Origin of the sequence: Alistipes sp. AF14-19, assembly GCF_003461645.1 — a bacterium.
GTDB classification, from domain to species: domain Bacteria; phylum Bacteroidota; class Bacteroidia; order Bacteroidales; family Rikenellaceae; genus Alistipes; species Alistipes shahii.
Genome location: NZ_QTXM01000009.1, coordinates 1 through 57,671, shown reverse-complemented (window position 1 = coordinate 57,671; position 57,671 = coordinate 1). Strand labels below are relative to the sequence as shown.

Genomic DNA, 57,671 nt, shown 5'->3' with positions numbered 1-57,671 from the left:
ACGAACTTCGTGTCGCCCGCCTCGCCGGCCAGCCGGAGAGCGTAGCGGACGGCGTTGTACCACAAGGCGTTGACCTCCACCTGATAGCCGTTGCGCGGGGTGACGGAACGGCCGTCGATCACGGAGTTCATCCACGTGAGGGGAACCTCGTCGGACGAGGCCCACACCAGCCCGTTGTCGTTGAGCGCGACACGGCCCGCGACGCCCCGTTTGTACGACTCGAGCACCTGCTTCATGGCCTCGCCGTAGTGTTTCCAGATCTTTTTCGCGCCGATCTGCGCTTCGAGCCGCTGAAGGGTCCAGAAGAACCACAGCGGGGCGTCCGCGGCCGCTGCCGCCGAAGCGTTCCCGGCGAACATGCCGTCCTGCATGCCGCGCACCTGCGTGTCGAGGGCGTCGATGCAGTCCTCCTTGTGGTTCTGCCACAGGGTGATGCCCGGCAGCGAGACGAAGGTCTGGCGGCCCGAAACCCCGTGCCACGGATAGCCCGAGACCACCTCCGTCCGGTTGCCCGGGCGGCGGATCACGAACTGCCGCGCCGAGTGTTCGAGGCAGCTGATGAAGTCGATCTTGTGCGTGCGGCGCGCGATGGAGCCGCCGAAGACCTCCTCGATGGTTTTCGTCGAGCCCATTTCGTCGAGCGACGCCGAGAAGATGATGCTCTCGCCCTTCTTCAGCTCGGTTTCGAAATAGCCCGTGGTCATCAGGTCCTCGTAGCCGTCGTAGCCGCGGGCGATGTCCTGCCGGTATTCGAAATTGTAGTACCAGTCGGGCGCGGGCACGAACTCCGCGCCGGGTTTGCTGGTCTGGAGATACAGCCACGGAAACGAACCGTAGAGGCGGCATTTCACGCCGTTGACGGCCGGATAGGAGTGCCCGTCGGCCTCCATGTTGGCATGCGTCAGCGCATGCTTGTCGCGGAAGGCGAGGAACGGGCGCAGCCGGAGGCGCGTTTCCGAATGGGCGTCGACGAGCGTGTAGCGGATCATCAGTTGCGTGCGCTTGTGAATCCAGAGCATCTCCTTCTTGAGGATCACGCCGCCTACGCGATAGGTGATCGTTGGGGTCGGAGTGTACTCGAAATCGGTGATGTACTTGTGGCCGCGCGGCTCGTAGGTCCCCTGGAAACGGTGCAGCGCCAGGTTGAACGTCTGGTCGTGCTGGATGATCGTTTCGTCGAGCGCCGACAACAGGACGTAGGTCCGGTCGCTGTCGTCGATCGGGGCCACCATCAGGCCGTGGTAACGGCGGGTGTTGCAGCAGACGATGGTCGTGCTCATATAGCCGCCGATACGGTCCGTTGCGAGCATTTCGCGCTGGAGCGAGTACTCCAGATTGCCCAATTCGCTTTTGTCGAAAGTAAGTGCTGACATATCGCTAAAAAATACGGTTCGTCCTTTAAAGATATTGAAATTTTCGAACAGTTACAACTTGTTATTGTTAATTATTCAAATTTAATACCTTCTATTGGCATTAGGCCCACTTCACCAGCGCGAAGTCCATGCGGTGGGGCAGGAGCGGGTTCGAGGGGTAGATGCGCAGCGCCACGTCGAACGTGCCGGCTTCGTCGGGCGTGTAGTCGAGCGAGTAGGTGACCCGGCTTCCGTCGGCCTTCGTGCGTTCCAGCTGGATCGTGCGGGTGACGTTGACGGACTGTCCGCCGACGATCTGCCGCGCGACGACCATCTCCACGCCGATGTCCTCGGGCCGGAGGTTGGCGATGTCGAGCGTCACGGCGAACTGGTACTTCTCGCCGACGCAGACGGCCTCCTTGTCGATCTTCACGCGCTGCACGTCGACGATGCGCACCTGGTCCCATGCGGCGGAGACCTTGCGCTTCCAGGCCGCGATCTCGCGGGCCATGCGGTAGGCCTCGGCGCTCATCTCGCGTTTGCGCGCGGCGAGCTTGTCGTAGAACCGGTTCTCGTAGTCGGTCAGCATGCGGTTGGTCGTGAAGTTCGAGGCGATGTCCGCCACGCACCTCTTCACCGACGAAACCCACTCGTGCGGGATGCCGTCCGTGTCGCGGGCGTAGTATTTCGGGGCGATCTGCTCCTCGATGGTGTTGTAGATCATCTCGGCGTCGAGTTCGTCCTGGTAGTGCTGGTCGGCGAAGGTGCGCTCCATCGGAAGCATCCATCCGGCGCCCTCCTTGTAGCCCTCGACCCACCAGCCGTCGAGCACGGAGAATTGCAGCACGCCGTTCATCACGCACTTCTCGCCCGAGGTGCCCGAGGCTTCGAGCGGCCGCGTGGGCGTGTTCAGCCATACGTCGACACCCTGCACCATGCGGCGGGCGAGTTCCATGTCGTAGTTTTGCAGGAAGAGGATCTTGCCCACGAACTGCGGCATGGCGGCCACCTCGACGATGCGCCGGATCAGGTCCTGTCCCGGCTTGTCGTTGGGGTGCGCCTTGCCCGCGAAGATGAACTGCACGGGACGCTCCTTGTTGTTGACGATCGCCGCCAGACGGTCGAGGTTCGTGAACAGCAGGTAGGCGCGCTTGTAGGTGGCGAAGCGGCGTGCGAAACCGATGGTCAGCACGTCGGGCTTGATGCCCTCGATGACCTGAAGCATCTGGCGCGGCGAGTCGAGGCGCACCTGCCGGGGGTCGCTGTAACGCCGGCGGATATGCTTGATGAGCTTGTTCTTGAGCTTCATGCGCTCCTCCCACAGCTCCGCGTCGGGGATGTCGTGAACCTTCTGCCAGGCCGGGATGTCGTAGACATGGCCTTCGAATCCGTCGCCGAAGTAACGGGCGTAGAGGCGGCGCAGCGACGAGGCGATCCACGTCGGGAAGTGCACGCCGTTGGTGACGTAGCCGATGTGCAGCTCGTTCTTGAAGTAGCCCGGCCACATGTTGCCCAGGATCTCCTTCGAGACCTCGCCGTGGAGCCACGAAACGCCGTTGACCTCCTGCGAGAGGTTGCAGGCCAGCACCGACATCGAGAACTTCTCGTTGGGGTCGTTGGGATTGGTCTTGCCCAGGTTGATATACTGCTCCCAGGTGATGCCCAGCACGTCGGGATAGTGCGACATGTATTGGCGGATCATCGACTCGGGGAATGCGTCGTGGCCTGCGGGCACGGGGGTGTGCGTCGTGAAGAGCGACGACGAGCGCACCACCTCCAGCGCCTCGGAGAACGAGAGCTTGCGGTGGTTCACCAGGTCGCGGATGCGCTCGACGCCGATGAATGCGGCGTGGCCCTCGTTGCAGTGGAACACGTCGTGCTTGATGCCCAGCTGACGCAGCGCGCGGATGCCGCCGATGCCCAGTAGGATCTCCTGCTTGAGACGGTTCTCCCAATCGCCTCCGTAGAGGTAGTGGGTGATCTGGCGGTCCTCTTCGAGGTTGTCCTCGATGTCGGCATCGAGCAGGTAGAGGTCCGTGCGGCCCACCTGGCACTTCCAGACGCGCGCCGAGAGCGTGCGGCCCGGGAAGGCGATGGTGACCGTCACCCAGCCTCCGGCCTCGTCGCGCACGGGCGAGATCGGCAGTTTGTAGAAATTCTGCGCCTCATAGGTGGCCTCCTGCGCACCCTGCGCCGAAAGGCGTTGGGTGAAGTAGCCGTAGCGGTAGAGAAGGCCCACGGCGGCCATCGGAACGTTCTTGTCCGAAGCCTCCTTCAGGTAGTCGCCGGCCAGGATGCCCAGGCCGCCCGAGTAGATCTTCAGCGACGAGTGCAGGCCGTATTCCATCGAGAAGTACGAAACCGTCGTCGCCTTCGGGTCGGGCTTCTCGTTCATGTAGTCGCGGAACTGCGTGTGCACGGCGTCGAGCTGCGCCAGGAAGTTCGTGTCTTTCTCCAGTTCCTTCATCCGCTCGACGCTCATCTTGTCGAGGAAGGCGATCGGGTTGCGGTCCGATTCGGCCCACAGCGCGGGGTCGATGCCTTCGAACAGGTCGCGGGCGCCGGGGTTCCAGCACCACCAGAGGTTGCGCGAAAGCTCTTCGAGGGCGTGCAGCCGCTTGGGCAGCGTCTTGTCGACCATCATGCGGTTCCAGACGGGTTTCTCGACGAAAAGCTGCTGGCGCACGAAGTTGATCTGCTCGGTTTTCGTACCGCCGTCGAGCACGGCGCGGTTGGTGCGGACGATCGAACTCTCGACCGCCTCGGAGTAGGCCTGTTCGTAGGCCGCGAAGAGGTGCTCCCAGAGCGCCGTCAGCGAGATTTCATAGGCCGAGGTGTGCTGTTCGTTGACGTGTTTTTCGTCCAGCAGGCTGAAACGCAGCAGCGTATCGGCGATCTTCGCCTCGACCTCCTTGTCGTTGTAGTCGTCGCGGCGGATGACCTCCACGCCGGCGTGCTCGCGCTGCTTGTCGACCCAGATGCCGAACCCGGCCAGCGTCGTGGTGACCGTCGGGATGGAGAAGGCCACCGACTCCAGCGGGGTGTAGCCCCACGGCTCGTAGTAGGAGGGGAAAACCGTGATGTCCATGCCCACGAGCAGTTCGTAGTAATCCTTGTGGAAGATGCCGTCGGCCTTGTTGAGGTACGTGGGGACGAAGATCACCTTCACCTTCGATCCGGGATCGGTGAGGTTGCTGTTCTTCAGCGCGTTCACGATGGGGTCCCACGTCGCGTTTTCAAGGTAGTGGGTCGAATGTCTGTACTGGCCTGCGTCGATGGGCTTCGACGGGTCGGCCAGATGAGCCTGCAAATCGAGGCGCGGGCCGCGGTTGCCGGCCGGCACGGTGATGTAGGCCAGCACCTCGCGCCGGAGACGGTCCGAGGCGGCGAGCTGCTTGAGCGACTCGATGAAGACGTCGATGCCCTTGTTGCGGAATTCGTAGCGGCCGCTGGTTCCGACGATCAGCGGGTCGCCCGTGAATTTTTCGCCCAGGCAGGCCTCGGCCACCGAGATCATCGCCCGGCGGGCTTCGTCGCGTTTGGCGTAGTACTCCTCGCCGGCCCATACGAAGTCGTTCTCGAAGCCGTTGGGCGTCACGCCGTCCGGTTCGCGCCCCAGCAGGTATTTGCATTCGTTGGCCGTGATGTCGCTCACCGTCAGGAATGCGTCGTGGTAGGCGGCGGCCATCTTCTCGATCGAGTGTTTGGCCGTGACGTTGAACTGGCGCGCCAGCTCGTCGGCGTTGAATTTCGGGAGGTCGTTGTAGAGCGGCAGGCGGTTGCCGGCGATGCAGCGGCCCATGACCGTGGCGTGGGTGGTGAACACCGTGGCGATGTAGGGGGCGTGTTTGCGCAGGTACAGCCCGCCCGCGGCGGTCATCCACTCGTGGAAATGCGCGACAGCCTTCTCGGTCGGCGTGCCGAAGGTCTCGACGTAGGAGGCGATCACGACGCCTGCGGCCCATCCGAACAGCACCGGCTCGATGTAGTCCCACTGGCCCGAGATCGAGTCCACGTGGTACAATTCCCAGAGGCTTTTGAGTATTTCGTCCTTGCGGGGGATCAGCGACGAGAAATCGACCAGCACCACCGTCGGCTCGCCCTTGATTTTCCAGCGGCCGACGCGGACGCGGATGCCTTCGTTGTAGAGGCTCTGGCGCCAGGCCTTCAGCAGATTGGGGTCCTCCTCGAACTCCGGGTTGACGCCCTCGTGCGAGAGGTCGGGACCCAGCAGGACGTAGCGGTCTGCGAATTTGCGGGTGACGGTCTGCGCTTTGGTCGAAATGACGGTGTGGATGCCGCCGACCTTGTTGCATACTTCCCAACTTACTTCGAACAGCAAATCGGGGGAGTGTTTGGCATTGCTCATATACTTATGCTAATTTGTAATTTTCGTGACGAACCGAAGAAGAATTCGGCCGCAAAGGTAACACTTATATTTATATTAAACAATCGGGAGTGGATGTTTATAAAAATATTTAATAATAACTTAACATTTCAGTTTCACTTGGTTGCGGTGTCCGGTTCCGTTTCGAAAAACGTTTCGATCACCGCGTCGGAGACCAGCATCCGAGCCGGCGGGACGGCCATCCGTCCCGCTGCGAGAACGAGCGTGCGGCTCTTCAGCCACGGTTCCGCATCGCGCAGGACCCGTGCCGCGCGCTCCTTGCCGAACAGTCTTTCCGCCTCCCGCAGGTCGATGCCTTCGGCCGTGCGCAGCCGGGTCATCACGTATTCGTTGAAGCGGTCGCGGTCGGTGAGGGTTTCCGCTTCGGCGGGCGCGCCGCCGATGTACTCCGTCACCGAGGCGACGTTCCAATGGCGTTCCCGGCCGTCGAACGAATGGGCTGCGGGACCGATGCCGAGGTACTTCACGCCGTGCCAGTAGGCCGCGTTGTGGCGGGCGCGGAAGCCCGGCAGGGCGAAATTCGAAACCTCGTAGTGCTCGAACCCCGCTCCGGTCAGCGTTTCGTGCACGAGGGCGTATTCCGTTTCGCTGGTGGCTTCGTCCACCGGGGCGAACTGTCCGCGGGCGGCCCGCCGTCCGAAGGCCGTACCGGGTTCGACGGTCAAATGGTATGCCGAAATGTGCTGCACGCCCAGCGCGAGGGCGCTGTCGAGCGAGCGGCGCAGCGTGTCGTTCCCGAAACCCGGGACGCCGAAAATCAGGTCGACGGTGATGTTTTCATAACCTTCGTGCTGTGCGCTCCGCACGGCCTCGACGGCTTGCGCAGCGTTGTGGCGGCGGTTCATCAGCTTGAGACACGCGTCGTCGAACGACTGGATGCCGACCGACAGGCGGTTGACGCCCGCGCGGCGCAGCACGGCGAGGTAGGCGGGGGTGAGGTCGTCGGGATTGGCTTCGAGCGTGGTCTCCTCCGCCGCAGTGCAATCGAACAGCGTCGCGGCATGGTCCAGCAGCCCCGCGACGGCCTCCGGGGCGCACAGCGAGGGGGTGCCGCCGCCGAAGTAGCGGGTGCGCACCGGCTCGCCGCCCAGATATTCCCGCCGGGCGTCCAGTTCGCGGTGCATGGACTCCAGAAGAGGGTCCATGCGGCGCAGGTCGACGCTTTTGTAGAAGTCGCAGTAGGCGCAGACGCGCTTGCAGAAGGGTATGTGGAAATAAAGTCCGGCCATGTTATCCAAAGATACGAAAAAGACGGATGACTGCAAAACGGAATCGCATCCGGTTCGGAAAATTTTTCCGGCTGCGGCTCCGCCTCCGCCCGCGGGAGGCCGGGAAGTCGGGGCGGCGCTTCTTCATTTTCAGCGCGATGCTCCCCGTCTGTCGCCCGGAACGCACGGGGCGGCAGCGGGCAGAGCGTCGGAGTCGTTTCCGGCTGTGTTTTCATGGAGGGCCGGCGGTTGCGGGGCGGCGGGAAACGTGTTCCGGGGGAGGGCTGTTTCCGGGCGGAAAATCCGCGCTCCCCCAAAGGTGATAAAAACCGGCGGAAGAAAACCGGAGCGTCCCGTCCGGCGCGGATAAATTGCGGCAAAATTTTTGCCGGGCGATCCTCGCAAGGGTTTGCGAAGGGCTTTTCGGCGGCGTTGTACGACGCTATCAATGAGGCGTATAGCACTATCGGAAAAAATAATAAATATTTTTTGTAATTTCGGCTGTTATTTTTTTCACAATTATGAAAGTTTTTCTACCTTTGTGCCGTTGAAGTCCGGACCTGCGGACTGAAACGTCAGGTTGAAAAGAGGATTTTAATCAAATAAATTGCAATTATGGACAAAATGGATCTGAAAAAGTACGGGATCACGGGCGTGACCGAGATCGTGTACAATCCCTCCTACGACGAACTGTTCCGTGAGGAGACGAAAAAAGGCCTGCGCGGCTATGAGAAGGGTCAGCTGACCGAGACCGGCGCCGTGAACGTGATGACCGGCGTTTACACCGGCCGTTCGCCCAAGGACAAGTTTTTCGTGATGGACGAGACCACCAAGGACACGATCTGGTGGACTTCCGACGAATATAAGAACGACAACAAGCCGGTTACGAAGAAGGCCTGGAAGGAGCTGAAGAAAATCGCCGTCGAGGAGCTTTCGGGCAAGAAACTCTTCGTTGTGGACACGTTCTGCGGCGCCAACGAGAACTCGCGCCTGAAGATCCGCTTCATCATGGAGGTGGCCTGGCAGGCTCACTTCGTGAAGAACATGTTCATTCGTCCGACGGACGAGGAGCTGGAGAATTACGGCGAGCCCGACTTCGTGGTGCTCAACGCTTCGAAGGCCAAGGTGAAGAACTACAAGGAGCTGGGTCTGAACTCGGAGACGGCCGTTGTCTTCAACCTCACCGAGAAGATGCAGGTGATCATCAACACCTGGTACGGCGGCGAGATGAAGAAGGGCATGTTCTCCTACATGAACTACCTGCTTCCGCTGAAGGGCATGGCTTCGATGCACTGCTCGGCCAACACCAACGAGAAGGGCGAGACCGCTATCTTCTTCGGCCTGTCGGGAACCGGCAAGACCACGCTTTCGACCGACCCGAAGCGTCAGCTCATCGGCGACGACGAGCACGGCTGGGACGACGACGGCGTATTCAACTTCGAGGGCGGCTGCTACGCCAAGGTGATCAACCTCTCGCAGGAGAACGAGCCTGACATCTGGAACGCCATCCGCCGCAACGCGCTGCTGGAGAACGTGACGGTGGACAAGAAGGGCAAGATCGACTACGCCGACAAGTCGGTTACGGAGAACACCCGCGTATCGTACCCGATCTTCCACATCGAGAACATCGTGAAGCCCGTATCGAAGGCTCCGGCCGCCAAGAAGGTCATCTTCCTCTCGGCCGACGCATTCGGCGTGCTGCCCCCGGTTTCGATCCTGACCCCCGAGCAGACGAAGTACTACTTCCTCTCGGGCTTCACCGCCAAGCTCGCAGGCACGGAGCGCGGCATCACCGAGCCTACGCCGACCTTCTCGGCCTGCTTCGGCGCAGCCTTCCTGTCGCTGCACCCCACCAAGTACGGCGAGGAGCTGGTGAAGAAGATGCAGAAGTCGGGCGCCAAGGCCTACCTCGTGAACACGGGCTGGAACGGAACCGGCAAGCGTATCTCGATCAAGGACACGCGCGGCATCATCGACGCGATCCTCGACGGTTCGATCGACAAGGCTCCGACCAAGACCATGCCTATCTTCGATTTCGTGGTTCCGACCGTCCTGCCGGGCGTAGACCCCGCTATCCTCGATCCGCGTGACACCTACAAGAGCGCCAAGGATTGGGAGGTTAAGGCAGAGGATCTGGCCAACCGTTTCGTGAAGAACTTCGTGAAGTTCACGGGCAACGAGGAGGGCAAGAAACTCGTAACCGCAGGCCCGAAGGTAAAGTAATTCTCTGCGGCTTGAGCCGCTGCAAATAGATGAATCCCGGTTTCCGCAGTTGGAGACCGGGATTTTTTATGTTGTGGAACAGGCACGGTCCGGCGGATGGGCGGCGGATGTGTGCGGACGGGTTTGCGATCGGAGGCGATCCGTCTGCGCCGGTCGCTGTCGGTTTTGCCGGGGCGATGCGGGGTTGCCGCGCCCGTGTGTGCGGGGTTTGCCGGACAAACGGATGGAAAAAGCCCGGCAGGAATAAATTTCCAGCCGGGCTTTTCGTCTTGCGGAAGCCGGCAGGTCAGACCGTCATAATCTCCTTCTCCTTCTTCGAAAGCGCTTCGTCCAGCGTCTTGGAGAACTTTTCGAGCAGTTTCTGCGACTGCGTTTCGCCGTCCTTCGATTCGTCCTCGGGCATGCCCTCCTTCTGGGCCTTCTTGAAGGCTTCCACCGCGTCGCGGCGGGCGTTGCGCAGGCTGATGCGGGCGGTCTCCGCTTCGGCGCGCACCTGCTTCACCAGCTCTTTGCGGCGCTCCTCCGTAAGGGGCGGAATCGTCAGGCGGATCTGCTCGCCGTTGTTCGAGGGCGTCAGGCCGATGTTCGAGTCGATGATGGCTTTCTCGATCGGGCGCAGCATGTTCTTGTCCCACGGCTGGATCAGGATGGTCCTGGCGTCGGGTACGGTGACGCTGGCAGCGCCCGAAACGGGAACCTGCGAGCCGAAATAGTCGACCATCACGCCGTTCAGGGCGTTGGGCGACGCCTTGCCGGCGCGAACGTTCAAAAGTTCCTCTTCGAGGTGGTCGATGGCCTTCTGCATGCGGCCCGTAGCTTCGTTGAGAATCGTCTTGGTATCCATAAGTGTTGGGGTTTAATTTCCGAGTGTTTTTTCGATGGTGCGGATCAGCTCCTCGAATTCATGTTCGTCGTAGCCTACCGTGGCCAGCACGACCTTGCCCTTGCGGTCGATCACGAAGTTCCGCGGGATGTAGTTCGAGGCGTAGCGGTCGTAGACGGTGCGTGCGGGGTCGAGTCCCATCGGGAAGGCGTAGCCGGTCTTTTCGCGGAACGCCTCCACGGCCTCGCGTTTCTCGCCTCGCGATACGGGCAGGAAGACGAACTCCTTGCCGGCGAAGCGGTCGATGATGTCCGTCTGCACGCGGGTCAGCTCCTGCCGGCAGGGCGGACACCACGTGGCCCAGAAGTTGAGCAGCACGACTTTGCCCTTCAGGTCGCCGAGCGTCACGGAGCTGCCGTCGACCATCTCGACCGTGAAGTCCGGAGCCGTGTCTCCGGACTTTACGAGCGTTGTCGATTCGGCGTCCGTCTCGGCGCCCTTCTTGGCGTTGCGGTTGCCGCACGAGGGCAGCAGCAGGATGACGGCGATGATCGCGGCGATCAGCGCCAGCATCACCCACAGCGATTTGTTGCTTTTCTTGGTTGCCATAGTCTTACAGTTTTACCAGCGTTCCGATCTTCTCCCCGGCAAGGACTTTGCCGAGGTTGCCCGCGGTGTCCATGTCGAAGACGATGATCCGGAGACCGTTCTCGCGGCAGAGCGTGAAGGCCGTGAGGTCCATGACCTTCAGACGGCGGTCGAGGACCTCCTCGAACGTGATTTCGTCGAATTTCGTCGCTGCGGGGTCCTTCTCCGGGTCGGCCGTGTAGACGCCGTCCACGCGGGTGCCCTTCAGCATCACGTCGGCCTCAATCTCGATGCCGCGCAGCGCCGACGCCGAGTCGGTCGTGAAGTAGGGGTTCGACGTGCCGCCTCCGACGATCACCACGTAGCCCGCTTCGAGGTATTCGATGGCACGGGCTTTGGAGTAGTATTCGCCGATGGGTTCCATGCGGATCGAGGTGAGCACCTTGCATCGGACGCCGTTGTCTTCGAGCGCCGACTGGAGCGCCAGCGAGTTGATGATCGTGGCGAGCATGCCCATCTGGTCGCCCTTCACGCGGTCGAAGCCCTTTTTGGCGCCCGTGAGGCCGCGGAAGATGTTGCCGCCGCCGATGACGATGCCGATCTGGACGCCCGTTGCTGCGGCGGCTTTGATCTGCTCGGCGTAGGATTGCAGCGTCTCGGGGGAAAGCCCGTATTTCTGTCCGCCTTGCAGCGATTCGCCGCTCAATTTCAGGAGTATTCGCTTGTATTTCATCGTGGGTCGCGTTTTATCGTAGTGCGAAGATAGGTATTTTTTCGAAAAAATTCATATATATTCCTTATCTTTGGTGTCGTAACGACACTTTTACCGGTCGGAGCGTTTTGCCGGGCCGCGCGCGATTCGGTTTTGGAGGCGTCCGTTCTTTTTTCTATCTTTGCAATCCTTATGTCGTCGGAAGAATATAAACTGCTCGATACGATTTCCTCACCGCGGGAGTTGAAAAAACTCCCGCCGGAGGAGCTGTCCGCCTACTGCGACGAGCTGAGGCGTTACATCATCGACGAGTGTGCGGTCAATCCGGGCCACCTGGCATCGAGCCTCGGGGCCGTGGAACTGGCTGCGGCCCTGCATTACGTCTTCGACACCCCGGAGGACCGGATCGTCTGGGACGTCGGCCATCAGACCTACGCCCACAAGATCATCACGGGACGCCGCGAGGCGTTTAAAACCAAACGGCAGCTGAACGGCATCAGCGGTTTTCCGCGCATGTCCGAGAGCGAATACGATTCTTTCGGGGGCGGGCACGCTTCGGTGTCGATCTCCGCGGCGTTCGGCATGGCCAAGGCCGCCGAACTGCGGGGCGAGAAGCGGCAGGTCGTGGCCGTGATCGGCGACGGCTCGATGACCGGAGGGCTTGCGTTCGAGGGGCTGAACAACGCCGGGGCCTCGAAGCGCACCAACCTGCTGGTGATTCTCAACGACAACAACATGGCCATCGACCAGGCCACGGGAGCGCTGAAAAACTACCTGCTGAAAATCTCGACTTCGGTGCACTACAACCGTTTCAAACAACGGCTGTGGGGGCTGATGTCGCATACGCCGCGGCTGCTGCGGCTCTGCCAGAAGGCGGGCAACGCCGTGAAGCAGGGGCTGCTGAACAAGAGCAATTTTTTCGAAAGTCTCAATTTCCGTTATTTCGGTCCGGTGGACGGTCACAACCTCAAGGAGTTGGTGCGGACGCTTCGGGCGTTGCGCGACATCGAGGGGCCTAAACTGCTGCACGTGATGACGGTCAAGGGCAAGGGCTACCTGCCGGCCGAGCACGACCAGCCCGCCTGGCACGCCCCGGGGCGTTTCAATCCCGACACGGGCGAGCGGATTTCGGCTCCGGGCGGCGCAGCGCGTTATCAGGACGTGTTCGGCGAAACCCTGCTGGAACTGGCGCGCCGCGACGGGCGCGTCGTGGGCGTCACGCCCGCCATGCCGTCGGGCTGTTCGATGAACATTCTGCTGCGCGAGATGCCCGGCCGCTGTTTCGACGTGGGCATCGCCGAAGGGCATGCCGTGACTTTCTCGGCCGGACTGGCCGCGGCGGGCATGATTCCCTTCTGCAACATTTATTCGAGTTTCATGCAGCGGGCCTACGACAATGTGATCCACGACGTTGCGATTCAGGATCTTCCGGTGGTGATGTGTCTCGACCGGGGCGGCCTGGTGGGCGAGGACGGGGTGACGCACCACGGGGTCTTCGACATGGCCGCTTTCGGCGCCGTGCCGGGACTGACGATCGCCGCGCCGATGAACGAACCCGAACTGCGCAACATGATGTATACGGCCCTCGGATCGGGACATCCCTTTATGATCCGCTATCCGCGGGGGCACGGCGAGGGCTTGCCGTGGCGCGGCGAGAAGTTCGAGACGCTGCCCGTCGGACGTGGCCGCCGCCTGCGCGAGGGCGCAGACGTGGCGCTGTTGACCGTGGGGACCGTCGGCAACGCCGCCGCACGGGCCGCCGGACGCGCTGCCGCGGAAGGCGTGAGCGTCGCGCATTACGACCTGCGGTTCGTGAAACCGCTGGATGAAGCGTTGCTGGACGAAGTGGGGCGTAAGTTCCGCCGTGTGGTCACGGTCGAGGACGGTTCGCTGCGCGGAGGCGTCGGCGAAGCCGTCGCGGCGTTCTTCAACGGCCGCGGCTACGACGTGCGGGTGCAGCGGCTCGGCATCGGCGACGAGTGGGTCGAACACGGCACGCCCGGGCAGTTGTACGCCCTGTGCGGCTACGACGAGGAGGGCATTCTGCGCGCCCTGCTCGATACCCGCGCATAAATTTTCCGCAACGCATTTTTTCGGCACAAATTCTGCGAGATTGCTTCCCAAAACGACCGGGAAGTGAAAATCGCCATTTTATTGCTTGCTGCCGCCCTTTTGATTCCGGGTGCGGTGGCTGTCGCGGCGGCTTCGGACCGCACCGACCGCATGCCTGTCGCCGTGTTCGACCTGCGGCCGGCCGAAGCGCGGGGCTGCCGCACCGGGTAACTGTTGTTCGTGGATCAGGGGCGGGGAACTCCGCCGTCTTCGCCGTAAAGGCATTTGTCAGAGCGTGAACACCCAGTCGTCGCCTTTCGAGAGGGCCGGGTCCAGGCGGAAGCCTTCCCATTCGAACGACCGGAGCGTCGCGGGATCGGCGATGCGGTTTTTCAGGATATGCCGCGTCATCTCTCCGCGGCACATTTTCGTATAGACCACGACGGTTTTCAGCCGGTCGCCCTCGCGGACGCGGAATTCGGGCGTGATGACCCGGGCTTCGCGGCAGACGCGTTTCCAGTCGAACAGCCGCTTCATCTCTCCGCTCGCCAGGTTGACCAGGATGCCGTCGTCGGCGTGAATCCGGCCCAGCAGGTCGTCGGTCAGCCGGCTTTGCCAGTAGGAAAACATCGTTTCGTCGCCGCGGCCGGGCAGTACGGCGTCGCCTTCGAGCCGGTAGGTGCGGATGGCGTCCAGCGGACGGAGCAGTCCGTAGAGGAACGAGGTGATGTTGAGGTGCCGTTGGGCGTATTCGAAATCGGCGTCGGTGAAACTCGCCGGGTCGATGCGTTTGAAGACGATTCCCGTGTAGGCCGTAAGGGCTGGGATCGCCGCGTCGTCGTCGCCGTGGAAGCGGCCGTAGCGCAGGCGGTTTTCGGCGGCGATACGGCGGTTGACGCGCAGGAGCCGGGCCAGTTCGTCGGTCGGGAGCGTCGCCAGCCCGGCGGCCAGTTCGGAGGCCTCGCTGCGGTAGGCGGGCCGGGTCGTGCGGGGCGTCGGGACGGAACTGCGCTCCGTCATCGTCTTGGCGCAGGAGAGGAGCAGCTGCATGGCGTTCGGGCGTTAAGCTACGGAGCAGGGGATGCCGAGCGCTTCGACGCGTGCGGCGATGGCCTGCAACTCCTCTTTGGTGACTTTTTCGAGCGTCGGGCAGGGGGTGTCGCGGTCGAGCGAGTAGACCATCACCTGCTGCGGGCGGATTTCGGCGACGAGCCGGAGCCAGGCCGAGACTTCCTCTTCGGTGGTGTTGTCGACGGGCTGTCCGCCGCACTCCCCGCGCAGGAACATCGTTTGCAGAATCATGCGCCCGTCGAAGCGTTTCATCGCTTCGACGATGCCCCGCACCGTGTAGGACGCGCTTTGCGGGTTGTTCATCCGCCGCACCGTCGCGTCGAACGCCGAATCGAGTTTGAGGATGTTGTTGTCCACGCGCAGCAGGGCGCGGCGGACGCTGTCGCGGTGGATCTGCGTGGCGTTGGAGAGCACCGAGACCTTCGCCGCGGGGCACAGCGCGTCGCGCAGGGCGATCGTGTCGCCGATGACGGCTTCGAAATCGGGGTGCATGGTCGGTTCGCCGTTGCCGGCGAAGGTGATCACGTCGGGCGGCGTGGAGTCGGCCGCCATGCGCCGCAGGGTGGCTTCGAGCTGCGTGCGCACGTCCTCGCGGCTGTTGAAGCGTCGTCCGCCCGGGTGCTCGGCATTCCAGCCGCACTCGCAGTAGATGCAGTCGAACGAGCAGAGTTTCGAGGAGAGCGGGAGCAGGTTGACTCCCAGCGAAAGGCCCAGCCGCCGCGAATGCACCGGGCCGAAGATAATGTCGTGAAATAGCGCTGTCATGGTGCGAAATTAAGAATTAAGAATTAGGAATTCAAAATTAATTCCTAATTTTACCAAAATACCGTTTTATGAAATTCAAATTCGGACTTTTGCCGCGCGTCGTGCTGGCCATTGCGCTGGGCGTCGCCTGCGGATTCTTCCTCCCCGGCTGGGCGACGCGCATCGCGCTGACCTTCAATGCGATTTTCGGGCAGTTTCTGGGATTCGCCATTCCGCTGCTGATTCTCGGGCTGGTGGCTCCGGGCATCGCCGATCTGGGCCGGAACGCCGGGCGTCTGCTGGCCCTGACCGCCGCGCTGGCCTATGCCTTCACGCTCTTTTCGGGGTTCGGGACCTATCTGACGGGGCGGTTTCTCTTTCCGGCGCTGCTCGAAGGCTCCGCCGCCGTATTGCCCGAGGAAGGGGCGGCCCTTGCGCCCTATTTCACGGTCGAAATGCCTCCCGTGATGGGTGTGATGTCGGCGCTGGTCCTCGCCTTCGTGCTGGGGCTGGGCATGGCCTATATCCGTTCGGTGACGCTCAAGGCGGCGATGGACGATTTCAAGCGGATCATCGAGCTGGTGATTCTGCGCGTCATCATTCCGCTGCTGCCCTTCTACATTTTCGGCATCTTTCTGTCGATGACCCAGTCGGGGCAGGTGGCCGGGGTGCTGGACGTCTTCGTGAAACTGATCGCGGTGATCTTCTGCATGACGGTCGTGCTGCTTCTCGTGCAGTTCTCCGTCGCGGGGCTTGCGGCGCGTAAAAATCCGCTGAAGATGCTCCGCACGATGCTCACCGCCTATATGACGGCCCTCGGAACGCAGTCGTCCGCCGCGACGATCCCCGTGACGCTGGCCCAGACCGTGAAGCTCGGCGTGCGGCCCGAACTGGCGTCGTTCGTTGTGCCGCTGTGCGCCACGATCCACCTCTCGGGTTCGATGATGAAGATCACGGCCTGTGCGCTGGCCGTGTCGATGATCGCCGGGCTGGACATTCCGGCGTCGACCTTCGCGGGGTTCATCCTGCTGCTGGCCGTGACGATGGTGGCGGCTCCGGGCGTGCCGGGAGGGGCGATCATGGCGGCGCTGGGACTGTTGGAGTCGATGCTCGGTTTCGACGAGACCCTCGCGGGGCTGATGATCGCCACCTACATCGCCATGGACAGCTTCGGAACGGCGACCAACGTGACGGGCGACGGCGCCGTGGCGGTGATCGTCGATGCGATCGACCGGCGGCGTTGAAAAACTCCGTTCCCGGGCCGCCGTCGGCGGCCCTTTTCCTTATTTAGAACTGAAATAAGTATAAATGCGTATCCTTGTGGAATAAAAAACGGCTACTTTTGAATGCCGATTCCGTTTTATGTATACTTTTGTGCGTCCAAAACGGAAAAAAGAGACATAAACTCATAATTACAAGACAAATATGGTTGATATTTTTGCACGCCTCGAGAAAAATGCGGGCGGACCGATCGGTCAGTACATGTCGTACGCCCACGGTTATTATGCCTTTCCCAAACTCGAAGGCGACATCGGTCCCCACATGGTTTTCCGGGGCAAGAAGATGCTCAACTGGAGCCTGAACAATTACCTCGGACTGGCCAACCACCCCGAGGTGCGCAAGGCCGACGCCGAAGGCGCTGCGCAGTTCGGTATGGCGGCCCCGATGGGCGCCCGCATGATGAGCGGACAGACCGTTTACCACGAGCGTCTGGAGCGTGAGCTGGCCGCGTTTGTCGGCAAGGAGGATGCCTTCCTGCTCAATTTCGGTTACCAGGGCATGATCTCGATCATCGACTGCCTGCTGACCCCCCGCGACGTGGTCGTCTACGATGCCGAGGCGCACGCCTGCATCATCGACGGACTGCGCCTGCACAAGGGCAAACGCTTCGTTTTCGGTCATAACGACATGGAGTCGCTGCGCCTGCAGTTGCAGCATGCCACGGATTTGGCCGAGGAGCAGAACGGCGGCGTGCTGGTGATCACCGAGGGCGTGTTCGGCATGAAGGGCGACCTGGGCAAGCTCGACGAGATCGTGGCGCTGAAGAAGGATTTCCAGTTCCGTCTGCTGGTGGACGACGCCCACGGCTTCGGTACGATGGGCCCGGGCGGTCGCGGCACGGCGGCGCATTTCGGCGTTGTCGACGGCGTGGACGTGCTCTTCAACACCTTCGCCAAGTCGATGGCCGGGATCGGCGCTTTCGTGAGCGGTCCCCGCTGGCTGATCAACCTGCTGCGCTACAACATGCGTTCGCAGCTTTACGCAAAGTCGCTCCCGATGCCGATGGTGATCGGCGCGCTGAAGCGTCTGGAGCTGATCCGCAACCACCCCGAATTCCAGGAGAAACTCTGGGAGAACGTCCGTGCGCTCCAAAGCAGCCTGAAAGAGAACGGGTTCGAGATCGGTGTGACCAACTCGCCGGTGACGCCCGTCTTTCTGAAGGGCGGCATTCCCGAGGCCACGAATCTGGTCGTGGACCTGCGCGAGAACCACGGTATTTTCTGCTCGATGGTGGTTTATCCCGTGATTCCGAAGGGTGAGATCATCCTGCGCATCATCCCGACGGCGGTGCATACGCTGGAGGATGTGAAAGTTACGATTGAGGCTTTCAAGGCCGTTCGCGAGAAACTCGAAACCGGCGTATACGCTTCGATGCCCATTCCGGCACGTGCCGACGAAGGGTTTATGGTCCGCTAAAGGCGGTTTCCGATACGGATGTCCCCGGCTTTGCGGCCGGGGACATTTTGTTTTTGACAAAAGTAGCCGAAAAATTTTGCAGAATAAATTTTTCATTTTATATTTGCAGTCCCGAAACGCAGGAAACGAAGTTTTCCCGGGCGGGGAAGATAGATTTTGCGGAAATAGCTCAGTTGGTAGAGCGCAACCTTGCCAAGGTTGAGGTCGCGGGTCCGAGTCCCGTTTTCCGCTCACGACAAACGAGTGATAATCAATGAATTATCGCTCGTTTTTCTTTTTCTACCGTGTGTTACAGATGTCCGTTGTGTAACACAAAATGCCTTGAAATCGCCGTTTGTGATACAGAGTGTGATACATAAAATCGTGCACTACTGTCCCGTAAAAGCGGGCAAGTCGGTCTTTGAAATAGTTGAAACATAGTCTATTAGAAGTAATTTTTCATGTGCGACGATTTGAATTTGTAATTTTGCAGCCCATAAAGGGACTGCTCTATGAACAAAGACAAATATGTATTCGCTCAATTGGTTGCATTTCTCGACAACAACAAGTTCCGTCACCTGGTTGACAAGTATGATGGGAACAGGTATGTCAAGAACTTCACCTGCTGGAATCAGCTCATGGCACTCATGTTCGGACAACTCTGTAACCGTGAGAGCCTGCGTGATGTTGTCGTTGCATTGGAGACTCACCAATCCAAATGTTATCACCTTGGAATGGGGCGTAATCCAATAGCGAAAACGACATTTGCCACAGCGAATCAGAATCGTGACTACAGGATCTTTGAAGACTTTGCCTTCTTCATGATGGAACAGGCTCGCAAGAAACGAGCAACCGACATCTTCAAGCTGAAGGGGAATGTTTATGCATTTGATTCAACAACGATTCCGCACTGCTTGTCAGTATTCTGGTGGGCAAAGTTCCGCAAGAAGAAAGGAGGCGTTAAGGCGCATGTCCTTTATGATCTGGAGTCCCAAGTTTCTGCTTTCTTCCATATTACGACTGCATCGGTACACGATTCAAAGGCAATGAAGGAGATTTCCTATGAATCAGGTTCTTACTACGTATTTGACCGTGGTTACAATGCATTCAAGGAACTCTACAAGATTTGTCTTAATGAATCATACTTCGTGGTTCGGGCGAAGAAGAACTTACAGTACAAGTGTACGAAATGGAAACGTAGATTGCCTAAGAATGTGCTTTCTGATTCCGTTATTGAACTCACGGATGTGAACACACAGAAGAAGTTTCCTGAGAGGCTGCGACTTGTGAGATTTCACGATGACGAGCAAGACAGAGACTTCGCATTTTTGACGAATGCATTCCATCTTACCGCTCTCGAAATTGCTAATCTCTACAAGAACCGATGGCAGATTGAGTTGTTCTTCAAGTGGCTCAAGCAGCACCTCAAGATTAAGAAATTCTGGGGCACTACAGAGAACGCTGTCAGAATACAAATTTGCTCTGCAATCATAACTTATTGCCTTGTCGCCATCGTCCAACACGACATGCGACTAAAGCGGTCAACTTATGAGGTCCTGCAGATTTTGAGCATCTCACTAACGGATAAGACTCCACTGAGAGATCTCTTCGAAAAGACTAATTTCAACGATGTCAAAGAACTCGATTATCCCCTCTTGGAGGGACTATTTGATTAATATTAACTTCGTCCCAATTTTAACGGGACACTAATGAAAATCGTGTAACACACGAATCGCATTTTGTTGCTTGCGTAATCCGTAAAGATTATGACAATCAACGTCGTATGTCGCAGAGACGCTATCAACAGAAACCGTTTAGCCCCTCTTGCTCTTGTCTTTACCCATGACCGCCGCCGTAAGTTCGTCGGTCTGGGCATTTCGGAAGCTTTGGTGCATTGGGATTTCGACAAGCAACAACCTACCGCCGACTGCCCCGATAGAGCAGAAATACAGTTTCAAATAACCTCCAAGATACGTGAATACGAGAGGAAAATCAAAAAGTTGGAGGTGCTGGAAATTCCCGTTACATTCGATACGCTGTTTGAACAGAACGGCAAACGAATCAACTGCACGGTCGGGGAGTACTTCAAACAGATTATCGAACGCTTGGAAAAAGTCGAAAAGTACAGTTCCGCCAGCAAACATAAGGTAACGTTGGTCCTTGTGTCGCAATTCCGCTCGGTCAATATGCGTTTTGATGAATTGGATTTGACGTATTTAAGGGAGTTTGAAATCTTCTTGAGTCAAAAGGGTAATGTAAACAACAGTTGCAATTATGCAGCATTCCAATACTGCCGGTTGTATCTTATTGAAATTCTACATCAAACCACAACACACTGCAAATGTATACAATTTACTTTATGTTGTATCTTATCGAAATTCTACATCAAACCACAACACCCTTCGAAGGTTTTTGCCCGCTATCAGAGTTGTATCTTATCGAAATTCTACATCAAACCACAACATCTGGACTGACAAGACAGATCAAGAGATGTTGTATCTTATCGAAATTCTACATCAAACCACAACTGCAAATGTATACAATTTACTTTACATTCCGTTGTATCTTATCGAAATTCTACATCAAACCACAACTGGTCCTCGAAGCGCTTTTGCTCCCGCCTTGTTGTATCTTATCGAAATTCTACATCAAACCACAACTGATGATGACCACGCGCGAAGGGTCTATGCGTTGTATCTTATCGAAATTCTACATCAAACCACAACCGCGTAACGATCAACCCGCGTTTACGCAGCGTTGTATCTTATCGAAATTCTACATCAAACCACAACATCGAGAACGGAGAGGATACGCTGACCGCGTTGTATCTTATCGAAATTCTACATCAAACCACAACTCTCGATCCGTTCTTCCCATAAAGCCTCCTGTTGTATCTTATCGAAATTCTACATCAAACCACAACCGGGGATTCTGTCACCGTGCTGATCACGAAGTTGTATCTTATCGAAATTCTACATCAAACCACAACATAGTGCATACGATGGGTAGAAACACGGCGTTGTATCTTATCGAAATTCTACATCAAACCACAACACCTCGCGCTGAACGGTGGTCGCTGGTCCGGTTGTATCTTATCGAAATTCTACATCAAACCACAACACCTACGACATCGACCTAACAACGAAAATGGTTGTATCTTATCGAAATTCTACATCAAACCACAACAACTACTAAGAACAAATTATGAACCAACGGGTTGTATCTTATCGAAATTCTACATCAAACCACAACATTATGAAAACGCGTACAACGATCCTTCGAGTTGTATCTTATCGAAATTCTACATCAAACCACAACAGGCCAACCCGGAACTGGTCGCCGCCTATCGTTGTATCTTATCGAAATTCTACATCAAACCACAACGTAGAAACGCCGGACATGGAAACACCTTCGGTTGTATCTTATCGAAATTCTACATCAAACCACAACGTGTACGGCCGATTCGTATCTCGCTTATTGTTGTATCTTATCGAAATTCTACATCAAACCACAACCGGACGACCGGGAAGAACATCAACGGAGCCGTTGTATCTTATCGAAATTCTACATCAAACCACAACTATCGTGGATTGCTTCCTATTCTGCTATACGTTGTATCTTATCGAAATTCTACATCAAACCACAACGTTGGAGGCCTATTCGGCATGATCGGAGCGGTTGTATCTTATCGAAATTCTACATCAAACCACAACGTTCTCGTAAACGCAGTTTCCCCTGTTTTGGTTGTATCTTATCGAAATTCTACATCAAACCACAACTTGTACGAAATGTTTAGTTTGTAGGTTGTAGTTGTATCTTATCGAAATTCTACATCAAACCACAACGCCGGACGCACGCGTAAAAGCTGTGCCGTTGTTGTATCTTATCGAAATTCTACATCAAACCACAACTACAGATCGCGCTGCCGTTAAGAACGGCCGGTTGTATCTTATCGAAATTCTACATCAAACCACAACAAACGAAGCAGCCACAACATCGGACAATTAGTTGTATCTTATCGAAATTCTACATCAAACCACAACTAAAGTTTTTTTTATATATTTGTGGTGTAAGAATTCTACATCTTATCACAATAAGGCTATATGCCGAAGGTTTTCAACCTATTGTCTCCGCGTACTCCGTGGAGACTTTTTTTATATTTCGTGAATAATTTAAAAACCGTCGGTTGCTATTGCGGAGTGTGCCGGCGCTGTGGCTTTTTGCCTTCGGGAGTTCATGGTGCCGAAAACAGAAGGTCGCATGTCGGACCGTCCGCCACTCGCCGTGCGACGCACCGACATGAAGCATCCCCAATTGCAGCGTTCATCAAGGGCATATCGTTGGAATATGCAGGAATACTTTATATCGAGACTCTGAAACCGGGAAAACACGCGAATGGAAATTCAGCGACGCCTTCTGTTCCCGGGCGCATTCGCGCACGAGGCTCTGCCGCGGGCGGACGATGACGAACCGGATAAAAAGCGCACCCCGAAATCCTTTTCCGGATTTTCGGGGTGCGCTTCATTCGGGCGGGCGGCTGTCCGGCGCGTTATCGGGCGGGATGTTCCGGGCGTTTGCTGAAAATGGCCTTGATCCGGTCCATGTCGAACTTGGCCGAGCGGTCGTAGCAATAGATGCCGTTCTGTTCCTGTTCCACGTCCGTGAGCTGGGTGTAGCAATAGCCCCACACCTGTCCGGAGAGCGAGAGCAGCGCGTCTACCTGGCCTTCGAGCCGCGTGTAGAACTCTTCGAGCGTACGGGGCGCCTGTCCGTAACCCCACGATTCGGTCTGGGAATCCGTGGCCTGCTTCTCCTGGTCCTTCACCCATTTGATGCCGCCGAATTCATCGACCAGGTAGGGGCACGAGCCATCGTACTGCGGCCAGGCGTAGTTTGCGGTCGCCTTCACCTCGTTGAATCCGATGTTGCGCGTCTGGTCGCGGGTCGTCCGCAGGCGGGGATGGAAGAACGTGCCGTCGCTGAAGATTTTCTCTTTCAGTTTGGCCGGGTTCTGCTCGTAATTGTGGACGGCCCAGATGTCGGTCCTGACGACGGCGCCGCCGCTGACGGTGTTGACGGGGCGCGTCGGGTCGAGGCGCCCCGTCAGGTCGTAGACGTCGGAGGCGAAGCGCGGGAACTGCGTGTTGTCGGGCCACCACTCCTCGTTCATCGGCGTCCACGTCAGCAGCGAGGGGTGGTTCCGGTCGCGGACCACGCATTCGGCCCACTCGGAGAGGAAGTTGCGGGCCGTTTCCACGTCGTTGGCATCCATTCCCCAGCTGGGGCTTTCGCCCCAGGTGATGTAGCCGAGTCTGTCGGCCCAGTAATAGTAGCGTTCCTCGAAAACCTTCTGATGCAGGCGTGCGCCGTTGAACCCGGCGGCCAGTCCCAGCTCGATGTCGCGGCGCAGGGCGTCGTCCGACGGGGCGGTCCAGATACCGTCGGGGTAGAAACCCTGGTCGAGCACCAGCCGCTGGTAATAGGGTTCGTTGTTGAGGTAGATTTTGTTGCCTTCGATGTGGACCTTGCGCATCCCGACATAGGATTTCACGGCGTCGAGCACCTGGCCGTCGGGGGCGACCACCTCGTAGGTCAGGTCGTAGAGGAACGGGTCTTCGGGACTCCAGAGCCGGGCCTTTTTGACCGGGATGACGACGACGCTGCTGTTCGACGCCCGGACCTGCCGCGTGCCGACGACCTTGCCGCCGTCCCGAAGGGTCACCCGGAGCGTGTTCGGGCTTTCCCGGAAGAACTGCGGGGCGACGATCAGCTGCTGCTGGTCGATGTCGGTCGTCATTTGGACGCGTGCGAGGGCCTCGGGAGCCACGGCCTCCATCCACACCGTCTGCCAGATGCCTGTCGTGCGGGTGTAGTCGCAACTGTGCGAGGCGTATTGCAGCGACTGTTTGCCGGCAGTCTGTTTGCCGCTGCGCAGGTCGCTCGTGGCGAAGACGACCAGACTGTGGCTGCCGCCCGGCTTCACGAATGCGGTGATGTCGTAGGAGAACGACGTGCTGCCTCCGAAGTGGCGTCCGACGAAGCGGCCGTCGACATACACCTCGGAGGTGTAGTACACGGCTCCGAAGTTGAGCATCACGTTGCGTCCCGACCAGTCTGCCGGAATGTCGATCGTACGCTGGTACCAGATGCGGCCTATGAAGTCCGTGTGGCCGACGCCCGAGAGCTTGCTCTCCGGGGCGAACGGCACGATGATTTTGCCGTCGAATCCCTTCGAGCCGGCGTAGCCGCGTTCCAGGCCGCTTGCGCCGAAATCGAACGTGTAGGTCCATTCGCCGTTCAGGTTGATCCAGTCCGTCCGCTCGAACTGCGGGCGGGGATATTCCGGGCGGGGGATCTGCGAAAACAGACACGCGGCCTGAAGCAGGAAAAAGAGGGTGATTGCGGTTTTCTTCATGGTTGTTTTTGGTTGGTTTGCTTGTTTTCGGGGTGGTTATTCCGGTGCGATGTCGAACCGGCCGGGCGGCTCCGTGCGCTGCGCCCCGGCGAGCGGCGGCAGCATGCCGCAAGGGAGCAGCAGCAGGATGTGCGCATGTTTCATGGCTTCGTCTATGGGTTTGCTGTGCCGAAGTTACGAAACTTTTTCGGAATACGGAGCGGGTCAGAGGTTAATTTTGCAGGGGAACAGGCTGAAGACCCGAAAAAAATAGACTATATTCGTACGATCAAAACTGCCCGACTGATAGGAAAAAGAGACTCTTGCACTGTTGGGGACCCTGCACCTTCGTCGGAGCGCAGGTCCCGTGGCCGACGCTTTTCAACGGCCGGAACCTGAAAGGCTGGAAGACGGTCGGCGGGACGGAATCGTTTTTGTGTTATATTTACGGATAAAACGAATGCGGTTATGGAACGGGAGAACGTCTTTTATATCAAAAACATGGTTTGCAACCGCTGCATTCTGGTCGTCACCCGGCTGCTCGAAAAAGCGGGGTTCACGCCCCTCGATGTCGGACTGGGAACGGTCGTCGTGCAGGAGAAGCCCGGCCGGGAGCAGCGGGAGGCGTTCCGCAAACTGCTCGAAGCCTACGGGTTCGAACTGATCGACGACAGCCGGATGCGCCTCATCGAGCAGATCCGGACGGCCGTGATCGAATTGGTGCATTACAGCGAAGATGCCTCGAAAGTCAACCTGTCGGATTACCTGCGCGAACGCTGCCACCGTGATTACAGTGCGTTGAGCAAGCTCTTTTCGGAGGTCAACGGCATCAGCATCGAGAAATACTTCCTCGCCCAGCGGATCGAGCGGGTCAAGGAACTGCTGGCCTACGGCGACCTGACCGTCAGCGAGATCGCCGACAAACTCCGTTATTCGAGCGTGGCGCACCTCAGCGCCCAGTTCCGCGCCCAGACCGGGATGTCGCCCACTGAATTCCGCCGGCTGAAAGGACGCGGCCTGAAACCGCTGGATGAAGTGTAGGTATAAATCATATCCATAATTCTGTAACACCCGGAGCGTGTCGGGACCTTACCTTTGTTCCCATGGAAAAGAGTAAGATCATCACGAATACGTTCCCGGTCGCAGGCATGAGCTGCGCTTCGTGCGCAGTCCGGGTCGATAAGGCGCTCAACGGCCTGCCGGGCGTCGAGTCTGCGCATGTGAACTACGCTTCCGCTACGGCGCGGGTGGACTACCGTTCGGGGGAGTGCTCTCCCGGGACGCTGAAGCGGGCCGTGCAGGCGGCCGGTTACGACCTGCTGACCGACGCGGAAGGCCCGGCGGAGGACGAGGCGGCGCACGTTCGTGCGGCGCATTACCGGGCGCTCAAACGGCGGACTCTTTGGGCGGCGGGGCTTTGTCTTCCGATTGTGGCCGGAGGCATGCTGTTCATGGACGCTCCGGCCGTGAAATACGCCGTGTGGGCGCTCTCCACCCCGGTCGTTTTCGGACTGGGACGGGAGTTCTTCGTCAACGCCTGGAAACAGCTCCGCCACGGGGCGGCCAACATGGATACGCTGGTTGCCGTCAGTACCGGAATCGCCTATCTGTTCAGCCTTTTCAACCTGTTTTTCCCGGAATTCTGGCTGTCGAGGGGCATCGAGCCGCACGTCTATTTCGAGTCGGCGGCCGTCATCGTCGCCTTCATCCTGCTGGGGCGGCTGCTTGAGGAGCGGGCGAAGCGCGGCACGACGACGGCCATCGCGAAACTGATGGGCCTGCAACCGAAAACCGTCACGGTGATCACCCCTTCGGGCGAACGCTCCGTGCCCGTTGCGGAGCTTCGCGCCGGGGATCTGGTCGCCGTGCATCCCGGCGAACGCATCGCCGTGGACGGCACGGTGGCCGAAGGCGCGTCGTATGTCGACGAGAGCATGCTCAGCGGGGAACCGCTCCCCGTCTGCAAACAGGAGGGTGCGGCGGTGTTCGCCGGAACGATGAATGGCAACGGTGCGTTCCGTTTCCGGGCCGACAGGGTGGGGCAGGACACGGTGCTGGCCCGGATCATCCGCATGGTGCGGGATGCGCAGGGCAGCAAGGCCCCCGTGCAGCGGACCGTCGACCGGATCGCCGGCGTTTTCGTTCCCGCCATCATCGTCCTCGCCGTGCTGACCTTCGCGGCGTGGATGCTTTTCGCTCCGGAGGAGGGCTTCACCCGCGGGCTGCTGGCGCTGGTGACCGTGCTGATCATCGCGTGCCCCTGTGCGCTGGGTCTGGCGACGCCCACGGCCCTCATGGTCGGGATCGGCAAGGGCGCCGGACAGGGCATCCTCGTCAAGGACGCTGCGAGCCTGGAGGTGGCCCGGAAGGTCGACACCGTGGTGCTGGACAAGACCGGAACGCTCACCGAAGGCCGTCCGTCGGTCGTGGACGCTGCGTGGGCCGAAGGGCCGGAGACGGCGCGGCGGATTCTGTTCAGCCTTGAAAAACGCTCGGGGCATCCGCTTTCGCAGGCCGTCGTCGAATCGCTCGGCGGGGAGCGGGACGTTCCCGTGACCGGGTTCGAAAGCATTCCCGGACAGGGTGTCCGGGGCGTCGCGGAGGGGCGGACCTGGTATGCCGGGAACGACGCGCTGCTGTCCCGCCACGGCATCGTGCCCGACGCCCGCCTGCAACGGCTGGCCGAAGGGTGGATGCAGGAGGCGAAGACCGTGGTTTGGTTCGCCGACGAGGAGCGGACGCGCGCCGTGCTCGCCCTTGCCGATGCGCTGAAACCCTCGTCGGCCGGGGCCGTCGCCCGGCTGCACGCGCTGGGAATCACGGTCTGGATGCTGACGGGCGACAACGCCGGTTCGGCGCGCGAAACGGCCCGGAAAGCCGGGATCACCCGTTTCCGGGCGGGCGTCCTGCCGCACGAAAAGGCCGGATTCGTCCGGCAGTTGCAGTCCGAAGGCCGGACGGTGGCCATGGCCGGCGACGGGATCAACGACAGCGCGGCTCTCGCGCAGGCCGATTTGAGCGTCGCCATGGGGCGGGGGAGCGACATTGCGATGGATACCGCGATGGTGACGATCCTCTCGTCGGACCTCCGGAAAATCCCGGAGATGATCCGGCTGTCGCAGCTCACCGTGCGGACGATTCGCCAGAACCTCTTCTGGGCCTTCATTTACAACCTCGTCGCCATTCCCGTAGCGGCCGGGGCGCTCTATCCCCTCTGGGGGTTTCTGCTCGACCCGATGATCGGCGGGGCGGCCATGGCCTTGAGCAGCGTGAGCGTCGTGGCCAACAGCTTGCGGCTGAAACGCCGGCGGATCGGCGATGAGTGTGAACATGACGAACCGGTTGAAACCGAAGAAAAGATGAAAAAGGAATTTATCGTGGACGGCATGACGTGCAATCATTGCCGGATGCATGTGGAACATGCGCTGAACGCCCTCGACGGCGTGAAGGCGGTCGTGACGCTGGACCCTCCGGTGGCCGCCGTGGAGTACTCCGGGCCGGAAGTCGGCCTCGGGGAGTTGCAGAAGGCCGTTACGGAGCGGGCCGGGGAGTATACCCTGCGGGCGCGGTGACGGCGGACGCCCCTGCGCAGGCGGGGCGTTTTTTTCGTGCCGCGCCGCATCTTTCCGGCGAATGTCCGGCGGAAAATGCGTTTTAGCATTAACTTTGCTGTCGGATCGTGTAAAGTATGCTGATGGAGACTCTTTCCCGTTGGATCGGCGGCGTGAACGACGTGCTGTGGACCTATGTGCTGGTCGCGGCGCTCTTGGGGTGTGCCGTGTGGTTCACCCTGCGCACGCGGGGCGTGCAGTTCCGCCTGCTGGGCGAGATGATGCGCGTGCTGGGCGAGTCGGCCGGAAGCGGCCCGAAGGGCGAGCGGCACGTCTCGTCGTTCCAGGCTTTCGCCGTGTCGCTGGCCAGCCGCGTCGGCACGGGGAATCTCGCGGGCGTCGCCACGGCCATCGTCGTCGGGGGACCCGGCGCGGTCTTCTGGATGTGGGTCATCGCCCTTGTGGGCGCCGCGAGCGCTTTCGTCGAGTCGACCCTCGCACAGCTTTACAAACGCCGCGGCAGGGACTCTTTCATCGGCGGTCCGGCCTACTACATGGAACGCGGCCTCGGGCGGAGGTGGATGGGCGTGCTGTTCGCCGTGCTGATCTCCGTGACCTTCGGATTCGCCTTCAACTCGGTGCAGAGCAACACGATCTGCGCCGCGTGGGAGGGAGCTTTCGGCGCCGATCATGTGTGGGTGGGCGTCGTGCTCACGGCGCTGACGCTGCTCATCATCTTCGGAGGCATACGGCGCATTGCGCGTGTCAGCGGCGTGATCGTCCCGATTATGGCGCTGGGGTACATCGTGCTGGCGCTGGGCGTCGTGCTGTTCAACCTCGGGCGGCTGCCCGAAGTGCTGGAACTGATCGTCGCCGACGCTTTCGGCTGGGAGCAGACGCTGGGCGGCGCGGTCGGCGCGGCGTTGATGCAGGGCATCAAGCGGGGACTTTTCAGCAACGAGGCCGGTATGGGTTCGGCCCCGAACGTCGCCGCCACGGCCCACGTTTCGCACCCCGTGAAGCAGGGACTTATCCAGACCCTCGGGGTCTTCACCGATACGCTCGTCATCTGCACCTGCACGGCCTTCATCATCCTGTTCGGGGGCGTTCCCGACGCTTCGCTCAACGGCATTCAGCTGACGCAGGCGGCTCTGGAGAGCGAGATCGGTCCCGCGGGCGGGGTGTTCGTCGCCGTGGCGATCTTCCTGTTCGCCTTTTCGTCGATTATCGGCAATTATTACTACGGCGAAGCCAACATCCGCTTCATCACTCCGCGGCCGTGGGCGCTGACGCTCTACCGGATGCTGGTCGGCGCGATGGTGCTCTTCGGATCCTTGGCGACGCTCGATCTGGCATGGAGCCTGGCCGATGTGACGATGGCGCTGATGACGCTGTGCAATCTGGCGGCGATCGTGCTGCTGGGCCGTCAGGCCTTCCTGCTGCTGGCCGACTACACGGCCCAGAAGCGGCAGGGCATCAAAAATCCGGTCTTCACGAAAGACCGGATTCCCGAATTGAAAGACAAGGCCGAGTGCTGGTAGCGCATTACTCCACCAGCCGGCGCGTCACGCTCCACCGCTGCATCAGCCGCACCACCGCCCAGCTCACGGCGAAGGCCCCGCAGGCGATCAGCGCGATGCGCGCCAGCGCGGGAAGTCCCGGAATCCGCTGCACGAGGTCGTAGCCGGCCTGAACGAAGATGAAGTGGCAGAGGTAGATGCCGAACGTCGCGCCCGCCAGCCGCGAGAGCCATGCGCGGGGCCGTGCGGCGGCCTTCTGCACGAGGATGAAGACCGGGGCGGTCATCATAAAGACGTTGATGCCGGCGAAATACCAGACGATTTCGAGGTAGGCGTAGTTGCCCGGAAAATGTTTCTGCATCACCACGTAACCCAGCCCCGTGGCGAGGTATCCGGCGAGGAAGGTCGGGATGCAGATGCCCAATGTCTTGCGCCAGTTCCATGCGGGCGGGAATTTCACGAGGTAGAAGGCCAGTACGAGGTAACCGGCGAAGCCCGAGACGTAGTGGAACGTGCCGAACTCGTTCCAGTCGCAGACGCCGTAAAGCCCCGTGTTGCCGTAATTGCCCGTGTAGCCGAGCGCCGGGGCCAGCATCTTCACGTAGGGCAGCAGCAGCGTCACGCCCCAGATCGCGAGGACGCTCTGCAACTCGCGCCGCGAGGCCCGTTCGAGCCACGGGCTGATCAGCGGCATGATCAGATAAAGTCCTATCAGCATATAGAGATACCAGAGCGGCGTGGTGTCGTAGCAGAAGTTGAAGACGAAGGTCCACATCTTGTGCAGCGTCGCTTCGCCGGTGAACAGCGCGGGGTCGATCGACGGACTGGAGGTCCCGACGTAGCGCATATACAGGTAGTAGAGCACGGGCAGCGTCAGCGACCAGAAGACCAGCGCCAGGAGGACGCGGCCGATCCGCTTGCGGTAGAAAGCCCCCGTTCCGGTCCGCACGGGCAGCAGCAGCACGCCCGACATCATCACGAACAGCGGCACGCAGGCCCGGACGAAACTGCCTGCCAACGCTCCTTGCAGGAAGGTGGCGCGGTCGCTGTCGAACACGGCGACGAAGGCGTCGCAGCTGTGGGAGAAGACCACCAGAAAGCAGGCGATCACGCGCAGGAGGTCCACCCAGCCGATGCGTTCGCGGGCCGGGACGTTCAGGTCGGGAAGTCGGTTCTTCATTGTCGCAGAAATGGATTTCCGGCGAAGGTACGAAAAAAATCCGGGACCGCCGTGCGTTTTCGCCGCGGCGTCCCGGATTTTTGGTTGTCCGCACTCCCTCCGGCGGACGTCCCCTTCGGGTCAGTTGACCACCACCGTCGGGAAGTATTCGCGCAGCAGGGCCGCGGCGCGGTCGAGCTGTTCGGGGGTGTTCTCCCGCACGTCGCGGAGTTTGTACTCCAGCCCCATCGCCTCGTACTTATGCACTCCGAGGGTGTGGTAGGGGAGCAGTTCGACCCGCTCGACCGACTTGTAGCCGCCGAGGCGTTCGCCCAGCGCACGGATGTCGGCTTCGGCGTCGCTGATGCCCGGAACCAGCACGTAGCGTAGCCAGAAGGGTTTTCCGTGGGCTTCGAGCCAGGCGGCCGTGCGGAGCGTCTGCGCGTTTTCGCGTCCGGTGAGGGCGCGGTGGCGTTCGGAATCGGCCTGCTTCACGTCCAGCAGCACCAGGTCGACCAGCCCCAGCAGCTCCTCGACGGCCGGGTTCCACACCCCGCCGTTCGAGTCGATGCAGACGTGGATGCCGGCCTCCTTCAACGACTTTACGAGCGGAACGAGTTCCGCGGCCTGGAAGGTGGGTTCCCCGCCCGAGAAGGTCACGCCGCCGCGCCGCCCGAAGAAGGGCTTCTGGTCGACGGCCATGCGCAGGATCTCCGCAGGGTCGGTCAATGTGCCCGCTCCGGCCTCGATCGTGTCGGGGTTGGCGCAGTAGAGACAGCGGAAATTGCAGCCTTGGAGGAAAACGACGAGCCGGAGTCCCGGCCCGTCGAATGTTCCCATGGATTCGTAAGAATGTACACGAAGCATGATTGTTCCTTGTTTTTGAATAAGGGGGGTCGGGCGCAAACCGGGTTCCGGTATGCAAATCCTGCGCCCGCCCCTAAAAGCGGCTTTTCAAGCCGTTACATCCTTTCGTGGAAGCTGCGGCTGATGACTTCGAGCTGGTGTTCGCGGCTCAACTTGGTGAAGTTCACGGCGTAGCCCGAGACGCGGATCGTCAGCTGCGGATATTTCTCGGGGTGCTCCATGGCGTCTTCGAGCATCTCGCGGTTCAGTACGTTGACGTTCAGGTGGTGTGCACCCTTGGTGAAATAGCCGTCGAGCATCGTCACGAGGTTCTCGATACGCTCTCCGGCCGTCGGGCCGAGCGATTTGGGCACGATCGAGAAGGTGTTCGAAATACCGTCCTGCGAGTCGCGGTAACGCATCTTGGCCACCGAGGCGAGCGAAGCGATGGCGCCGCTCTTGTCGCGGCCGTGCATCGGGTTGGCTCCCGGAGCGAAGGCCACGCCCTTGAGGCGTCCGTCGGGCGTTGCGCCGGTCTTCTTGCCGTACATCACGTTCGAGGTGATCGTCAGCAGCGACAGCGTCGGTCGGGCGTTCTTGTAGACGGGCAGCTTCTTCAGCTCCTCGCTGAAGTAGTAGACGAGGTCCACGCCCAGATGGTCGACACGGTCGTCGTTGTTGCCGTAGCAGGGAAATTCACCCTCGATGTCGAAGGCTTCGGTGAGACCCTCGGCGTTGCGGCGGGGCGTCACGCGGGCGTATTTGATGGCCGAGAGCGAGTCGAGGGCGATCGAGAGACCGGCCACGCCGTAGGCGAGATTGATGCGGGGATCGGTGTCGACGAATGCCATCTGGGCCTTCTCGTAGTAGTACTTGTCGTGCATGTAGTGGATGATGTTCATGGCCTCGTTGTAGACGCGGGCGATCTCCTTGAGCACCATCTTGTAGTTGCGCATCACCTCCTCGAAGCGCAGCGGACCCTCCGACAGGGCCGGAATGCCCTTGACCATCAGCGTGCCGGTGTTCTCGCAGCGACCTTCGTTAATGGCCAGCAGCAGGGCCTTGGCCAGGTTGGTGCGGGCGCCGAAGAACTGGATCTGGCGGCCGATGTCCTGGAACGAGACGCAGCAGGCGATGCCGTAGTCGTCCGAGTGGCGCACTTCGCGCATCAGGTCGTCGTTCTCGTACTGGATCGAGCTGGTGTCGGCCGAAACCTTGGCGCAGAAGTCCTTGAATCCCTGCGGCAGCTCGGGGCTCCAGAGAATCGTGAGGTTCGGTTCGGGCGAAGGACCGAGGTTGTAGAGCGTTTGCAGGAAGCGGAACGAGGTCTTCGTCACCTTCGTGCGACCGTCGTTGAAGCGTCCGCCGATGGCCTCGGTCACCCACGTCGGGTCGCCGGCGAAGATGTCGTTGTAGGACTGCATGCGCAGGTGGCGCACCATGCGCAGCTTGATGACGAACTGGTCGATCAGCTCCTGGGCGAACGACTCGTCGATCGTCCCGTGCGCGAGGTCGTATTCGATGAAGATGTCGAGGAACGACGATACGTTGCCCAGCGACATGGCGGCTCCGTCCTGCTCCTTGACGGCGGCCAGGTAGGCCATGTAGACCCACTGCACGGCCTCCTGCGCCGAATGCGCCGGGCGGCTGAGGTCCAGTCCGTAGTATTCGCCCATCGTGCGGATGTCCTTCAGGGCCTTGATCTGCTCGGCGACCTCTTCGCGCAGGCGGATGCGGGCGTCGGTCATCGGGCCGGTGAGGTTGCGGAGGTCCTCCTGCTTGGCCTCGATCAGGCGGTCGGTTCCGTAGAGGGCCAGACGGCGGTAGTCGCCGATGATGCGGCCGCGGGCGTAGTTGTCGGGAAGACCCGTCAGGAAGCCCAGCGAGCGGAACGAGCGGATCTCCTCGGTGTAGACGTCGAACACGCCGTCGTTGTGCGTCTTGCGGTAGTGGGTGAAGATGTCCTTCACCTTCTCGTCGACCTCCACGCCGTTCTCCTTGCAGGCGCGCGATACGACGTTGATGCCGCCGAAGGGTTTGATGGCGCGCTTGAGCAGTTCGTCGGTTTGCAGGCCCACGATCAGCTCGTTTTCGCGGTCGATGTAGCCGGCCTTGTGCGAGGTGACGGTCGAAACGGTCTTGTTGTCCAGCGCGCGGACGCCGTTATGCTGACGCTCCTCTTCGAGGGCCTTGAGGCAGAGGTTCCAGATGTGCTTCGTTCGCTCGGTAGGTCCTGCGAGGAACGAGGCGTCGCCCAGGTAGGGGGTGATGTTTGTCTGTACGAAGCTCGTCACGTTGATCTCTTTGCTCCAAAGCCCGTCGATAAAGGTTTTGTTCAGTTCCATAGATGATATTGTTCGTTTTGAGATGATAATTGTCCTATTTCGGTCGGCAAAGATACGTTATTTTTTTCACACCGGCCAAAGAGCGGTTACAATTTTTTATAAAAATTTAAAAAATACCTACGATCAGGTATTGACGGCGCCTTCCGGGACATGCAATAGTTACAGGAAGGCGTTGCGGCGTTTGTGGCCCTGCTTTTGCAGGGGCGGGAGTGTATAAATACGAAAAACGATGAAAAGATTCTGGATTGCCCTGCTGGGTGCGGGGCTTTTTGCGACGGCGGCGTTCGCCGGCGGTGACGAAGTTCCGGTCAGGATGCACGAACTGCCCGATGCGGCGAAGACGTTGGTGAAAAAGTATTTTCACGACATCGAGGTGGTTTCCGCCACGATGGAGAAGGGCGTGGCCCCGAGCTATGAGGTGAGGCTGGCCGACGGTACGAAGATCGACTTCGACACCCGCGGCGAGTGGACCGATGTCGAGCGGCCGGGGGGTGTCGTGCCGGACGGGCTGATTCCGCAGCCGATCCTGAAATTCGTGGCTGCGAACTATCCGGGGCGGCACGTCCGGGGTGTCGAACGCGACGGCCGCAACCATGAGATCACCCTCGACAACGGACTGGAACTGAAATTCAACCGCCGTTTCCGGCTGGTGGAGACCGATCACTGACGGCCGACGATTGGTGCGGCGGATTACGGCCCGGGGGTTTGAGTTGCGCATCCGGCCCCCGGGTCCCGCCGCTTTGTAAGGTGAAAGGTGTAAGATGAAAGGTGAATTTTTCATTTACAACCTTTCACCTTTGGCTTTGATAAAAAGCGTATCTTTGCAGCGTAAATCTCGATAACGATGGAAGAACTCTCGCTTACGACCCCCGCCCTGCTGTTTTCGGCCGTGTCGCTGATTCTGCTGGCCTACACCAACCGGTTTCTGTCCTATGCGCAATTGGTGCGCACGCTCAAGGAGCAGCATTTGCAGCACCCCTCGAAGGTGACGCGCGCGCAGATCGACAACCTCCGCCGGCGGCTCCACCTCACGCGCACGATGCAGTTGCTGGGCGTCACGAGCCTGTTCCTGTGCGTGGTGACGATGTTTCTGATCTACGTGGGGCTGATGCTGCTTTCGGCTTATGTCTTCGGTGCGGCGTTGCTGCTGCTGGTCGGTTCGCTGGGCGTTTCGATCTGGGAGATTCAGATCTCGGTCCGGGCGCTGGAGATTCACCTCAAGGATATGGAGAACCCGCTTGACAAGCGGGATTCGGAATAATTGTCCGGTCGTGTTCAAGCCGCCCTTTTTTAAGGGTGATTTAGCGAAGCGGCATCTTTTGACAAAAACGAAGATGCCGCGACGTCGCGTCACTGCATCTCCCACTAACCTACTTATGTAACCTAAAACCAACTTGTGAATCCGGTTCTCCGGTTTTCACAGTGCAAAGATACGGGTCCGTCGTTTCGCTGAAATGACGGACCCGTTGCATTTTCGTTACACGGCGCTTTTTGAAGCTCTCCTTTTCAAAGGAGGGTTTGGGTGGATTGTCTGCACGATGGCGTATCGGCATTATTTTTTGGCCTCCAGAAAATATTGCTGCGATTTGAGCAGGTTGCGCGACTGGAGCATCATCGTCTTCGTCTCGTTGAGGATCGTGAGGTAGAGCACCCCGGCGCGGGTGCTGCCCGACGGGACGTCGTTGATGCGCCGCAGCTGGCTCTTGATCGCCTCGACGATCGTGTCGAAGAGCTTGTCGCGCATTTCGAGCACCAGATCGAGGTCCGAGAAATCCTTCGTCGCCAGCATGTCGTTGATCTTGTCGAAAATCGCCTCCACCTGGTCGTTCACGCGCATCAGGTCGACGATCTGCTCCTTCGACATGCCCTCGTGGTTGTTGTCGATGTGTTCGAATGCCGGGCGCGTGATGTGGATCAGGGCCTTGGTCACCTCCGAGAGGTAGTCCGTGACCTGCACGTAGAAGTGCCCCGTGTCGATGTCGCACCGTTGCAGGCGGCGCAGCGTCGGCATGACGTTGTATTTGCGGATGCGGGCCTCCTCGAAAAGGCGGTTCGAGTCGCGAACCATCTCCTTGAGCACCTTGCGGTTCTCCTTGAAGACGGCTACCAGCGTGCGGTTGTAGATGCGCGTGACCTCCTGCATCGTCGTGCAGACCTCGCCGATGCAGGCGCACAGCACCTCGTCGGGGGTCTCGGCCGTTTCGAGCGGCAGCAGGGCCTTTTCGGCCTCCTCTTTCAGTCCGGGCGTCTTGAGGTGGCTGCGGACGAGCAGCCAGGCGCAGAGCGCCGTGAGGGCTGCCACGGCGATCCAGCCGCCCCACAGCAGCAGGGCCGTCACGGCCAGCGCGATGAGGAATCCTCCGAGCGCCGTGATGAACCACCCCGAGATGACGGCCATCACGCCCGTGATGCGGTAGACGGCGCTTTCGCGGCCCCACGAGCGGTCGGCGAGCGACGATCCCATGGCCACCATGAAGACCACGTAGGTCGTCGACAGCGGCAGTTTGTAGGAGGTGGCGATGGCGATCAGGATCGACGCGGCGGTGAGGTTGACCACGGCGCGGACCATGTCGTAGGGGGCCGACGAACGCTCCTCGGCAGGGAGCGGCTCGAAACGCCGGTCGATGGCCTTCTGAACCCGCGCCGGAATCAGCCCGGTCCACATCGTGTTCATCACCAGCGTCGCGCGCACCAGACTGCGCGAAATGAGGGTCGAACCGAAGCGTTCGTCGCCCTCGTGCTGCGAGGCGAGCGACAGTTCGGTCTCGGTGACGTGCTGCGACTTTTTCGAGAAGAACAACGTCAGCACCATGATCAGTCCCGAGACGCCCAGCAGCAGGAAGTTGGCCCGGGCGGGAGCTTCGAGCGCCCCCATCATCATCGTTTCGCTGCCCGCCTCGCCGGCGATGCGCCAGGCGTCGTAGCCGGCCAGCGGCACGCCGATGAAGTTCACCAGGTCGTTGCCCGCGAAGGCAAGGGCCAGCGAGAAGGTTCCCGACAGGATCGTGATGCGCATGATGTTGAGCCGCATGCGCTGGAAAATGTAGAGGAGGAGCGACGCCGCGGCCCAGAAGGCGAGGAGCGTCACGAGGACGTGGTCGCCGACGTAGGCCGAAACGGAGGTCGGGATCAGTCCCGAGCTTTTCAACCCCTTGAACAGCGCGAAATAGAGGATTCCGGCCAGCGAGATGCCGCACCAGACGGCTCCCCAGCGGCGGAAGACGGCGGCGTAGCGGAACGAGAAGATGAGGCGCGAAATGTACATGAAAAGCGTTCCGGCCACGAAGGCCAGCGCCACCGACAACAGGATCGCCGCGATGATGACCATGGCTTTGCCCGTGTTGATGAACTGCGAGAGGTCCTGCAAGGAGGTCCCCGGGTCGCCGGCGATGCGGAACAGGGCGGCGGCGACGGCGGCGCCCAGCAGACCGAAGACCATCGACACGGTGGTCGAGGTGGGCAGTCCCAGCGTGTTGTAGAGGTCCAGCAGCAGCACGTTGCCCAGCATCATGCCCAGAAACAGCATCATAATCTCCTGAAAGGAGAACTGTCCGGGGTAGAAGACGCCGCTGCGGGCGACCTCCATCATGCCGCTCGAGGTGAGCGTGCCGACCAGAATGCCGGCGGCTGCGACCCAGAGGATCACGCGGCGCGGTGCGACTTTCGAGCCGAGGGCCGAGTTGAGGAAGTTGACGGCGTCGTTGGCGACGCCCACGACGATGCCCATCACGGCCAGCAGGGCCAGGATGACGACGATTGCGGTGAATAGCGGGGACATGGATTATCCGTTTTCGTAATTGTTATGGTTCTTTACCGTTGCAAAGGTCCGAAACCGATGTTACAAAGGCGTTACAGGGGCGTTGCGGGGGAGTGAAAAAATATCGGGGAGCGGTAAAAAACCGATCCGGCCGCCTGTCCGGCCGCGTGCGACAACTGCAAGCGACAGGCGAGCGCAATCGCTTGCGAATTGCCGGGCCGCCACAGCAGTCAAGGCGTGTGTTTTTGCGCCTTAACTCCCCGCCGAGGCGGGGAGTCAGGGGTGGCTCCGATTCGTAACCGCAGCCAAAGGCTGCGAATGCGGCCGGGCGGGTTGTCGTGTAGCTGGAATTTGTTAACTGTGTTTCTTCAATGTGAAGACGAACTCCAGCCCGCCGCGTTCGCGTTCGCGGGCCGTGATCGTGCCGCCGTGGATCGCAACGGCGTTTTTGACGATCGCCAGCCCCAGTCCCGTGCCGCCCTGTTTGCGCGATCGGCCCTTGTCGATGCGGTAGAAGCGTTCGAAGATGTGCGGCAGGTGCTCCTCGCCGATGCCGATGCCGTTGTCGGCGAACGAGACCGTGCACTCTTCGGGGGTGTCGGAAAGCAGCCGGATGAAGATGTCGCGTCCGCCGGAATAGGCCGCGGCGTTGTCCGCAAGGTTGCGGAATATTGATGCCAGCAGCGACGGGCTGCCGACGATCTCGACCTGCTGCGGGAAGTCGATGTTCACCCGCAGCCGCTGGTCGGCGGGTTTCAGTTCCATGTCGGCCGTGACCTCGGCGATCAGGTCGTTCAGCACGACGCGCTCCTTCTGGATCAGCTGGCTCGCCTCGTCCATGCGCGTGATGGTCGAGATGTCGGCCAGCAGACGCCGCAGACGCTCGGTCTGTGCGGCGCTTTTTTTCAGGAAGTCCGTGCGTCTTTGCGCGTCGAGCGACGGGTTGGCCAGCAGTGTTTCCAGATAGCCCTGAATCGCTGCCACGGGGGTCTTCAGCTCGTGGTTGATGTTGTTGGTGAGCTGTTTCTTGATGCGTATTTTCTCCTGTTCCTCGTGCAGCGCGAGGGCGTGCTCGCGGTCGCGGTCGGCAGTGGTTTTTTGCAGACGGGCGTAGAGGCGGATGATGTGGCTCGATATTTCGCCCAGTTCGTCGTGAGGAAATGCCGGGAGGTCGTCGATCCGCTCGCTCCGCTCGGCCCGTTCGGCGAATTCGTTCAGCCGGGTGATGTTCTGGCCCAGGCGGCGCGTGGCGAAATAGCCCGCCACGCTCATCAGCAGCGTCACGCCCAGCATGAACCAGAGGAATTCGCGGTCGGCGGCCAGGATTTCACCCAGCGGCACGGAGTAGGGTACGGCCGAACGGACGATGTAGCGGTCGCCCCGCATGGCCGAGTAGAAATAGTTGCGGTCGGTGCTTTCGGAGTGGCGGCGGATGGTGTACCCCGTCCCGCGGGCCAGCGCCTCGGCGACCTCGGGGCGGTCAAGGTGGTTCGCGCCGGGCAGCGTGTCGAGCGAATTGTCGAAAACGACGTGTCCCGCCGGGTCGATCAGCGTCACGCGCACTCCTTCGCAGGGTGCGCCGGAGCGGGCGATGAAGGCGTCGGGGGGCGCGCCCGCATTCACGGCGTCGAGCATCCGCAGGTTGAAAAGCTGCAACTGCGCGTCGAGCCGCTCGGCCTTGAAGTGCTTTTCGCGCCCGTACTGGAAAAGGATGAAACACCCCACCAGCGTCCACGAAAAGACGAGCAGCAGCAGGAACAGCCGCCGGTGGTAGGAAAGTTTATGCTTCAAAGCCGTAGCCATAGCCCAGGCGCGTTACGATGTGTTCCCCGTAAGGTCCGACTTTACGGCGCAGGCGTGTGATGTTCACGTCGACCGTGCGGTCGAGGACGATCACCTCGTCGCTCCAGATGCGGCGCAGGATCTCCTCGCGTGAAAAGATCACGCCCCGGTTCGAGAGCAGCAGAGCCAGGATTTCGAACTCTTTCTTGGTGAGTTGCAGCTCCTTGCCGTCGAGCGTGCAGACTTTGCGCCGGAGGTCGATCTCCAGACCTTCGAAGCGGATGCTTTCGGATTCGGCGCGTGCGGCGGACGTGCGGCGCAGTACGCTGCGCACGCGGGCCAGCACTTCGCGGACCGAAAAGGGTTTGGTGATGTAGTCGTCGGCTCCGATGTTCAGCCCGGCCACCGTGTCGTCCTCGGAGTCCTTCGCGGTGCAGAAGATCACGGGGACCCGGGCCGTTTCGGGATCGGCTTTCAGGAGCTGCGCCATCCGAAAGCCGCTCATCTCGCCCATCATAACGTCCAGCAGGATCAGCGAATAGCGTTCGGGATGCATCCGGAGGGCCTGCTCGGCGCTGTATGCCACGTCGGCTTCGTAGCCTTCGACTTCGAGGTTGAATTGCAGGATTTCGCACAGCGACTCTTCATCGTCGACCACCAGGATTTTGTGTTTTGCCATAAATGCGGGTTTGAGTCCGCAGCAAATTTACGCATCATTCACCGATGTTGCATGCCCCCGGCATGACATTTAACCGAAATGTAATGTTGTCTCATGCGCTTTTGCGGTCAAGAAGCGCAGGGGGCTTTTGCCGGATGCCTGCAAAAACCCGAAAAGGCCCCCGGAGGCCGGGAGCCTTTCGTGTCGGGCGACGCGGGAGAGCCTATTTCCCCAGCACCTCCATCTGCTGGCGGATCGACTCCTCGTGGATGGCCTGCAGGACGGTGCGCATGAACTCGCGGTCCATGCCCATCTGCCCGGCCTGCCCGGCGCGGCGGGCCAGCAGCTCTTCGTAACGCTGCGTTTGCAGGACGGGCATGTTGTGCTCCTTTTTGTACTGTCCGATGTCGCGCGAGACGCGCATGCGGCGCGAGAGCAGCTCCAGCAGCTGGTCGTCGAGCTTGTCGATCTGCGAACGCAGTTCGGTGAGGCTCTCGGTGGTGATCGACTCGTCGCGGATCACCAGGTTGCGGATGATATAGGCCAGCGCCTCGGGGGTCACCTGCTGGGCCTTGTCGCTCCAGGCGCAGTCGGGCGAGCAGTGGGCTTCGATGATCAGTCCGTCGAACCCGAGGTCCATGGCCTGCTGCGACAGCGGGGCGATCAGCTCGCGCTTGCCTCCGATGTGGCTCGGGTCGCAGAAGATCGGCAGGCGGGGGAGACGGCGGTGCAGCTCGATGGGAATGGCCCACATCGGGTGGTTGCGGTAGAGGCTCTTGTCGATCGACGTGAACCCGCGGTGGATGGCCCCGATGCGGCGGATGCCGGCGTTGTAGATGCGCTCGATGGCGCCGATCCACAGCTCGAGGTCGGGGCTGACGGGGTTTTTCACCAGCACCGGGACGTCCGTTCCGCGCAGGGCGTCGGCGATCTCCTGCATGGCGAAGGGGTTGGCCGCCGTGCGTGCGCCGATCCACAGCAGGTCGACGCCGCCTTTCAGCGCCGTGGCGACGTGCTCGCGGGTGGCCACTTCGGTCGAGGTGTACATGCCCGTTTCGCGTTTCACGCGCTGGAGCCAGGCGATGCCCGCCTCTCCGACGCCTTCGAAGCCGCCGGGTTTGGTGCGGGGCTTCCAGAGTCCGGCGCGGCAGATGCGGATGCCTTCGGCTGCCAGCGAGCGGGCCGTGTCGAGGACCTGCTCTTCGGTTTCGGCGCTGCACGGGCCTGCGATTACCAGGGGGCGCCGGGGGTCGATTCCCGGGAGTGTGATGGGTTGAATGTCGTTCATGGTTGCGTTATTTTTGTTTGTTTTTTTAGTGTCTTTCCTTTTTCCGGCTGCTTGCGGTGCGCGGCGTTCCGGGGCGTCAGATCGCGGGGTTGGGGCATTCGGCGTATTCGCCGAGAATGCGGAAGTCGCTGGTGAGAGGCCGTGCGGCGTCGATGGCCTGCCGGTAACGCATCGGGTCGTCGAACGTCACGTCGACGTAGAAGCGGTATTCCCACTCGCGCCCGATGATGGGCAGCGACTGTATTTTGGTGAGGTTGATGTCGTAGAACGAGAGGACGGTGAGCACCTTGGAGAGGCTCCCCCGGGTGTGCGGAAGGGTGAAGAGCAGAGAGGCTTTGTCGGTGTGGGCGGGATCGGCGAATTCCGCGGCGCGGCGCTCGTCGGCGAGCAGGAGGAAGCGTGTGAAGTTGTGTTTGTTGGTCTCGATGCCCCGCCGGAGGATTTCGAGTCCGTAGAGACGGGCTGCGTCGGCGCCGCAGATGGCCGCCGTGCCTGCGAGGCGTCCCTCGGCGATTTCGCGCGCGCTGCCTGCGGTGTCGTCCCTTTCGACGATCTTCATGCCGGGGAGGGTTTTCAGGAAATCGCCGCACTGCATCAGGGCGATCGGGTGCGAGCGGACTTCGGCGATGTCGTCGGGCGTCTGCCCGGGGAGGGCCGCCAAGACGTGCGAGATGCGGAGTTTCTGTTCGCCGATGATCCGGGCGCGGCTCTGTTGCAGGAGCTCGTGGTTGGGCAGCAGGCTGCCGGCGATGGTGTTTTCGATGGCCGCGATGCCCAGCAGCGCCGGATCGGCGGCCATCCGGGCGAACAACTCGTCGAAACTCAAGCAGGGCAGCACCTCTATTTCCCGGTCTGCGAAATAGCCGCGCGCCGCCGTTTCGTGATAGCATCCTGCGATGCCCTGTATTGCGATTTGTTCCATAATGGTTTGAAAAAGAAAATCCCGCTCAACCGAGCGGGATTTTCGTGTCATATTAATCTATACTATCTGTATACAGTTAATTGCATGCGATCCCGCTTTTTCCCTTGCTATAAAAGAAAAAGTAATAAAAATAGTATGCAAAACCGTATGCTCTCATCATTCGATGGCTTTTATCGTTGGCAAATGTAGCGAAATAATCCGTAAAACCAAACGTCCGCCGTATTTTTTTTGCGAAAAAATCAGCCCTTGCGGTGCCGGAACCGCTTGCGCAACTGCTTGCGGCGGCCGAACGCCAGCCGGAAGAAGGTCCCGCGCAGCAGCGTGTCGTCGACATCCCATCCGCGCGTTTCGGCGTAGCGGTCGAGGATGTAGAGGAATGCCACGGCGGGGCAGGACAACCGCCGGAGGTTGATCATGCAGGCCCGGGAGGAAAGGGGCCGGTCGTCGAAATGCATGCGGTTGATGTCGATCAGCTGGAAGCGGTAGGCGCCCGCGGGGGTGCGGTCCCAGAGGATGTTGCCGTGGTTGAAGTCCCGGTGCTCGATGCCTTTCTCGTGGAGCTGCACGGTGAAGCGGGCGAAGGCCTCCAGCACGGGCAGGGTCCCCGCTGCGGGGAAGCGTGCGGTGGTCTGCGACAGCGGGGTGTAGTCGGAGCGCCGCGAGACGTAGTAGCTGTCGCAGAGCAGTCCGCGGCGGCGGTATTCGCTCCATGCGACGGGTTCGGGCGAATCGACGCCCAGCGCCCGGAGCCGCACGGCGTGTTCGTACGAGCGGCGGGCCTTGCTCCGGCGGAAGAAGGTGTAGATGACGGCCCGCAGCAGGTTCGGGCGCTTGAACCGTTTGACGACCAGCCGTTCTCCCTCCGCCTCGAAGGCTTTGATCGTGTTGCGTCCCGCGTGCAGGACCTCGCCTTCCCGGTCGAAGAGTTCGGGCAGGCGTTCCGCGAAGTCCCGCAGGTGTTCCGAGGCCGTATTGACGTGAATGTGCATTGCGGTGTTTTTTCTGTAGCAAAGGTACGCACCCGCGGCGTAAGGCGTTAGTCCTGTTTGATTGTTAAGTTGTTCTGAAACGGAAAAGAAAGGCGGATTTCATCGGGTGGCGTGCGGAGAACGCGCTCCTTTTCCCCGAAGGCCGGGTGCGGTTCCGGACGGGCATGAAACGAGCGGAACTTTTTCCGCTCGTTTTCGGGATTTATCTCATCCGGATGTGGAACGCTTTGGGGCGTGTCATCGTCTTCGTGGAGGTGCGGCCGAACGAGTCGGCGACTTCGATGCGGACGGTCGTCGCAGGTCCCGAGGCGCGGTAACGCCACATGTGGGGGTTGCAGGCCGTCTGGAACGGTCTGGTGCCGCGCATGTAGGTGATCTTGTGCAGCCGAAATCGTTGGGCGTGACCGGTCTCCGGGCGAAGCCCTCGGCCGCGGCGGCCGTCGCCAGCGACAGCGCGCAGCACCGGTTTTTCGGAAACGGGTTTCCGTGGGGCGCGTTATTTCGAAGAGGGGTCGAATACGAAGATGTTCTGGTAGTGTTTCGTATTGTCGGCGGTGATTCCGCGGGCCGTGTATCCCAGGTAGAGCTTGTCCTTGCAGACCTTGATGCCCTCGGCTTCGAGCGTCCCGAACACCGAAACGCCGATCTGGGTCAGTTTGTCCTTGTCCAACACGACGGCCACCTGCGTCCGCTCCTCGACGATGTTGCCCTCGAAGTCGAACACCGTGACGTAGGCGAACGAGCTGCCCGAGTAGAACGAGCCGAAGAGGTTGTAGTTCGACTGCCCCTCGGTGTAGTAGAGCCGGTTTTTGTGGACGTCGTAGCCCTGCCAGTCGTAGTAGGTGGCGCCGCTCGCGCCGTATCCCGTCTTGAGGAAGCGCGGCCGGGCGACGGGCGTCAGCGTCGTGAGGTCGTGGCAGCGCACCACCACGCTGACCGAGTTGGTCGAAGCGGGTCTGTCGGTCTGGAAGCCGTCGGTGCAGGTGATCGTTACGTTGGTCATCGGGGCCTTTTTCGCCTCGCTCAACTTGTAGATGACGAAACACCGGTAGGACGAATTTTTGCTGTCGCCGTAGTTGATCGTCAGCAGGTCGTTCTCCGCGTCGATCGAGGGGTGCAGGTCGGTGTAGTCGCCGATGTAATAGTAGTCGTTGCACTCGTTGGTCTTGACGGTGGCTCCCTTCACGTATTTGACGCGCCCCACCAGTTTTTCGTTCCAGTACTGGCCTTTGGCGTTGCAGACGCCGTAGGCTCCGGCCCACAGGTAACGGTCGGCGCCGTCCTCTTCGAGGGCGGTGTTCGTCCCGTGGCCGAAGTAGGTGAGTTTCATATAGTCCTTGTTCTCGGTCTGCACGTCCGGGGTCTTGTTGGGCTGCGCGCGGACCCAGTTCAGCTGCGCCTGGTTCGTGTTGGAGAGCTGCGTGTACCAGACCGAGCCGTCCGAGTCGAGGTTGAAGCCCTGCATCGCCGTGTTGTCCGGCAGGTAGGTGTTCCGGCTGAAGATGTTCGAGGCATCGAACCGGTCGATGCCCGTGGTCGACGATTTGTCGGGACCTTCGGGTTTGCCGGGACCGGGCGTTTCGCCGCCGTCTCCGTCGCCGCCGCAGGCGGTGCAGAGCGAGAGGCCCAGAATCGAAATAAGCGTGAATTTCAACAGTTTCATAGCATGTCGTTTTAGTTGCGGTAAATTAGGTATTGCCGCCCGAGGCGGCAATACCTAATAAAACCTGTTGTTTCTAATTTGTGATTATCGGTCTTTCGTTACCTGGATGTCGTCGATCCACAGGCGGTAGTGCTTGGTTCCGTAAGGATGCGCCGCGATTACGATGCGGGTCTCCTTGGTGGCTCCGGCGATCTTGACCACATGCTCCGTGGGATTTACGTAGTCGGTCGTGGGAATTTTGTCGCTGTCCACGTGCGTCGTGCACTGTACGGTCACCTGCTTGTCCGTGTTGGCCGTGGCGGCCCCTGTCGGTTCGGCCTTGGTCGGGCCTCCGTCGGTGATGGTTCCGGGACCTTCGACCTGGATGTAGTGCTGTTCGTGGTCCTGTCCCCACGAGTGGTACGGCTCGAAGTAGGGCGCCGTGTGGCACGTTACGGTGATGTCGGCCGTTCCTTCGCCGATTCCGGTCAGCTTGGGCGTCTTGATGTAGCCCGAAACGGATGCGGTCGAGAGCAGTGCGGCTCCGGTCTGGGTGCGTACCCAGAAGCCCTGCCAGCCGGGATAGTCGGCGTCGGCGTAGTTCGTGCCGTAGGTGTCGCCTTCCCACCATGCTTCCCACAGTTTGGCCGCTTTCACCGGACCGCGGTTGTCGGTCGCGCTCCCGACGTAGTTGAAGAACGAGTCGGTGGAGTTGACGGGGTTTACGATTTTTCCGGTGGCCGCCGGGCAGTTCGGGTCGTCGGGGTCGATGTTTGCACCGATCTGGGCGTTGGTGACTTCGACGCCGAATGCCTGGTAGATCGGACAGCCTCTGAACCAGAAATCGTCGAAATCCTTGTAGAGGATGACGTTCGGCGCCAGATTCTCCTCGGGAGTGGTGAACGACAGCCACGTTTTGTCCGAATCCTCCTTATTGGGACCCAGCTCGTGGGCGACGATCCAGAACCAGTAGGTCGTGCCGGGTTGCAGGTTGCCGAAGGCGAAACGGTTGTGCGCGAAGAACATGCTGCTGGCGGTGAGCCAATCGGCCGTCTTCGAGGTGTAGTTGCGCAGGTTGTCGCCCTCCTCTTCCAGCGCGAGGCCGAAGCTGAACGAGCGGGGCGTGCCGTTGTTGAAGTTCGTGCCGGTACCCTTCTCGTAGTCGCCCCAGTCGAGGACTGCCAGGCGGGGCAGCAGTTTGAACATCGTGACGGTTACTTCGCCGGCCAGTTTGGCGCGGCTCTCGGCGGTGAGGTCGTAGGGGGTCGCGACGGACGAGATCTCCACGTGCAGTTTGACCGTGATCGGGCCTTTCTTGGTCGGCGTTCCGCTCAAGGCGAGGGGAATCGCTCCGTCGCCCGCCTCCATTTCGTATCCCGAGAGCGATTCGATGGCGATGCCTTCGGCTCCCGCGCCTTCGAGCGTTGCCGTGACGTCGGCCTTATAGCCGGGCTTCGATTTCTGGTAGGGGATCGTCACCCGCTTGTCCACGAGCTCCTCGTAGAGGTCGAAACTGGGGGCGATCTCGGGCGAGCCGACGGTGAAGAATCCGTCCTCCTGCGTAACCCGGATGACCAGTTCTTTCAGTCCGTCGGAGAGCGTGACGCTGCCGGTACGCTCCGCGCCGTCGTTCTGCGCGACGGTGATGTTCACCGCCTGTTCTTTCGGCGCGCCGTTCCCCTCCCCGGGCGAACAGCTGATCCACGTGTCGTCGGGCGTGATTTTCCAGGACCCGTTGGTCAGGACGAGCAGCTCCTTCGTCGAATTGAGGTACGGGAACGAGAGCGCGTCGTGGCTCCGCTGCAGGAAGTGGGTTTCGTCGTCCTTGCAGGATGTGCCGAGGGCGACCGACGCCAGGCACAAAAACGAAATTATAGCGTGTATTTTCATAAAATCGGATTTTTGATCGTTTCGGGTAAGCGGGTTAGTCGTCCCAGCCGGGATTCTGCGGCCGCAGGTTGGGGTTGATGTCGAGCGCATTCTTCGGAACGGGGTAGAGGTACTTGTAGTCTGCCCATTCCCGGTCGAGAATGTAAACCAGGCAGTTGTCCTTGTTGACACTGTATGTCGTGACGTTGTCGCCCTCTTCGGCGGTCACCTCCACGTACGAAACCCCGGTCTGGTTGCTGCCCGATTTGGGATGGCTCTTCGAGTAGAAGCAGAGGTCGTTCTTTCCGTCGCCGTTCATGTCGAACGGCTTGCCCAGTTCGGGAATGTGGATGCCAGCGAATTCGACCGTCAGTTTGTGGCCCATGCGCCAGCGCATCAGGTCGTCGCGCCGGGTGTTCTCCATGTACAGTTCGATGCTCCGCTCGCGGCGGCATTCGAGTATCCACTTGTCGGTCACCCCGTCGTAGTAGCTGGCCAGATAGGGGTCGGCCGTGGCGGGCATCGCGCCGCTTACGCCCGAACGCTCGCGCAGCGGGCGGATCGTCTTGTTCCACACCGTCTGGTCCATCTCGCCCAGTTCGGCCTTGGCTTCGGCCTCGTTCAGCAGAATTTCGGCGTAGCGGAACACCGGGAGCGAGTTGGCGCTGGAGGTGTTGCTCTCGTTCGCATCGTCGTCGGTGTTCCACTTGATGATGCGGTAGTAGGTCAGCTGCGTGGTCAGGCCGGGGAAGACCTTTGCGAATTCGTTGGTCTCCTTGCCGCCGACCTTCTTGACGTAGTAGGGCGTGATGAAGGTCTGGCGCAGGCGGTAGTCGCGGCCGGCGAACTCGTCCTTGAACTGCGTCTTGTTGTATCCGTCCTTGTCCGTGAAGCGCGTCCCGTCGAGGTTCAGGTACATGTTGACGAACGCTTTGGGACCCGAGTTGCGTTGTCCGTAGCTGCCCGAGGCGTAGTACCACGAGGCGTCGTGAAACCGGTTGAGCGTGGCGTTGAACTCGTTGGCCAGGATCACTTCGGTGTACTGCGGCTCCTCGCTCTTGAAGACCTTGCTGTAATTGGTCGTCTCCTCGCCGGCCGTCGAGACCAGCGAATAGGGGCTGTCGCCCATCAGCTCCTCCGAGGCGGCGACGCACGCGCGGAGCCATTCCTCGCTGCCGTCCAGCCCGTGGTACTTCCGCCAGGTTCCCTCGTAGAGGCAGATGCGCGATTTCAGGGCCAGCGCCACATAGCGGTTGATGACGTTGGTGTTGACGTATTTGCTGGCCTTGGAGCACCAGGTGGCGGCGAAGTCGAGGTCTTCGAGGACCTTCTGCATGACGTAGTCGCGCGGGTCGCGGCCCTTGTAGAGCTGTTCGTCGTCGTCGGGGTCGATCGGCTCGTCGTACCAGGGCACGTCGCCGAAGGTCTTGACCTTGTCCCAGTAGAACCACGCGCGCCAGAAGCGGCCGACGCCCTCGTAATGCTTCATTGTTGCGTCGTCCACATAGGGGGCCGCGTCCTTCATGTGCTTGAGGTAATAGTTGACGTTGTAGAGCGGACGCCAGTTGCCCCGCGCCCAGTTGTTGGCCTGCTGGGCGCTGTAACCGCCCGTCTTGAGGAATCCTTCGGTCTGGGTCGTGACGCAGATGTCGCTGTACTGGTCGCCGCGCGTGAGCGTCGCGGCCGAGGGCAGGTGGCTTTCGAGAAAGCCGATCGCATAGGTTTCCAGCGCCGTTTCCGAATTGAAAAAGGTGTCGGTGGTCGTCGAATAGACGGGGTCTTCGTCGAAGAAGCTCTGGCACGAGGCCAGGAGGGACAATCCGGCGATTATCGCTATCTTGTTCAGTATGGGTTTCATGGGATTGCGTGTTAGAAGTTGATGTTCAGTCCGATGGTTACGCTTCGGGTCATCGGGTATCCGTAGCCCTGGCCGTCGGTGCCGGTCTTCGATGCGAAGTCGGCGTCGCCCGCCGTGATCATTTCGGGGTCGTAGTTTTTGGCGTACTTCTTCAGCGGCGACCAGAAGAACAGGTTTTCGCCCGAGACGTAGATGCGCAGTTTCTCGATGTGGGCCTTGCGGGTGATCTGCTGGGGCAGGGTGTAGCCCAGCGAGATGTTTTTCAGGCGGCAGTAGCGCGCTTTCTGCAGGTAGCGGTCGTTGGCGGCGCGCAGCGTGCCGCGTCCGCTGACGGCCAGCGAGCCGCGCAGTCGGGGCCAGTATGCGTTGGGGTTGTCCTCCGACCAGCGGTCGGCGTTCTGCCACGGCAGGCTGTATCCGTAGGGGCGGTCGTATTGTCCCCAGAAGAGCCCCGACTCGCCGGCGGGATACCAGTCGCGTTTGCCGACGCCCTGGAAGAAGACCGCGAAGTCGATGCCGTTCCAGTTTGCGCTGAAGTTGATGCCGTAGTGATAGCGCGGCGAGGAGTTGCCGATCTTGCGCAGGTCGCCGTGGTCGTCGAGGCGGTTGCTGCCGTTGTCCACGACGCCGCTCTCGTCCAGGTCGGCGAATTTCAGGTCGCCGGCGTTCCACGACTTGTTGTCGCCGCTCCAGAAGGTCTTCTCCTGTGCCTTGAGACCCCACTCCTGCGCCTCCTCGTCGGTGGCGAAAAGCCCTACGACGTGGTAACCCCAGATCTCACCCAGCTCCATGCCTTCGTAGTAGGCGTTGGCGTAGAGCGTGGGCAGGGTGTTCGACTTGCTGGTGTATTTGGTGATGATCGACTTGCTGTCCCAGAGCGAGAGGCGCACGCTGTAGTTGAAGGGTTTGTTCGCCACACGGAAACTGTCGGTCCAGCCCAGCGAAACCTCGAAACCGCGGGTGCGCATGTCGGCGTTGTTGCCGTAGGGCGCCGAATAGCCCGTCACGGCCGGCAGCTCGGCTCCGGTGACGAACATGTCGGTCGTCTCCTTCTGGTAGATGTCGCCCACGAAGCTCAGGCGGTTGTTCAGCAGGTTGACGTCCAGTCCGAGGTTGATCGTCGAGGAGGTCTCCCACGTGAGGTTTGCCGGCAGCACGGACGAGGGCGCCGAGGTGTAGGTGCGCTGGCTGCCGTCGACGATCACGCCGGCCTTGTTGAAGTCCAACAGCTCCATGTACTTGTAGGGCGAGACGTTGCCGTTGCCGGCCTTGCCGATCGAGAAACGCCATTTGATGTTGTTGATCCAGGAGATGTCCTTCATAAAGTTCTCCTCCGACATCCGCCAGCCCACGGAGGCCGACGGGAAGAAGCCCCAGCGTTCGTTGCTCGGGAATTTCGAGCTGCCGTCGTAGCGGCCGCTCAATTCCGCGAGGTATTTGCCCTTGTAGGCGTAGCTGGCGCGGTAGAAGATGCCGACGAACCCCCAGTCGTAGCTGTTGGCGTCCTCCAGGACGTAGTCGATGCCGTTCATCAGCGAGTAGTTGGGTTTGCCGTCGACGATGAATCCGTCGCGGCCCATGCGGGTGTTGCGCGCCCGCTTGTGTTCGATGTTCCATCCGGCCATGACGTTCAGCGAGTGGTCTTCGGGCAGCCGCGGGGTGAACGAGAGGTTGGCGTTGCCGCTGTGGTACTCGATCTGCGTCTCGGTGGTGCGCATCGAGCTGCTCGCCGGATAGGAGATCTGGATACCCGGACCGTTGGAGTAGGTGACCTGCGAGATCACGTCGTTCTGGCGCGAGTGGTTGAACAGGTAGGAGTAGTCGGCTTTGGCCACCAGCACGTCCTTGATCAGGTCGATGGTCACGACGGTCGTGTTCTTCATGTCGAACTTGAGGTTGTCGCGGTAGGAGTTGCCCTCGGCCATGTTGGCGTAACCCGTGTAGACGGCCGCCGCGGTCCACGTCCCGTCGGGGTTGGTGACGCGGGTGATCGGGAATCCCTGGTGTTCGAGGTTGCGGCGCACCAGCAGGTTCTGCGCATAGGTCGTCGGCTGGTGGTAGCTGCGGCGCACGAAGTCGGTGTTGTTCTCCACGGTCAGCCATTTGGTGATGTTGACCGTACCTTTGGCCCGGGCGTTCAGCTGGCGGAATTTCTCGTCGCCGACGCGGTAGATGCCGTCCTGCTCGTAATAGCGGGCCGAAGCGATGAAACTGGAGGTTTTGCCGCCGCCCGAAATCCGGATGTTGTGCTGGTGGGCCGTGGTCGATTTCTTGTAGAAGAGGTCGTACCAGTCGGTGTTGCGTCCGTAATACTGGTATTTGCCGCTGGCGTCGAGTTCCCATTCCAGATAGCTCCGGTCGGGGTCGTTCATGCGTTTTTTGTACTCGTCCTCCCAGCTCTGCGTCCAGGGAAAGAAGTTGTTGATGCCCGTCGGCAGATGGTGCGAGTAGCCCACGTAGGCGGTCATGTAGTTGTCGTACCAGGTCTGGCTGTCGGTCTCGTATTTCGGGCGTACGGTCTCGCTGATGATCGAAACGCTGCCGCTGTAATCGACCGAAATCTTATCCTTGCGGGCGCTTTTCGTCGTCACCAGCACCACGCCGAACGCACCCCGGGCGCCGTATACGGCCGTCGAGGAGGCGTCCTTGAGCACCGAGATGCTCTCCACGTCCTCGGGGTTCATCGCCGTCAGGTCGCCCTCCACGCCGTCGATCAGGCAGAGCGCCGATCCGCCTGCGCCGATCGACTGCGTGTTCGCACGGATGTTGATCGACGCCGAACGGCTCGGCTTGCCGTCGGCCATCGTGATGTTCACGCCCGGAATCTGGCCCTGGATCGACCGAAGCAGATAGGCGTTGGGGCGGTTTTCGAGCACCTCGCCCGAAATGTTCTCCACGGCCCCGACGATGTTGCGCCGCCGTTGGGTTCCGTATCCCACGACGACGACCTCGTCCATCAGGTTCTGGTCCTCGGTCAGGACGACCTCCAGTTTGGTGCGGGTTCCGACCTTGACGCGCTGGCTCTTGTAGCCCAGATAGGAGACGGCCAGCATGTCGTCGGGTTTGGCCTGAAGCGTAAAGGCTCCCTGCGCATCGGTCGAAGTGCCCTGCGTGGTGCCTTCGATGAGGATGGTGACGCCTGTGAGCGGCTCACCCTGTTGGGATTTCACGGTTCCGGACACGGCCTTGCTTTGGGCGAGGACCTGTCCCGTCGCCAGCATCAGGAGGATGAAAATTCCCCCCCCCGAGATTTTCCGGCGGATTGCGGATCGGTAGTTAAAAAGATTCATATACGAGGTTCTTTGAAGTGTTTGGGTCAGAGTTCGGTGTGTTTCGGGGCGCGGGTCGTCGTCCGGACGATGCAGTCGCGCAGCCGGGTCAGCTGTTCGGGCGTGGCGGTCAGCCATCTGTGCCGTCCGTCGGGACCGGGGGTGAAATTCGTGAATCCTTTGTCGTCGACGGCGACGGTTCCCGGCTCGCTTTCGGTGAAGTATTCGGGATGGAGCAGGTAAACCACCGACAGCAGGTCCCACGACGCGCGGTCATAGGGCATCTTGTGGTAATTCTTGTAGCCCTCGACGACGGGATGGAGTTTCGCCCAGCCGAAATCGTTCTCGATGGCCGCACCGGGATACATGACCTGCTTTCCCAGCTCGAAGGGGTTCTGCACGATCGGCGTGTCCCATTCGGCGAAGAGTTTCCGCATGGCGGGGATGTCGTTGACGACGTTGAACTCCGCGCGCTGCTTCTCGCCGTAGCTGCCCGCCATGATCGAGAGCGCCTTCACCTTGCGGGCCACCAGTTCGCGGCCCGTGAGGGGCGAGATGTCGTCGGCCGGGCTGTCGAGGAGTTTTGTCAGTTCGGTCGCGAATCCTAAAGAAAGTACGGTTACCGAGCGGTCGGGCTGCGCGGCCAGCGTGCGGCGGTAGAGCGTGACGGGGTCTTCGATCTGTTCCGGGGTCTTGCTCCGGGCGAAGGCCGGGGAGCCGTCTTCGCGGGTCATCGCGCACACCGCCGCCGTGTAGTCGGGAGCGTGGTCGTTGAGCACCGGGGTCGGCGACTGCGCCAGCGGAATGTCGGGGTAGCCGTACCACGTGTTGAGGATGTCGATGTAGTCGGTGGCCGTCGGGCTGAGTTTGTGGTTGCCGATGGCGAGCAGGTCTACGCGTCCGTCGTCCATCGCCTTGTAGATCAGGTCGAAGGCCAGTGCGTCGTCGATGTCGTTTCCCATGTCGGTCTCGACGATCAGCCGGATCGGTTCCGGTGTTGCGGCTGCGGGTCGGGAGTCGCAGGCCGTACCCGCAAGCAGCAGGGCGGCCGCTGCGGGGAGCAGTGAGGTTTTCATTTCGGATTCGGGTTTTTAGTTGCCGCCGGAGGCGATGATCGAAGCCAGTCCGGCGATGAAGAAGAGGAACATCACGGCCAGCAGCGTGTTGGTTTTGCGGTCGGCGCCCTTGAACTCCTTCCAGATGAAGACGCCCCACACGGCGGCGATCATCGGCGCGCCCTGTCCGAGCGCGTAGGAGATGGCGGCCCCGGCCTTGCCGGCGGCGATGTAGCTGAAGGCCGTTCCGAGACACCAGACGGCGCCGCCCAGCATGCCCACGAGGTGCGTGGGCAGCGAGCCGCGGAAGTACTCGCGGTAGCTGACGGGCGCTCCGACGAAGGGACGGCGCATGGCGTAGGTGTTGAAGGCGAAGTTGCTCAGCAGCACGCCGACCGAGAAGACGAAGATCGCCGAATAGGGCGTCAGCATGCCGGGCGTCGGGGCCGCGAAGTTGTCGAGGTCCATCGCCGCCGCGACGAACCGGTAGAAGAACGACATCAGCACGCCCGCCACGACGGCCAGTATGATGCCTTTGCGGTTCTGGGCCGCCGAGTCGCCGCTCTTGCGCATGCGCCCCGAGGCGATGCCGTTGCAGATAATTGCGACAACGATGAGCGCAACGCCCAGGAAGAGGATGGCGGGGTCGCCTTTCGGCGCTCCGACGTAGTTGACGATGACGCCCAGCACCAGCGCGAGTCCCACGCCCAGCGGGAAGGCCACCGAAAGCCCGGCCAGCGATACCGAGGCCGAGAGCAGGATGTTCGAGGCGTTGAAGATCACGCCGCCCAGCACGACGCTGCCGATGCCTCCCCATTCGGCCTGCGCGAGGTCTTCGAGGAAGGGACGGCCCTCGGTCCCGATGCTTCCCATCGTGAAGCCCAGGAGAATGGCGAAGAGCACCATGCCGATCACGTAGTCCCAGTAGAAAAGCTCGTAACGCCAGGTCTTGCCGGCGAGTTTCTGGGTGTTTCCCCACGAGCCCCAGCAGAGCATCGTGATGAAGCAGAAGATGACTGCCAAAGAGTAGCTGTTAACAACGAACATAGTATTTGAGTTTTAAGGTTTTCGTTCGGTTCAGGCGAGGGTCTCCAGCTCCCCGCGCCACGGTATCGAGGCCTGTGCGCCCATGCGGGTTACCGAGACCGAGGCGCTGTGTGCGGCGAACCGCACGGCGTCGGCCAGACTGCGGCCTTCGGAGAGCGCCACCAGCAGGGCGCCGTTGAAGACGTCGCCGGCGGCGGTCGTGTCTACGGGCGTGACCGTGCGCGCCGGGATCAGCAGCTCCTCCGCGGGGGTCCGGATCAGCGCGCCTTCGCTGCCCAGCGTGACGATGACGTTGCCGACGCCTTTCGCCAGCAGCGCCCCGGCCGCTTTCGAGGCGTCCTGCACGGTGTGCACGGGGATTCCCGTCAGCGTTTCGCTTTCCGTGCGGTTGGGGGTGATCAGGTAGACCTTGCGCAGCAGTTCGTCGACGAGCGGCATGGCCGGGGCCGGGTTGAGCACTACGCGGGTTCCTGCCGCATATGCCTTTTCGATGGCGCAGGCCACCGTTTCCATCGGGATTTCGAGCTGTACGAGCAGGTATTCGGCTCCGGCGATGCGGTCCGCCACGGCGTCGATCGCCTCGCACGTGAGGCTGTGGTTGGCACCGGGAGCCACGGCGATGCAGTTCTCGCCGTCCTGCGAGACGAAGATCAGCGCCGTACCGGTCGGGGTGTCCTTGGCCGTGAAGAGGGCCTCGGTGTTGATGCCGTCGGCGGCGAACTGCTGCCGGAGGGCTGCGGCGCCGGCGTCGTCGCCCAGACACGAGACGAAGGCCACGTCGCCGCCCAGGCGCGCGGCCGCGACGGCCTGGTTGGCCCCTTTGCCGCCGTTGGACTGCATGAAGCGCGCCTCGCCGACGGTCTCGCCCGGGCGGGGCAGATGTTTGACGCAGGCAATCATGTCGATGTTGGTACTGCCTATTACCAGAATCTTGTTCATGTTCGGTTATCGTTGGTTAATTTCTGTCGTTTTTTCGCCCTGCGGGGTCCGGATGCGGCTCAACCCCGCGGAGATGCGGTTTTTCGGTTTTCAGGTCGTCCGCCGATTGTCCCCGATGCCGTTTCTTGCCGTTTTGCGCCCGTTGTTTTCATAGGGTGTCTTTGCAGAATACGGTTCTTATGGGGGCTGTGGCAGATGTTCGGTTTTCGGATGCTATCTTTTTAGCCCTGTTTGCGCTTATCGTTTGCGCAAATATAATTACTTTTTGGAAACCTCCAAAATTATTTTACCGTTTTTCTTTTCTTTTTCGATATTTTTCATATATTTGTCATGGGTGAACTGAAAATAAAGCAATGAAAAAAGAAACTCTCGTTAGCATCGCCGAACGTTCCGGATGTTCGATTTCCACTGTTTCGCGCGTTTTGAGCGGCAATGCGGCCAAATACCGCATCAGTCAGCGTACCGTGGCGCGCGTGACAGAGGAGGTCAAACGCTGCAACTATACGCCCAGCCTGCTGGCAAAGGGTTTACGCACAAATCGTACCGATACGATCGGGCTGCTGATTCCGAACATCGAGAATTCGTTTTTCGCCGGCGTTGCGGGCGTGGTGATCCGCGAGTCGCGCAATTATAATTATAAGGTGGTGGTGGTCGACACGCAGGAGGACGAGCGCAACGAGCAGGACGGACTGTCGGCGCTGCTGGCGCGGCGGGTGGACGGCATCGTCGCCGCGCCGTGCGGCAGCAATTCGGAGCTGTTCGCCAGTGTGCAGGAGGGCGGCATGCCGCTGGTGCTGATCGACCGCTATCTGCCCGACGCCGGGATGCTCTCCTATGTCACGACGGACAATTACCGCGGTGCGGTGATGGCGACCGAGTACCTGCTCGAAAACGGACACCGCCGCATCGCCTGCATCCAGGGCACGCCCCATTCGATGCCTGTGCGGGACCGCGTGCGCGGATTCGGCGATACGCTGCGTGCACACGGGCTGGGCGATCGGATCGTGGTGACGGGCGAGGATTTTTCCGTACAAAACGGTTATCTGGAGACCAAACTGGCGCTGGCCCAGGCCGAGCGGCCTACGGCGATCTTCGCCTTGAGCAACCTGATTCTGCTCGGGGTGGTGAAGGCGGTGCACGAGTCGGGCCTGCGGATTCCCGACGACATTTCGGTCGTTTCGTTCGACGACAACATGCTTTTCAACTACCTCGATCCGGCGATCACCTGCATCGGCCAGCCGACGGACGAGATCGGCACGCTGGCCGTGAAGCTGCTCATCCGCGCCGTCCGCGAGCCCGGCGCGGCGCCTTCGCACCTGCACCTGCCGCCGTCGCTGATCATCCGCCGCTCGGTGCGCAACCTGCTGCTGTGAGAAAGCGAAAAGCGCACCGTATTTATCCGGGTTATTGTTTGATAAGGGTATGCCTTATGCCAGAACCGGCATACCGCATTTTTCAGGATCAATTCATTTTCGGTCAATTCAATATAAAATAAAGCGCTGGCCGATGCCGCTAACAGTATGATCAACGGGATAAACGGAATGAGCAGTAAGGAGCTTTTTTCCGGAACATAAAGGATTGTTAATGGAATTATGCATGCAAAAGTTAGAATAGGTATAAAACAAGCCCAGATCGTTACCGAACTCCAAATCGAACGCTTATAAGTTTTCATGTTTATTGAGGATATGATGCAATCCGGGAGTTTCCACCGTGAAGCCCTTCTCGCGTAATGTTTGAATTAAATCCGGATAATCTCGTTCATCGACCAAATCGGTCACATAACGCCATGATTTCTTCGCCGGCGTCATCACCTGAATATAAGGCCGCGATAATCCGCCCTTATAGCCGATTTCAATTTTTTCAATAGTATTGAATTGAAATTCAGCATACCAGAAGCGATATGCCGGATTTTGGACAATCAATGAATTCTCCGTTAAAACAACATAAAATAATTGAGTTGCAGTACACGCTACAATAAAAGACAGGACACAAAGTTCAATAACAAGAAAAACAAGAAAGCCTTTCAGATTTCCAATCGTCATCAATAAAAACAGGGCCAATATAACAACGATCGGTTTTAAAGTGTACATTGAAGTAGACTTTTTGATGGAACGGCGGTAAATTTTCATAACTGTCATTATCTAACTCTATGTCTTTTTTATTGAGATTTACGGATTGATAGAATTTGTTCGGAGCTTAATTTCCCGTCAAGGAAAAGACGCTGCTCTTCAGTCAAATTCGCTCCCGGGAATTTTTTAGGTTTCAATGTCTTTAAGAATTCATACCTATATCGCAATTCCAATTGGGAATAAATCTCTATATCGGAATTCCCTTTGCGATAGTCGGCTGTGAAATTCCCGCCGGCCGTCGAAAATACCCCATAGGAATTCGAATAAAGTCCGCTTGCAAACTTTCCGTCAACAAACAGTCCTTCCATAAAATAATATTTACGTCCTGAAGCCTTGTGGATATATAATATGCCGTCTCCGTTCGGTTTGCCTTTTACGCAGACTCCGACATAGATAGACTTTTTGTACCAGATCGTATCCGTTCCAAAACAGTGTCCGTTTTTGAAATCACCGACGCATACCGCTCCCGATTTCCAGAACTGTATACCCCGCCCGGAATACTCGCCATCCTTGAATTCGCCGTAGTAGCGGTGCCCGTTCTTTTTGTAATGCGTGCATACTCCGTTGGGGATGCCCCGCTCGAAATGGCCGATATAAATGCCCAGCGAATCGGAATAGAGCACCCCTTCGCCGCAAGGGTATTGACCCTCGTAGCGGATTCCGTTTCCAACGATGACCGTGTCGCACACGGCGCCGAAGGAAAAATTCGCATACAGCGAAACGAGACTGAAGATAAATAATTTATACCCGTTGGTTGAATTAAAAAGTTAGTAAAATGACAAATGAAAGGTTGTG

General features: G+C 60.0%; 40 protein-coding genes, 1 tRNA gene, 1 pseudogene and 1 CRISPR repeat array (1 of these 43 running past the window's edge). Of the genes and pseudogenes, 14 read left to right on the top strand and 28 right to left on the bottom strand.

What is annotated here, in order from left to right:
• The 3 genes from DWW03_RS09315 to hemW all read right to left on the bottom strand — a co-directional run.
• A protein-coding gene (locus DWW03_RS09315; RefSeq protein WP_022061158.1) for a glycogen debranching enzyme N-terminal domain-containing protein crosses the window boundary here: on the bottom strand, positions 1-1,373 show its 5' portion. 751 nt of this gene lie to the left of the window's left edge; 1,373 of the gene's 2,124 nt are visible here — the first part of the coding sequence; the start codon lies at positions 1,371-1,373; the stop codon falls past the left edge of the window.
• A 100-nt stretch (positions 1,374-1,473) separates the two neighbouring features.
• Positions 1,474-5,721 carry an alpha-glucan family phosphorylase gene (gene glgP / locus DWW03_RS09310; RefSeq protein ID WP_022061159.1) on the bottom strand — a complete coding sequence of 1,416 codons (4,248 nt, stop codon included), beginning with the start codon at positions 5,719-5,721 and terminating at the stop codon, positions 1,474-1,476.
• A 134-nt stretch (positions 5,722-5,855) separates the two neighbouring features.
• The gene (gene hemW, locus DWW03_RS09305; RefSeq protein ID WP_022061160.1) at positions 5,856-6,989 is read right to left on the bottom strand and encodes a radical SAM family heme chaperone HemW; all 1,134 of its coding nucleotides are present in this window, start codon (positions 6,987-6,989) and stop codon (positions 5,856-5,858) included.
• A gap of 594 nt (positions 6,990-7,583) precedes the next feature.
• Here hemW and pckA point away from each other — a divergent pair.
• Complete coding sequence (gene pckA / locus DWW03_RS09300) at positions 7,584-9,191, top strand: phosphoenolpyruvate carboxykinase (ATP) (protein ID WP_022061161.1); 1,608 nt, start codon at positions 7,584-7,586, stop codon at positions 9,189-9,191.
• A 286-nt stretch (positions 9,192-9,477) separates the two neighbouring features.
• Here the strand turns inward: pckA and frr are convergent, their stop codons facing one another.
• From frr to pyrH, 3 genes are read right to left on the bottom strand one after another with little or no spacing between them, the layout of a single operon-like run.
• A complete protein-coding gene (frr, locus tag DWW03_RS09295) occupies positions 9,478-10,035 on the bottom strand; it encodes a ribosome recycling factor (RefSeq protein WP_015546494.1) in 558 nt (185 codons plus the stop codon).
• A 12-nt stretch (positions 10,036-10,047) separates the two neighbouring features.
• Entirely contained in the window at positions 10,048-10,623 is a 576-nt protein-coding gene (locus tag DWW03_RS09290; protein WP_022061162.1) for a TlpA family protein disulfide reductase, read from the bottom strand.
• A 4-nt stretch (positions 10,624-10,627) separates the two neighbouring features.
• Complete coding sequence (pyrH, locus tag DWW03_RS09285; protein WP_015546492.1) at positions 10,628-11,335, bottom strand: UMP kinase; 708 nt, start codon at positions 11,333-11,335, stop codon at positions 10,628-10,630.
• Between the two features lie 171 nt (positions 11,336-11,506).
• Between pyrH and dxs the strand changes: the two genes are divergently transcribed.
• Both dxs and DWW03_RS16595 read left to right on the top strand, forming a co-directional pair.
• Positions 11,507-13,387, top strand: a complete 1,881-nt coding sequence (dxs, locus tag DWW03_RS09280; RefSeq protein ID WP_022061163.1) for a 1-deoxy-D-xylulose-5-phosphate synthase — start codon at positions 11,507-11,509, stop codon at positions 13,385-13,387.
• Between the two features lie 63 nt (positions 13,388-13,450).
• Complete coding sequence (locus DWW03_RS16595) at positions 13,451-13,597, top strand: hypothetical protein (protein WP_153811582.1); 147 nt, start codon at positions 13,451-13,453, stop codon at positions 13,595-13,597.
• Positions 13,598-13,654: 57 nt separating this feature from the next.
• Here the strand turns inward: DWW03_RS16595 and DWW03_RS09275 are convergent, their stop codons facing one another.
• A complete protein-coding gene (locus DWW03_RS09275) occupies positions 13,655-14,416 on the bottom strand; it encodes a YaaA family protein (RefSeq protein ID WP_022061164.1) in 762 nt (253 codons plus the stop codon).
• 12 nt (positions 14,417-14,428) lie between these two features.
• Positions 14,429-15,202: a radical SAM protein gene (locus DWW03_RS09270; RefSeq protein WP_022061165.1), complete on the bottom strand. Its 774-nt coding sequence runs from the start codon at positions 15,200-15,202 to the stop codon at positions 14,429-14,431.
• Positions 15,203-15,270: 68 nt separating this feature from the next.
• Between DWW03_RS09270 and DWW03_RS09265 the strand changes: the two genes are divergently transcribed.
• From DWW03_RS09265 to DWW03_RS09245, 5 genes and pseudogenes are all read left to right on the top strand, one after another.
• Positions 15,271-16,425, top strand: a complete 1,155-nt coding sequence (locus tag DWW03_RS09265) for a dicarboxylate/amino acid:cation symporter (protein ID WP_022061166.1) — start codon at positions 15,271-15,273, stop codon at positions 16,423-16,425.
• Positions 16,426-16,606: 181 nt separating this feature from the next.
• Positions 16,607-17,878 carry an aminotransferase class I/II-fold pyridoxal phosphate-dependent enzyme gene (locus tag DWW03_RS09260; RefSeq protein ID WP_015546483.1) on the top strand — a complete coding sequence of 424 codons (1,272 nt, stop codon included), beginning with the start codon at positions 16,607-16,609 and terminating at the stop codon, positions 17,876-17,878.
• A gap of 158 nt (positions 17,879-18,036) precedes the next feature.
• Positions 18,037-18,109 (top strand) — tRNA-Gly (locus DWW03_RS09255).
• A gap of 260 nt (positions 18,110-18,369) precedes the next feature.
• On the top strand, positions 18,370-19,533 hold the full coding sequence (locus DWW03_RS09250) for an IS4 family transposase (RefSeq protein WP_118406653.1): 1,164 nt from the start codon (positions 18,370-18,372) through the stop codon (positions 19,531-19,533).
• A 90-nt stretch (positions 19,534-19,623) separates the two neighbouring features.
• Positions 19,624-20,118, top strand: a pseudogene (locus tag DWW03_RS09245) (phage integrase SAM-like domain-containing protein); the annotation flags it as partial.
• Positions 20,119-20,153: 35 nt separating this feature from the next.
• A CRISPR array of direct repeats spans positions 20,154-21,900; the repeat unit is 36 nt; unit sequence GTTGTATCTTATCGAAATTCTACATCAAACCACAAC.
• Positions 21,901-22,406: 506 nt separating this feature from the next.
• On the opposite strand, the gene DWW03_RS09240 reads toward DWW03_RS09245, so the two are convergent.
• Positions 22,407-24,272: a glycoside hydrolase family 2 protein gene (locus DWW03_RS09240; protein ID WP_022062598.1), complete on the bottom strand. Its 1,866-nt coding sequence runs from the start codon at positions 24,270-24,272 to the stop codon at positions 22,407-22,409.
• Positions 24,273-24,719: 447 nt separating this feature from the next.
• On the opposite strand from DWW03_RS09240, the gene DWW03_RS09235 reads away from it, so the two are divergent.
• The 3 genes from DWW03_RS09235 to DWW03_RS09225 all read left to right on the top strand — a co-directional run bounded on the left by DWW03_RS09235 (position 24,720) and on the right by DWW03_RS09225 (position 29,343).
• Complete coding sequence (locus DWW03_RS09235; RefSeq protein ID WP_015546478.1) at positions 24,720-25,292, top strand: helix-turn-helix domain-containing protein; 573 nt, start codon at positions 24,720-24,722, stop codon at positions 25,290-25,292.
• Between the two features lie 62 nt (positions 25,293-25,354).
• Positions 25,355-27,823, top strand: a complete 2,469-nt coding sequence (locus tag DWW03_RS09230) for a heavy metal translocating P-type ATPase (RefSeq protein ID WP_022062599.1) — start codon at positions 25,355-25,357, stop codon at positions 27,821-27,823.
• A 122-nt stretch (positions 27,824-27,945) separates the two neighbouring features.
• Positions 27,946-29,343 (top strand): alanine/glycine:cation symporter family protein, encoded by a 1,398-nt coding sequence (locus DWW03_RS09225; RefSeq protein WP_022062600.1) that lies wholly within the window; start codon positions 27,946-27,948, stop codon positions 29,341-29,343.
• 4 nt (positions 29,344-29,347) lie between these two features.
• Here DWW03_RS09225 and DWW03_RS09220 read toward each other — a convergent pair whose 3' ends face one another.
• From DWW03_RS09220 to pflB, 3 genes are all read right to left on the bottom strand, one after another.
• Positions 29,348-30,502 carry an acyltransferase gene (locus tag DWW03_RS09220; protein ID WP_022062601.1) on the bottom strand — a complete coding sequence of 385 codons (1,155 nt, stop codon included), beginning with the start codon at positions 30,500-30,502 and terminating at the stop codon, positions 29,348-29,350.
• A 120-nt stretch (positions 30,503-30,622) separates the two neighbouring features.
• Entirely contained in the window at positions 30,623-31,348 is a 726-nt protein-coding gene (pflA, locus tag DWW03_RS09215) for a pyruvate formate-lyase-activating protein (protein WP_083810187.1), read from the bottom strand.
• A gap of 95 nt (positions 31,349-31,443) precedes the next feature.
• Positions 31,444-33,672, bottom strand: coding sequence for a formate C-acetyltransferase (gene pflB / locus DWW03_RS09210; RefSeq protein ID WP_015546473.1), 2,229 nt, complete (start codon positions 33,670-33,672; stop codon positions 31,444-31,446).
• 229 nt (positions 33,673-33,901) lie between these two features.
• Here pflB and DWW03_RS09205 point away from each other — a divergent pair, with 229 nt between their 5' ends.
• The gene (locus DWW03_RS09205; RefSeq protein WP_022062603.1) at positions 33,902-34,339 is read left to right on the top strand and encodes a PepSY-like domain-containing protein; all 438 of its coding nucleotides are present in this window, start codon (positions 33,902-33,904) and stop codon (positions 34,337-34,339) included.
• A gap of 177 nt (positions 34,340-34,516) precedes the next feature.
• Complete coding sequence (locus DWW03_RS09200; RefSeq protein WP_015546471.1) at positions 34,517-34,933, top strand: DUF2721 domain-containing protein; 417 nt, start codon at positions 34,517-34,519, stop codon at positions 34,931-34,933.
• A 291-nt stretch (positions 34,934-35,224) separates the two neighbouring features.
• Here the strand turns inward: DWW03_RS09200 and DWW03_RS09195 are convergent, their stop codons facing one another.
• The 14 genes from DWW03_RS09195 to rbsK form a co-directional block, all read right to left on the bottom strand.
• Positions 35,225-37,450 carry an inorganic phosphate transporter gene (locus DWW03_RS09195; RefSeq protein ID WP_022062604.1) on the bottom strand — a complete coding sequence of 742 codons (2,226 nt, stop codon included), beginning with the start codon at positions 37,448-37,450 and terminating at the stop codon, positions 35,225-35,227.
• Positions 37,451-37,783: 333 nt separating this feature from the next.
• The gene (locus DWW03_RS09190) at positions 37,784-39,232 is read right to left on the bottom strand and encodes a sensor histidine kinase (protein ID WP_022062605.1); all 1,449 of its coding nucleotides are present in this window, start codon (positions 39,230-39,232) and stop codon (positions 37,784-37,786) included.
• A complete protein-coding gene (locus DWW03_RS09185) occupies positions 39,210-39,890 on the bottom strand; it encodes a response regulator transcription factor (protein WP_022062606.1) in 681 nt (226 codons plus the stop codon). The genes DWW03_RS09190 and DWW03_RS09185 overlap by 23 nt, the downstream gene beginning before the upstream one ends.
• A gap of 202 nt (positions 39,891-40,092) precedes the next feature.
• Positions 40,093-41,157 carry a bifunctional 3-deoxy-7-phosphoheptulonate synthase/chorismate mutase type II gene (locus DWW03_RS09180; RefSeq protein ID WP_022062607.1) on the bottom strand — a complete coding sequence of 355 codons (1,065 nt, stop codon included), beginning with the start codon at positions 41,155-41,157 and terminating at the stop codon, positions 40,093-40,095.
• 76 nt (positions 41,158-41,233) lie between these two features.
• Entirely contained in the window at positions 41,234-42,079 is an 846-nt protein-coding gene (locus DWW03_RS09175) for a prephenate dehydratase (protein WP_015546467.1), read from the bottom strand.
• A 239-nt stretch (positions 42,080-42,318) separates the two neighbouring features.
• Positions 42,319-43,068 carry a lipopolysaccharide kinase InaA family protein gene (locus DWW03_RS09170; protein ID WP_022062608.1) on the bottom strand — a complete coding sequence of 250 codons (750 nt, stop codon included), beginning with the start codon at positions 43,066-43,068 and terminating at the stop codon, positions 42,319-42,321.
• A 202-nt stretch (positions 43,069-43,270) separates the two neighbouring features.
• Positions 43,271-43,531, bottom strand: coding sequence for a hypothetical protein (locus DWW03_RS09165; RefSeq protein WP_022062609.1), 261 nt, complete (start codon positions 43,529-43,531; stop codon positions 43,271-43,273).
• Between the two features lie 33 nt (positions 43,532-43,564).
• Positions 43,565-44,731 (bottom strand): hypothetical protein, encoded by a 1,167-nt coding sequence (locus DWW03_RS09160; RefSeq protein ID WP_022062610.1) that lies wholly within the window; start codon positions 44,729-44,731, stop codon positions 43,565-43,567.
• An 84-nt stretch (positions 44,732-44,815) separates the two neighbouring features.
• A complete protein-coding gene (locus DWW03_RS09155) occupies positions 44,816-46,600 on the bottom strand; it encodes a BACON domain-containing protein (RefSeq protein ID WP_022062611.1) in 1,785 nt (594 codons plus the stop codon).
• A gap of 34 nt (positions 46,601-46,634) precedes the next feature.
• Complete coding sequence (locus DWW03_RS09150; protein WP_015546463.1) at positions 46,635-48,437, bottom strand: RagB/SusD family nutrient uptake outer membrane protein; 1,803 nt, start codon at positions 48,435-48,437, stop codon at positions 46,635-46,637.
• Between the two features lie 11 nt (positions 48,438-48,448).
• The gene (locus DWW03_RS09145; protein ID WP_118406651.1) at positions 48,449-51,727 is read right to left on the bottom strand and encodes a SusC/RagA family TonB-linked outer membrane protein; all 3,279 of its coding nucleotides are present in this window, start codon (positions 51,725-51,727) and stop codon (positions 48,449-48,451) included.
• A 26-nt stretch (positions 51,728-51,753) separates the two neighbouring features.
• Complete coding sequence (locus DWW03_RS09140; RefSeq protein ID WP_022062613.1) at positions 51,754-52,782, bottom strand: nucleoside hydrolase; 1,029 nt, start codon at positions 52,780-52,782, stop codon at positions 51,754-51,756.
• 15 nt (positions 52,783-52,797) lie between these two features.
• Complete coding sequence (locus DWW03_RS09135; RefSeq protein WP_022062614.1) at positions 52,798-53,808, bottom strand: GRP family sugar transporter; 1,011 nt, start codon at positions 53,806-53,808, stop codon at positions 52,798-52,800.
• A gap of 30 nt (positions 53,809-53,838) precedes the next feature.
• Positions 53,839-54,747: a ribokinase gene (rbsK, locus tag DWW03_RS09130; RefSeq protein WP_022062615.1), complete on the bottom strand. Its 909-nt coding sequence runs from the start codon at positions 54,745-54,747 to the stop codon at positions 53,839-53,841.
• A gap of 353 nt (positions 54,748-55,100) precedes the next feature.
• Here rbsK and DWW03_RS09125 point away from each other — a divergent pair, with 353 nt between their 5' ends.
• The gene (locus DWW03_RS09125) at positions 55,101-56,120 is read left to right on the top strand and encodes a LacI family DNA-binding transcriptional regulator (RefSeq protein ID WP_118406650.1); all 1,020 of its coding nucleotides are present in this window, start codon (positions 55,101-55,103) and stop codon (positions 56,118-56,120) included.
• Between the two features lie 285 nt (positions 56,121-56,405).
• Here DWW03_RS09125 and DWW03_RS09120 read toward each other — a convergent pair whose 3' ends face one another.
• Both DWW03_RS09120 and DWW03_RS09115 read right to left on the bottom strand, forming a co-directional pair.
• Positions 56,406-56,876 carry a hypothetical protein gene (locus DWW03_RS09120; protein WP_138266318.1) on the bottom strand — a complete coding sequence of 157 codons (471 nt, stop codon included), beginning with the start codon at positions 56,874-56,876 and terminating at the stop codon, positions 56,406-56,408.
• Between the two features lie 29 nt (positions 56,877-56,905).
• Entirely contained in the window at positions 56,906-57,565 is a 660-nt protein-coding gene (locus tag DWW03_RS09115; protein ID WP_118406648.1) for a hypothetical protein, read from the bottom strand.
• Between the last annotated feature and the right edge of the window lie 106 nt (positions 57,566-57,671).

Bases quoted from the DNA above. Each gene is read 5' to 3' on its own strand.
- DWW03_RS09225 (WP_022062600.1), top strand. From the start codon at position 27,946: ATGGAGACTCTTTCCCGTTGGATCGGCGGCGTGAACGACGTGCTGTGG.
- DWW03_RS09265 (WP_022061166.1), top strand. From the start codon at position 15,271: ATGAAATTCAAATTCGGACTTTTGCCGCGCGTCGTGCTGGCCATTGCG.
- glgP (WP_022061159.1), bottom strand. From the start codon at position 5,721: ATGAGCAATGCCAAACACTCCCCCGATTTGCTGTTCGAAGTAAGTTGG.
- hemW (WP_022061160.1), bottom strand. From the start codon at position 6,989: ATGGCCGGACTTTATTTCCACATACCCTTCTGCAAGCGCGTCTGCGCC.
- DWW03_RS09260 (WP_015546483.1), top strand. From the start codon at position 16,607: ATGGTTGATATTTTTGCACGCCTCGAGAAAAATGCGGGCGGACCGATC.
- pckA (WP_022061161.1), top strand. From the start codon at position 7,584: ATGGACAAAATGGATCTGAAAAAGTACGGGATCACGGGCGTGACCGAG.
- DWW03_RS09180 (WP_022062607.1), bottom strand. From the start codon at position 41,157: ATGAACGACATTCAACCCATCACACTCCCGGGAATCGACCCCCGGCGC.
- DWW03_RS09170 (WP_022062608.1), bottom strand. From the start codon at position 43,068: ATGCACATTCACGTCAATACGGCCTCGGAACACCTGCGGGACTTCGCG.
- DWW03_RS09220 (WP_022062601.1), bottom strand. From the start codon at position 30,502: ATGAAGAACCGACTTCCCGACCTGAACGTCCCGGCCCGCGAACGCATC.
- dxs (WP_022061163.1), top strand. From the start codon at position 11,507: ATGTCGTCGGAAGAATATAAACTGCTCGATACGATTTCCTCACCGCGG.
- DWW03_RS09185 (WP_022062606.1), bottom strand. From the start codon at position 39,890: ATGGCAAAACACAAAATCCTGGTGGTCGACGATGAAGAGTCGCTGTGC.
- DWW03_RS09205 (WP_022062603.1), top strand. From the start codon at position 33,902: ATGAAAAGATTCTGGATTGCCCTGCTGGGTGCGGGGCTTTTTGCGACG.
- rbsK (WP_022062615.1), bottom strand. From the start codon at position 54,747: ATGAACAAGATTCTGGTAATAGGCAGTACCAACATCGACATGATTGCC.
- DWW03_RS09250 (WP_118406653.1), top strand. From the start codon at position 18,370: ATGAACAAAGACAAATATGTATTCGCTCAATTGGTTGCATTTCTCGAC.
- DWW03_RS09155 (WP_022062611.1), bottom strand. From the start codon at position 46,600: ATGAAAATACACGCTATAATTTCGTTTTTGTGCCTGGCGTCGGTCGCC.
- DWW03_RS09140 (WP_022062613.1), bottom strand. From the start codon at position 52,782: ATGAAAACCTCACTGCTCCCCGCAGCGGCCGCCCTGCTGCTTGCGGGT.
- DWW03_RS09120 (WP_138266318.1), bottom strand. From the start codon at position 56,876: ATGAAAATTTACCGCCGTTCCATCAAAAAGTCTACTTCAATGTACACT.
- DWW03_RS09235 (WP_015546478.1), top strand. From the start codon at position 24,720: ATGGAACGGGAGAACGTCTTTTATATCAAAAACATGGTTTGCAACCGC.
- pflB (WP_015546473.1), bottom strand. From the start codon at position 33,672: ATGGAACTGAACAAAACCTTTATCGACGGGCTTTGGAGCAAAGAGATC.
- DWW03_RS09270 (WP_022061165.1), bottom strand. From the start codon at position 15,202: ATGACAGCGCTATTTCACGACATTATCTTCGGCCCGGTGCATTCGCGG.
- frr (WP_015546494.1), bottom strand. From the start codon at position 10,035: ATGGATACCAAGACGATTCTCAACGAAGCTACGGGCCGCATGCAGAAG.
- DWW03_RS09195 (WP_022062604.1), bottom strand. From the start codon at position 37,450: ATGTCCCCGCTATTCACCGCAATCGTCGTCATCCTGGCCCTGCTGGCC.
- DWW03_RS09240 (WP_022062598.1), bottom strand. From the start codon at position 24,272: ATGAAGAAAACCGCAATCACCCTCTTTTTCCTGCTTCAGGCCGCGTGT.
- DWW03_RS09230 (WP_022062599.1), top strand. From the start codon at position 25,355: ATGGAAAAGAGTAAGATCATCACGAATACGTTCCCGGTCGCAGGCATG.
- DWW03_RS09275 (WP_022061164.1), bottom strand. From the start codon at position 14,416: ATGCAGCTGCTCCTCTCCTGCGCCAAGACGATGACGGAGCGCAGTTCC.
- DWW03_RS09160 (WP_022062610.1), bottom strand. From the start codon at position 44,731: ATGAAACTGTTGAAATTCACGCTTATTTCGATTCTGGGCCTCTCGCTC.
- DWW03_RS09190 (WP_022062605.1), bottom strand. From the start codon at position 39,232: ATGGCTACGGCTTTGAAGCATAAACTTTCCTACCACCGGCGGCTGTTC.
- DWW03_RS09175 (WP_015546467.1), bottom strand. From the start codon at position 42,079: ATGGAACAAATCGCAATACAGGGCATCGCAGGATGCTATCACGAAACG.
- DWW03_RS09290 (WP_022061162.1), bottom strand. From the start codon at position 10,623: ATGGCAACCAAGAAAAGCAACAAATCGCTGTGGGTGATGCTGGCGCTG.
- DWW03_RS09135 (WP_022062614.1), bottom strand. From the start codon at position 53,808: ATGTTCGTTGTTAACAGCTACTCTTTGGCAGTCATCTTCTGCTTCATC.
- DWW03_RS09125 (WP_118406650.1), top strand. From the start codon at position 55,101: ATGAAAAAAGAAACTCTCGTTAGCATCGCCGAACGTTCCGGATGTTCG.
- pyrH (WP_015546492.1), bottom strand. From the start codon at position 11,335: ATGAAATACAAGCGAATACTCCTGAAATTGAGCGGCGAATCGCTGCAA.
- DWW03_RS09150 (WP_015546463.1), bottom strand. From the start codon at position 48,437: ATGAAACCCATACTGAACAAGATAGCGATAATCGCCGGATTGTCCCTC.
- DWW03_RS09145 (WP_118406651.1), bottom strand. From the start codon at position 51,727: ATGAATCTTTTTAACTACCGATCCGCAATCCGCCGGAAAATCTCGGGG.
- pflA (WP_083810187.1), bottom strand. From the start codon at position 31,348: ATGCTTCGTGTACATTCTTACGAATCCATGGGAACATTCGACGGGCCG.
- DWW03_RS09200 (WP_015546471.1), top strand. From the start codon at position 34,517: ATGGAAGAACTCTCGCTTACGACCCCCGCCCTGCTGTTTTCGGCCGTG.